General features: G+C 55.9%; 58 protein-coding genes and 1 tRNA gene (2 of these 59 only partly in view). 28 read left to right on the top strand and 31 right to left on the bottom strand.

Going from position 1 to position 55,845, the window contains the following annotated elements; genetic code table 11:
• Together ACQ3G7_RS20060 and ACQ3G7_RS20065 are read left to right on the top strand one after the other, a co-directional pair.
• Window positions 1-1,036, top strand: the 3' portion of a protein-coding gene (locus ACQ3G7_RS20060; RefSeq protein ID WP_430891558.1) for a GDSL-type esterase/lipase family protein. It extends 548 nt beyond the left edge of the window; 1,036 of the gene's 1,584 nt are visible here — the last part of the coding sequence; its start codon lies off the left edge, out of view; its stop codon occupies window positions 1,034-1,036.
• A 10-nt stretch (window positions 1,037-1,046) separates the two neighbouring features.
• The gene (locus ACQ3G7_RS20065; protein WP_430891560.1) at window positions 1,047-2,123 is read left to right on the top strand and encodes a pectinesterase family protein; all 1,077 of its coding nucleotides are present in this window, start codon (window positions 1,047-1,049) and stop codon (window positions 2,121-2,123) included.
• Between the two features lie 39 nt (window positions 2,124-2,162).
• Here the strand turns inward: ACQ3G7_RS20065 and ACQ3G7_RS20070 are convergent, their stop codons facing one another.
• Window positions 2,163-2,750 (bottom strand): flavin reductase family protein, encoded by a 588-nt coding sequence (locus tag ACQ3G7_RS20070; protein ID WP_430891562.1) that lies wholly within the window; start codon window positions 2,748-2,750, stop codon window positions 2,163-2,165.
• Window positions 2,751-2,961: 211 nt separating this feature from the next.
• Between ACQ3G7_RS20070 and ACQ3G7_RS20075 the strand changes: the two genes are divergently transcribed.
• Genes ACQ3G7_RS20075 through ACQ3G7_RS20085 form a run of 3 tightly spaced genes read left to right on the top strand, consistent with a single transcriptional unit; the run spans window position 2,962 to window position 4,016 of the window.
• A complete protein-coding gene (locus ACQ3G7_RS20075) occupies window positions 2,962-3,294 on the top strand; it encodes a TehB family protein (protein ID WP_263099319.1) in 333 nt (110 codons plus the stop codon).
• Window positions 3,295-3,304: 10 nt separating this feature from the next.
• Window positions 3,305-3,643: a DUF1869 domain-containing protein gene (locus ACQ3G7_RS20080; protein WP_430891564.1), complete on the top strand. Its 339-nt coding sequence runs from the start codon at window positions 3,305-3,307 to the stop codon at window positions 3,641-3,643.
• 16 nt (window positions 3,644-3,659) lie between these two features.
• The gene (locus ACQ3G7_RS20085) at window positions 3,660-4,016 is read left to right on the top strand and encodes a TehB family protein (RefSeq protein ID WP_430891566.1); all 357 of its coding nucleotides are present in this window, start codon (window positions 3,660-3,662) and stop codon (window positions 4,014-4,016) included.
• A 10-nt stretch (window positions 4,017-4,026) separates the two neighbouring features.
• Here ACQ3G7_RS20085 and ACQ3G7_RS20090 read toward each other — a convergent pair whose 3' ends face one another.
• Entirely contained in the window at window positions 4,027-4,896 is an 870-nt protein-coding gene (locus tag ACQ3G7_RS20090) for a LysR family transcriptional regulator (protein ID WP_263099322.1), read from the bottom strand.
• A gap of 107 nt (window positions 4,897-5,003) precedes the next feature.
• On the opposite strand from ACQ3G7_RS20090, the gene budA reads away from it, so the two are divergent.
• The 6 genes from budA to ACQ3G7_RS20120 all read left to right on the top strand — a co-directional run bounded on the left by budA (window position 5,004) and on the right by ACQ3G7_RS20120 (window position 10,044).
• A complete protein-coding gene (budA, locus tag ACQ3G7_RS20095) occupies window positions 5,004-5,783 on the top strand; it encodes an acetolactate decarboxylase (protein ID WP_430891568.1) in 780 nt (259 codons plus the stop codon).
• 21 nt (window positions 5,784-5,804) lie between these two features.
• Window positions 5,805-7,484: an acetolactate synthase AlsS gene (alsS, locus tag ACQ3G7_RS20100; RefSeq protein WP_430891570.1), complete on the top strand. Its 1,680-nt coding sequence runs from the start codon at window positions 5,805-5,807 to the stop codon at window positions 7,482-7,484.
• Between the two features lie 17 nt (window positions 7,485-7,501).
• On the top strand, window positions 7,502-8,278 hold the full coding sequence (locus ACQ3G7_RS20105) for a (S)-acetoin forming diacetyl reductase (RefSeq protein WP_430891572.1): 777 nt from the start codon (window positions 7,502-7,504) through the stop codon (window positions 8,276-8,278).
• A gap of 144 nt (window positions 8,279-8,422) precedes the next feature.
• On the top strand, window positions 8,423-9,202 hold the full coding sequence (locus tag ACQ3G7_RS20110) for a class I SAM-dependent methyltransferase (protein ID WP_430891574.1): 780 nt from the start codon (window positions 8,423-8,425) through the stop codon (window positions 9,200-9,202).
• 108 nt (window positions 9,203-9,310) lie between these two features.
• Window positions 9,311-9,478 (top strand): hypothetical protein, encoded by a 168-nt coding sequence (locus ACQ3G7_RS20115; protein WP_263099327.1) that lies wholly within the window; start codon window positions 9,311-9,313, stop codon window positions 9,476-9,478.
• A gap of 176 nt (window positions 9,479-9,654) precedes the next feature.
• Window positions 9,655-10,044 (top strand): putative T6SS immunity periplasmic lipoprotein, encoded by a 390-nt coding sequence (locus ACQ3G7_RS20120; protein ID WP_430891576.1) that lies wholly within the window; start codon window positions 9,655-9,657, stop codon window positions 10,042-10,044.
• 53 nt (window positions 10,045-10,097) lie between these two features.
• Here the strand turns inward: ACQ3G7_RS20120 and ACQ3G7_RS20125 are convergent, their stop codons facing one another.
• The 8 genes from ACQ3G7_RS20125 to ACQ3G7_RS20160 form a co-directional block, all read right to left on the bottom strand.
• Window positions 10,098-11,279 carry an acetyl-CoA C-acetyltransferase gene (locus tag ACQ3G7_RS20125; protein ID WP_430891578.1) on the bottom strand — a complete coding sequence of 394 codons (1,182 nt, stop codon included), beginning with the start codon at window positions 11,277-11,279 and terminating at the stop codon, window positions 10,098-10,100.
• 10 nt (window positions 11,280-11,289) lie between these two features.
• Complete coding sequence (locus tag ACQ3G7_RS20130; RefSeq protein ID WP_430891580.1) at window positions 11,290-12,594, bottom strand: MFS transporter; 1,305 nt, start codon at window positions 12,592-12,594, stop codon at window positions 11,290-11,292.
• A 53-nt stretch (window positions 12,595-12,647) separates the two neighbouring features.
• The gene (locus ACQ3G7_RS20135) at window positions 12,648-13,292 is read right to left on the bottom strand and encodes a 3-oxoacid CoA-transferase subunit B (RefSeq protein WP_263099331.1); all 645 of its coding nucleotides are present in this window, start codon (window positions 13,290-13,292) and stop codon (window positions 12,648-12,650) included.
• On the bottom strand, window positions 13,289-13,954 hold the full coding sequence (locus tag ACQ3G7_RS20140; RefSeq protein ID WP_430891582.1) for a CoA transferase subunit A: 666 nt from the start codon (window positions 13,952-13,954) through the stop codon (window positions 13,289-13,291). The genes ACQ3G7_RS20135 and ACQ3G7_RS20140 overlap by 4 nt, the downstream gene beginning before the upstream one ends.
• A gap of 3 nt (window positions 13,955-13,957) precedes the next feature.
• Window positions 13,958-15,127, bottom strand: coding sequence for a thiolase family protein (locus ACQ3G7_RS20145; protein ID WP_430891584.1), 1,170 nt, complete (start codon window positions 15,125-15,127; stop codon window positions 13,958-13,960).
• Window positions 15,124-15,975, bottom strand: coding sequence for a beta-keto acid cleavage family enzyme (locus ACQ3G7_RS20150; RefSeq protein WP_430891586.1), 852 nt, complete (start codon window positions 15,973-15,975; stop codon window positions 15,124-15,126). Before ACQ3G7_RS20150 ends, ACQ3G7_RS20145 begins: the two co-directional genes overlap by 4 nt.
• Window positions 15,976-16,109: 134 nt before the next feature.
• The gene (locus ACQ3G7_RS20155) at window positions 16,110-17,105 is read right to left on the bottom strand and encodes an enoyl-CoA hydratase/isomerase family protein (RefSeq protein ID WP_263099335.1); all 996 of its coding nucleotides are present in this window, start codon (window positions 17,103-17,105) and stop codon (window positions 16,110-16,112) included.
• A 175-nt stretch (window positions 17,106-17,280) separates the two neighbouring features.
• Window positions 17,281-18,192: a LysR family transcriptional regulator gene (locus tag ACQ3G7_RS20160; protein ID WP_430891588.1), complete on the bottom strand. Its 912-nt coding sequence runs from the start codon at window positions 18,190-18,192 to the stop codon at window positions 17,281-17,283.
• Window positions 18,193-18,493: 301 nt separating this feature from the next.
• Here ACQ3G7_RS20160 and ACQ3G7_RS20165 point away from each other — a divergent pair, with 301 nt between their 5' ends.
• Together ACQ3G7_RS20165 and nrfD are read left to right on the top strand one after the other, a co-directional pair.
• Entirely contained in the window at window positions 18,494-19,180 is a 687-nt protein-coding gene (locus tag ACQ3G7_RS20165) for a 4Fe-4S dicluster domain-containing protein (RefSeq protein WP_430891590.1), read from the top strand.
• Between the two features lie 24 nt (window positions 19,181-19,204).
• A complete protein-coding gene (gene nrfD / locus ACQ3G7_RS20170) occupies window positions 19,205-20,149 on the top strand; it encodes an NrfD/PsrC family molybdoenzyme membrane anchor subunit (RefSeq protein WP_430891592.1) in 945 nt (314 codons plus the stop codon).
• 37 nt (window positions 20,150-20,186) lie between these two features.
• On the opposite strand, the gene ACQ3G7_RS20175 is transcribed toward nrfD, so the two are convergent.
• From ACQ3G7_RS20175 to ACQ3G7_RS20185, 3 genes are all read right to left on the bottom strand, one after another.
• A complete protein-coding gene (locus tag ACQ3G7_RS20175; protein ID WP_430891594.1) occupies window positions 20,187-21,557 on the bottom strand; it encodes a carbohydrate porin in 1,371 nt (456 codons plus the stop codon).
• Between the two features lie 230 nt (window positions 21,558-21,787).
• Window positions 21,788-23,665, bottom strand: coding sequence for an FAD-dependent oxidoreductase (locus tag ACQ3G7_RS20180; protein ID WP_430891596.1), 1,878 nt, complete (start codon window positions 23,663-23,665; stop codon window positions 21,788-21,790).
• Window positions 23,666-23,710: 45 nt separating this feature from the next.
• Window positions 23,711-25,111 carry an MFS transporter gene (locus ACQ3G7_RS20185; RefSeq protein WP_430891598.1) on the bottom strand — a complete coding sequence of 467 codons (1,401 nt, stop codon included), beginning with the start codon at window positions 25,109-25,111 and terminating at the stop codon, window positions 23,711-23,713.
• Window positions 25,112-25,427: 316 nt separating this feature from the next.
• Here ACQ3G7_RS20185 and ACQ3G7_RS20190 point away from each other — a divergent pair, with 316 nt between their 5' ends.
• Window positions 25,428-26,927, top strand: coding sequence for a sigma-54 interaction domain-containing protein (locus tag ACQ3G7_RS20190; protein WP_430891600.1), 1,500 nt, complete (start codon window positions 25,428-25,430; stop codon window positions 26,925-26,927).
• A 303-nt stretch (window positions 26,928-27,230) separates the two neighbouring features.
• Here ACQ3G7_RS20190 and ACQ3G7_RS20195 read toward each other — a convergent pair whose 3' ends face one another.
• The 6 genes from ACQ3G7_RS20195 to ACQ3G7_RS20220 all read right to left on the bottom strand — a co-directional run bounded on the left by ACQ3G7_RS20195 (window position 27,231) and on the right by ACQ3G7_RS20220 (window position 31,857).
• Entirely contained in the window at window positions 27,231-27,569 is a 339-nt protein-coding gene (locus ACQ3G7_RS20195) for a hypothetical protein (RefSeq protein WP_430891602.1), read from the bottom strand.
• A gap of 67 nt (window positions 27,570-27,636) precedes the next feature.
• Window positions 27,637-27,861, bottom strand: a complete 225-nt coding sequence (locus ACQ3G7_RS20200; RefSeq protein WP_430891604.1) for a JAB domain-containing protein — start codon at window positions 27,859-27,861, stop codon at window positions 27,637-27,639.
• Between the two features lie 272 nt (window positions 27,862-28,133).
• Entirely contained in the window at window positions 28,134-28,601 is a 468-nt protein-coding gene (locus ACQ3G7_RS20205) for a DUF6392 family protein (protein WP_430891606.1), read from the bottom strand.
• Window positions 28,598-30,268 (bottom strand): S-type pyocin domain-containing protein, encoded by a 1,671-nt coding sequence (locus ACQ3G7_RS20210; protein ID WP_430891608.1) that lies wholly within the window; start codon window positions 30,266-30,268, stop codon window positions 28,598-28,600. The genes ACQ3G7_RS20205 and ACQ3G7_RS20210 overlap by 4 nt, the downstream gene beginning before the upstream one ends.
• A 691-nt stretch (window positions 30,269-30,959) precedes the next feature.
• A tRNA-Phe gene (locus tag ACQ3G7_RS20215) sits at window positions 30,960-31,035 on the bottom strand.
• A 105-nt stretch (window positions 31,036-31,140) separates the two neighbouring features.
• Window positions 31,141-31,857: a DUF554 domain-containing protein gene (locus ACQ3G7_RS20220; RefSeq protein ID WP_263099346.1), complete on the bottom strand. Its 717-nt coding sequence runs from the start codon at window positions 31,855-31,857 to the stop codon at window positions 31,141-31,143.
• 401 nt (window positions 31,858-32,258) lie between these two features.
• Here ACQ3G7_RS20220 and ACQ3G7_RS20225 point away from each other — a divergent pair, with 401 nt between their 5' ends.
• Entirely contained in the window at window positions 32,259-34,394 is a 2,136-nt protein-coding gene (locus tag ACQ3G7_RS20225; protein ID WP_430891610.1) for an ornithine decarboxylase, read from the top strand.
• 402 nt (window positions 34,395-34,796) lie between these two features.
• Here ACQ3G7_RS20225 and ACQ3G7_RS20230 read toward each other — a convergent pair whose 3' ends face one another.
• Window positions 34,797-35,489, bottom strand: coding sequence for a response regulator (locus ACQ3G7_RS20230; protein WP_263099348.1), 693 nt, complete (start codon window positions 35,487-35,489; stop codon window positions 34,797-34,799).
• Window positions 35,479-37,116 (bottom strand): ATP-binding protein, encoded by a 1,638-nt coding sequence (locus tag ACQ3G7_RS20235; RefSeq protein WP_263099349.1) that lies wholly within the window; start codon window positions 37,114-37,116, stop codon window positions 35,479-35,481. The genes ACQ3G7_RS20230 and ACQ3G7_RS20235 overlap by 11 nt, the downstream gene beginning before the upstream one ends.
• Here ACQ3G7_RS20235 and ACQ3G7_RS20240 point away from each other — a divergent pair.
• From ACQ3G7_RS20240 to citG, 9 genes are all read left to right on the top strand, one after another.
• Window positions 37,115-37,312 (top strand): hypothetical protein, encoded by a 198-nt coding sequence (locus ACQ3G7_RS20240; protein WP_430891613.1) that lies wholly within the window; start codon window positions 37,115-37,117, stop codon window positions 37,310-37,312. The genes ACQ3G7_RS20235 and ACQ3G7_RS20240 overlap by 2 nt on opposite strands.
• Before the next feature lie 139 nt (window positions 37,313-37,451).
• Complete coding sequence (locus tag ACQ3G7_RS20245; RefSeq protein WP_061493190.1) at window positions 37,452-38,816, top strand: 2-hydroxycarboxylate transporter family protein; 1,365 nt, start codon at window positions 37,452-37,454, stop codon at window positions 38,814-38,816.
• A 21-nt stretch (window positions 38,817-38,837) separates the two neighbouring features.
• Window positions 38,838-39,701, top strand: coding sequence for a fumarylacetoacetate hydrolase family protein (locus ACQ3G7_RS20250; RefSeq protein ID WP_263099352.1), 864 nt, complete (start codon window positions 38,838-38,840; stop codon window positions 39,699-39,701).
• A 16-nt stretch (window positions 39,702-39,717) separates the two neighbouring features.
• On the top strand, window positions 39,718-40,737 hold the full coding sequence (gene citC / locus ACQ3G7_RS20255; RefSeq protein ID WP_430891615.1) for a [citrate (pro-3S)-lyase] ligase: 1,020 nt from the start codon (window positions 39,718-39,720) through the stop codon (window positions 40,735-40,737).
• Window positions 40,738-40,754: 17 nt separating this feature from the next.
• On the top strand, window positions 40,755-41,048 hold the full coding sequence (gene citD / locus ACQ3G7_RS20260) for a citrate lyase acyl carrier protein (RefSeq protein WP_061493193.1): 294 nt from the start codon (window positions 40,755-40,757) through the stop codon (window positions 41,046-41,048).
• Window positions 41,045-41,920 (top strand): citrate (pro-3S)-lyase subunit beta, encoded by an 876-nt coding sequence (gene citE / locus ACQ3G7_RS20265; protein WP_263099354.1) that lies wholly within the window; start codon window positions 41,045-41,047, stop codon window positions 41,918-41,920. The genes citD and citE overlap by 4 nt, the downstream gene beginning before the upstream one ends.
• Window positions 41,921-41,930: 10 nt before the next feature.
• On the top strand, window positions 41,931-43,457 hold the full coding sequence (citF, locus tag ACQ3G7_RS20270; protein ID WP_263099355.1) for a citrate lyase subunit alpha: 1,527 nt from the start codon (window positions 41,931-41,933) through the stop codon (window positions 43,455-43,457).
• Complete coding sequence (citX, locus tag ACQ3G7_RS20275) at window positions 43,454-43,993, top strand: citrate lyase holo-[acyl-carrier protein] synthase (protein ID WP_430891618.1); 540 nt, start codon at window positions 43,454-43,456, stop codon at window positions 43,991-43,993. The genes citF and citX overlap by 4 nt, the downstream gene beginning before the upstream one ends.
• Entirely contained in the window at window positions 43,971-44,801 is an 831-nt protein-coding gene (gene citG / locus ACQ3G7_RS20280; protein WP_430891620.1) for a triphosphoribosyl-dephospho-CoA synthase CitG, read from the top strand. Before citX ends, citG begins: the two co-directional genes overlap by 23 nt.
• 74 nt (window positions 44,802-44,875) lie before the next feature.
• Here the strand turns inward: citG and ACQ3G7_RS20285 are convergent, their stop codons facing one another.
• The 4 genes from ACQ3G7_RS20285 to mutY all read right to left on the bottom strand — a co-directional run bounded on the left by ACQ3G7_RS20285 (window position 44,876) and on the right by mutY (window position 48,920).
• The gene (locus ACQ3G7_RS20285) at window positions 44,876-46,129 is read right to left on the bottom strand and encodes a nucleoside permease (RefSeq protein ID WP_263099358.1); all 1,254 of its coding nucleotides are present in this window, start codon (window positions 46,127-46,129) and stop codon (window positions 44,876-44,878) included.
• A gap of 247 nt (window positions 46,130-46,376) precedes the next feature.
• Window positions 46,377-47,459 carry a membrane-bound lytic murein transglycosylase MltC gene (gene mltC / locus ACQ3G7_RS20290; RefSeq protein ID WP_263100828.1) on the bottom strand — a complete coding sequence of 361 codons (1,083 nt, stop codon included), beginning with the start codon at window positions 47,457-47,459 and terminating at the stop codon, window positions 46,377-46,379.
• A gap of 109 nt (window positions 47,460-47,568) precedes the next feature.
• The gene (locus ACQ3G7_RS20295; protein WP_263099359.1) at window positions 47,569-47,844 is read right to left on the bottom strand and encodes an oxidative damage protection protein; all 276 of its coding nucleotides are present in this window, start codon (window positions 47,842-47,844) and stop codon (window positions 47,569-47,571) included.
• Between the two features lie 26 nt (window positions 47,845-47,870).
• The gene (gene mutY / locus ACQ3G7_RS20300) at window positions 47,871-48,920 is read right to left on the bottom strand and encodes an A/G-specific adenine glycosylase (RefSeq protein WP_430891623.1); all 1,050 of its coding nucleotides are present in this window, start codon (window positions 48,918-48,920) and stop codon (window positions 47,871-47,873) included.
• A 142-nt stretch (window positions 48,921-49,062) separates the two neighbouring features.
• Here mutY and trmB point away from each other — a divergent pair, with 142 nt between their 5' ends.
• From trmB to ACQ3G7_RS20315, 3 genes are read left to right on the top strand one after another with little or no spacing between them, the layout of a single operon-like run.
• Window positions 49,063-49,782: a tRNA (guanosine(46)-N7)-methyltransferase TrmB gene (gene trmB / locus ACQ3G7_RS20305; protein ID WP_430891625.1), complete on the top strand. Its 720-nt coding sequence runs from the start codon at window positions 49,063-49,065 to the stop codon at window positions 49,780-49,782.
• Entirely contained in the window at window positions 49,782-50,108 is a 327-nt protein-coding gene (locus tag ACQ3G7_RS20310) for a YggL family protein (RefSeq protein WP_061493203.1), read from the top strand. Before trmB ends, ACQ3G7_RS20310 begins: the two co-directional genes overlap by 1 nt.
• 56 nt (window positions 50,109-50,164) lie before the next feature.
• Window positions 50,165-50,893, top strand: a complete 729-nt coding sequence (locus ACQ3G7_RS20315) for a YggN family protein (protein WP_430891627.1) — start codon at window positions 50,165-50,167, stop codon at window positions 50,891-50,893.
• A 222-nt stretch (window positions 50,894-51,115) separates the two neighbouring features.
• On the opposite strand, the gene ACQ3G7_RS20320 is transcribed toward ACQ3G7_RS20315, so the two are convergent.
• The 6 genes from ACQ3G7_RS20320 to ACQ3G7_RS20345 form a co-directional block, all read right to left on the bottom strand.
• The gene (locus tag ACQ3G7_RS20320; protein ID WP_430891629.1) at window positions 51,116-51,475 is read right to left on the bottom strand and encodes an endonuclease domain-containing protein; all 360 of its coding nucleotides are present in this window, start codon (window positions 51,473-51,475) and stop codon (window positions 51,116-51,118) included.
• A gap of 74 nt (window positions 51,476-51,549) precedes the next feature.
• Window positions 51,550-52,686 carry a radical SAM family heme chaperone HemW gene (gene hemW / locus ACQ3G7_RS20325; protein ID WP_430891631.1) on the bottom strand — a complete coding sequence of 379 codons (1,137 nt, stop codon included), beginning with the start codon at window positions 52,684-52,686 and terminating at the stop codon, window positions 51,550-51,552.
• Window positions 52,679-53,272 (bottom strand): XTP/dITP diphosphatase, encoded by a 594-nt coding sequence (locus tag ACQ3G7_RS20330; RefSeq protein WP_263099365.1) that lies wholly within the window; start codon window positions 53,270-53,272, stop codon window positions 52,679-52,681. Before ACQ3G7_RS20330 ends, hemW begins: the two co-directional genes overlap by 8 nt.
• An 8-nt stretch (window positions 53,273-53,280) precedes the next feature.
• Entirely contained in the window at window positions 53,281-53,571 is a 291-nt protein-coding gene (gene yggU, locus ACQ3G7_RS20335; protein WP_263099366.1) for a DUF167 family protein YggU, read from the bottom strand.
• Window positions 53,568-54,134 (bottom strand): YggT family protein, encoded by a 567-nt coding sequence (locus ACQ3G7_RS20340; protein ID WP_263099367.1) that lies wholly within the window; start codon window positions 54,132-54,134, stop codon window positions 53,568-53,570. The genes yggU and ACQ3G7_RS20340 overlap by 4 nt, the downstream gene beginning before the upstream one ends.
• An 18-nt stretch (window positions 54,135-54,152) precedes the next feature.
• Window positions 54,153-54,857 carry a YggS family pyridoxal phosphate-dependent enzyme gene (locus ACQ3G7_RS20345; protein ID WP_430891634.1) on the bottom strand — a complete coding sequence of 235 codons (705 nt, stop codon included), beginning with the start codon at window positions 54,855-54,857 and terminating at the stop codon, window positions 54,153-54,155.
• Between the two features lie 17 nt (window positions 54,858-54,874).
• On the opposite strand from ACQ3G7_RS20345, the gene ACQ3G7_RS20350 reads away from it, so the two are divergent.
• On the top strand, window positions 54,875-55,845 hold the 5' portion of the coding sequence (locus ACQ3G7_RS20350; RefSeq protein ID WP_430891636.1) for a type IV pilus twitching motility protein PilT. The gene runs 10 nt beyond the window's last position; only the first 971 of its 981 coding nucleotides appear in the window; its start codon is at window positions 54,875-54,877; its stop codon lies off the right edge, out of view.

Here is a 55,845-nt window from a genome sequence, read left to right on the forward strand (position 1 = left end):
CGATGACGGGATGACACGCATCCTGTCGGTGATTCATCACAACCGTAATTACGACAACAACAGCGGCGAGGCCGGTAGCACGGTGCTGACCGACAGCGCGTTTCGCCCGATTGTCGGTCTGCAAAATTCAGGGCCATGGGAGCCGTTTGATCTGCGCAGGGCGCTGGCTGACAGGCAGGCCATCAGTCGGGCGAAAACCCGCATTTTAGTGGTCAGTGATTCCACTGCCGCCACGTACGAGGTGAGCCGCCTGCCGCGAATGGGCTGGGGGCAGGTTTTCCAGCAGCAATTTCGCGCCGACAGCGGTGTCGTGGTGCTCAATGGCGCACGTTCCGGGCGCTCCAGCCGGGATTTTTATAACGAAGGCTGGTATCAGCAGATGGCGCGCGATCTGCGTCCTGGCGATTACGTGTTTATCGCGCACGGGCATAACGATCAGAACTGCGATAGCGACAAAGCCATTCGCGGCGCAGCCGATGTGCAAAACCTCTGCACCTGGCCGAATGATGCCAGCGGCACACCGCAATTCCCGCCCGGAAAACCGGAGACCGCATTCCAGCACTCTCTGGAGCGCTATATCACACTGGCGCGGGCGGCAGGCGCGACGCCGGTCCTGTTTACGCCCACGACCCGCGTAAAAAATCGCGCCGGGAAAACCGCCTTCCAGCAGGGGGCCGGTGATGGGGTGGTGAGCAGCCATTACACCGTCGACAAGCCGGGCTACCGCTATTACGGCAATTACATCGACACCATTAAGCAGACCGCCCGGCGCAACCATGTGCCGCTTATCGACCTGGAGCAACAGACCATCGACTTCGCCAATGCGCATGCAAGCGACTGGATGGATTACTGGCTGGCGGTTGACCCTAACGACCCGCGCTACCCCTGGTATAAAACGCAAACATCGGGCATTCGCAGTAATCCTGATACCACGCATTTCCAGGAAAAAGGCGCGGAAGCCGTCGCATCGATTGTCGCCGGGCAGATCCGTCAGACGCCTGAATTGAGCGCGCTTGCTGACATGTTAAAACACTAAGGAGAGTCTGATGAAAACACTGCACTGTTCCGCGCTGTTATTGGCCTGCATAAGCGTTTCCGTCCAGGCGGCGGAGTGGAACGCCGTTGTCTCTGTGTCACCCAAAGCGGGTGAGTTCGCCACCATTCGCCAGGCGCTGGCGGCCGCGCCGGACAGCGGTACGCCGTGGCGAATTCTGGTGAAAGAGGGGCGCTGGAATGAGCGCCTGGTGATTGAAAAACCGGTCACGCTGGTGGGGGAGTCGAAAACGCAAACCCAGATTGAAGCCAACACGCCGGCCGGGGCGTTAGATGACAGCGGGCAGAAGTTAGGTACCGGGCGCACCAGCACCGTCGAGATACGCGCCAATAACGTGACGATTGAGAATCTGACCATCCGCAATAGCTTCGATTTCCCGGCCAATGCGGCACTGCCGGATGGCGATGCGAAGAAGCTGAAGGATACCCAGGCCGTGGCGTTAATGGTGTCGGAAAATGTCGACAAAGCGCGCTTCCGCCATGTCCGGCTGGAAGGGTACCAGGATACGTTTTACAGCAAGAGCGGCAGCCGCAGCTATTTCACTGATTGCGAGGTCAGCGGGCATGTCGATTTTATCTTTGGCCCTGGTATCGCTGTGTTCGATCGCTGCGAGATCATTGCCCGTAACCGTAGCGACATTGCCCCGCCGTATGGCTACATCACCGCTCCGGCCACACAGGCGGATGAGAAGTTTGGCCTGTTTATCATCAACAGTAAGCTGAGCAAAGAGGCGGGCGTACCGGCGAAAAGCTTTGCACTTGGGCGACCATGGCACCCAACGACGCAATTTAGCGACGGGCGTTACGCCGATCCGAACGCGATCGGTCTGGCGGCCTTTATCAACTGCGACATTGACGATCATATCTACGGTTGGGACAAAATGTCCGGCAAAGACAAAGCGGGGGAGAAGATCTGGTTTTATCCCGAAGATAGCCGCTTTTACGAGTCCGCAAACCGTGGGCCAGGGGCCGGTCAGGGAGGTGAAAAATACCAGCTTAGCGCTGCCGATGCCGCGCAATATTCTCTCGCCGCCATCTTCGCCGATTGGGATAAAGGGCTGCTGGAGTAAACGCGTTAATGCCCCCGGTTGCGGGGGCATTGAGCCGGGTCAGTTACCGTATTTCACATTAAAACCCAGCGCGCTGCCGACGGTGTCGTATTCACGGAAATTGAAAATCAGCGGCTTCCATTTGGCGGAATCCACAATGCCGTTTTCGCCCAACAGATGATCGTCAACCCACAGGTTAACAATATCCAGCTCGGCGAGGATAAAGCGCCCTTTATCGCTGGTGCTCACTAACCGACATTCGGCCTGAATAGGGCATTCTGTGATGCGCGGCGGTGCGACGTCCACGGATGCTTCGGCGTGCAGTCCGCTTTTACTGAATTTATCGTGGCAAATCTCAACGCCCCATTTGGTCTGCGCGTCCGACAACGTATCCCCGCCGGTCAGTCGGCCAATTTGCTCGACTTTCTCCCATTGGGTGTGGTCGGGAATATTGATCACGGCATCGGAACCTGCCAGCAAATTACTCCAGGTTTTACTCCCTTTGCTGATGCCAATAATCAGTTTTTCCCCAAGGGAAATAGAAGATGAAGCGGCGGAAATATTTGTGTTGCCACTGCTATCTTGCGTGGTAACTAAAAATACCGGGAAGCCATAATAAAATGAATTCAATTTTGATTTGTTTTTCATGGTTTCTTTGATGCCTTGTTTAAAGAGTCTAATGACTATTTTTCCCCCTCGTTAACGTGTTTTTCAATAACCCTTTTTGAGTACTGAAAACCCATGAAAATAGCCACTAAAAAAAGTGGTCCACAAATTTCCAAAACAGGCATATGATATGCAACATATGTTTTTTACCTTCCCGGCAGGCACCGTTTGCTGAGAACCATGAGGATGAAACATGCAACGTATTGCGATACCCGCGAACTATGTTCACACCCGCACCACCCCGTTCTGGACCAACGAGACCGCACCGGCGTCCATCTGGAAACGCCATCTTGATGCCGGTACCCGGCAGGGCGTCTACCCGCGTCTCAGTGTTCTGCAAGGGGCGATCCGCTATTACGGCTATGCCGATGAAACCAGCCCCGAGCCCGTGGAAACGCTGACCATTAACGCCGGGGAATTTGCTGTGTTCCCGCCGGAGAAATGGCACAACATTGAAGCGTTATCCGATGACACGATATTCAGCGTGGATTTCTATGTTGACCCGAAAATTTTGATTGAAGGCTGAGGTATTCATTATGACCATTGAAAATAAAGGTTATTCTTTAGCGGTATCTAACCGCAGCAACAATGAAACCGAAGAGAAAGTGTATCTGAAACCGATGTCGTTATATGTTCCGGACGTTGCCGTACAGGCCGTAACGGAACTGGTGGCCCGGCTTTCTGATGCCAAAAATAATGCCAGTGAGATCGTTCTGACGGTAACCAATAACAATAACGGTGTATCCGTAGATAAAGATTTTACTGGTATTGATGAATTAAAAGACCCGCTAAACGCTGCCGACTCGGTTAAAGAGCTGATTAATATCGTGCGCGGCTACGAATCCGATGAAGAAACCAACGTCTGCGGTTGGTAATACCGAGGAGATTCCCATGGCATCTGGCATTCCTGTGCATTTTCGTCATACCCGCTCCACCCCGTTCTGGACCAAAGAGACGGTGCCGCACGCGCTGTTAACCCACCACAACACCAAAAAAGGCGTGTACGGTCGGCTGTCGGTGATGCAGGGGGCGGTGAAATATTTCGGTTTCGCGAATGAGCATGACACCACGCCGGAAACCGAAGTGGTGATCGAAGCCGGGCATTTTGGCATCAGTCCGCCGCAGTACTGGCACCACATTGAACTGCTGACGGAAGATACCTACTTCAATATCGATTTCTTTGCCGATCCCAACGAAGCCTTAGAAGGCAAAGGCATCGGGCAGGTGGTGAACACCCGGCACGGCTAATGCGCCGGGGTTAAAAGTTGTCGATAAAGCGTCGCACGGCGGGGGAGCGCTCGAACTTCCGCCATGCCAGCGCAATATCGGTCTTCAGCGCTTCTTCCATTTGGTGAAATGTCACCTGCGGATGGCTGATGCACGCCATTGACTGGGGAATGATGGCAAAGCCGAAACCTGCTGCCACCATGCTCAAAGACGAGGCGAATTGCGATGCCTGCTGCTGGCCGTCCATATTGATCCCCGCGCGCAGGCAAGCGTTATACACCAGTTCGTAAAGCCCCGGCGCTACCTCCTGCGGAAAGATCACCACCGGCGTTTTTTGCAGTTCAAACAGCGACAATTCCGCTTTGGCGGAGAGCGGGTGCGTGCGGTGCAGCGCAATAACCATCGGCTCTTCATCGATAAGCTTCAGATTGAACGACTTGCTGTTCTCGCAGGGCAAGCGGACAAACGCCACATCGATTAACCCCTCATCCAGCTCCTGCATCAGCGTCGCCATGTTGTCCTCTTTCTGGTAGAGCGACACCTGCGGGTAGTCGTCTCTGAACCTTTGCAGCACGGAAAATATTTTGCCGTGGAAAGCGTTAGAGCTGGTCACCCCCAAATAGAGTTTGCCATTGATGCCCCGGGCAATGCCTTTGGCTTTTTCCAGCGCGGCATCGCTGAGTGCCAGGATCTGGCAGGCATCTTCATAGAATGCCTCTCCGGCCTCGGTCAGCTCCACGCCGCGCGTCAATCGGTAGAACAACGGCGTGCCCACTTCCTCCTCCAGACGACGGATTTGCTGGCTCAGCGGCGGCTGGGAAATACCCAGCATTTCGGCGGCGCGGGTGAAGTGTTGCGCCTGCGCGACGGCAACAAAATAGCGTAGATAACGAAGTTCCATATCGAAAACATCTCAAACCCTGATGCTTTGTATATTGGAATCCCCGGCTGAAACGAGTCAATATTTAATCAGCTTTTCTGAACGACTACTCAGCGAGGGAAAAGAGGATGACTCATGTAAACGATTGTTGTTGTGAGGAAAATCTACGAGAAACATTTCGTGCTTTTTCCAGAAACAATCCAAATGGCGTGATATATCAAACATCGCTAATGAGTGCCCTGCTTAGCGGGGTGTATGAGGGAAATACCACCATCAAGGCGTTGCTCGAGCACGGCGATTTTGGGCTGGGCACCTTTAACGAACTGGACGGTGAGCTGATTGCCTTCAACAGCGAAGTTTATCAGTTGCGGGCCGATGGCAGTGCGCGGGAGGCGAACCCACAGCAGAAAACGCCGTTCGCGGTCATGACCTGGTTTTTACCGCAGTATCGCCAGCAGTTTGATAAACCCGTCAGTCGGCAGCAACTGCACGACATCATTGATAAACAGATCCCGTCCGACAATCTCTTTTGTGCGCTGCGCATTGATGGCCATTTTTGTCATGCCCATACCCGCACCGTGCCGCGCCAGACGCCGCCCTACCGTGCGATGACCGACGTGCTCGACGATCAACCGGTGTTCCGCTTCAACCAGCGTAGCGGCGTACTGGTGGGATTTCGTACGCCGCAGCATATGCAGGGCATCAACGTGGCGGGTTACCACGAGCACTTTATTACCGACGATCGCCACGGTGGCGGTCATCTGCTGGACTACCAACTGGAGCACGGCACGTTGGCGTTTGGCGCCATCTACAAGCTGATGATCGATCTGCCTGCGGATGATGCCTTCCTGAACGCCGATCTGCATCCGGACAACCTGGATGCTGCCATTCGTTCCGTGGAGAGTTAAGCCCATTTCAAGGAGAGACTGATGAGCAGTGAAAACCGTACACACCAATGGGCGCACGGCGCTGATATGGTCGTAGGTCAACTGGAAGCTCAGGGCGTCAAACAGATCTTTGGCATTCCCGGTGCCAAAATCGATAAGGTTTTTGACTCCCTCCTCGATTCAACCATCCGCATTATCCCGGTTCGCCATGAAGCCAATGCCGCTTTTATGGCGGCGGCGGTCGGGCGAATCACCGGTAAAGCGGGCGTGGCGCTGGTCACCTCTGGACCGGGGTGCTCGAACCTGATTACCGGGATGGCGACCGCCAATACCGAAGGAGATCCGCTGGTGGCGATTGGCGGTGCGGTCAAACGCGCGGACAAAGCCAAACTGGTGCATCAGAGCATGGACACCGTGGCAATGTTTAACCCCGTCACCAAATACGCCGTGGAAATTTCGTCGCCGGATGCCATCAGCGAAGTGGTGTCAAACGCGTTTCGCGCAGCCGAACAGGGAAGGCCTGGCAGCGCATTTATCAGTGTGCCGCAGGATATCTCTGACCAACCGGCCACCGGCGATATTCTTCCCGCCAGCGGCGTTCTGCAACTTGGCGCCGCGCCGGACGCCGCCATTGATGAGGTGGCAAAACGCATCGCCGCCGCGCAAAACCCGGTATTTTTGCTCGGGCTGATGGCCAGTCGGCAGGAGAACATTAGCGCACTGCACCAGTTACTGGAAAAGAGCCATATCCCTATCACCAGTACCTACCAGGCCGCCGGGGCGGTGAATCAACAGCACTTCACGCGTTTTGCCGGGCGCGTGGGCCTGTTCAATAACCAGGCGGGAGATCGGCTGCTGCGACTGGCGGACCTGATTATCTGCATTGGTTACAGCCCGGTGGAATATGAACCGGCAATGTGGAATACCGGTGAGGCAAAACTGGTGCACATCGATGTGCTCCCGGCCTATGAAGAGCGCCACTACGTGCCGGACATTGAACTGGTCGGCGATATTTCCGCCACCCTGAGCAGACTGGCGGCGCGCATCGAAAAACCGCTGGTTCTCTCGCCGCGCGCCTCGGAAATTCTTATCGAGCGGCGCAACCAGCGCGAGTTGCTCAGCCGCCGGGGCGCGCAGCTTAGCCAGTTCGCGATTCACCCGTTGCGTATTGTGCGGGCAATGCAGGACATCGTGAATAACGACGTGACGCTAACCGTGGATATGGGGAGTTTCCATATCTGGATCGCCCGCTACCTCTACAGTTTTCGCGCCCGTCAGATGATGATTTCCAACGGTCAACAGACCATGGGCGTTTCGCTGCCATGGGCCATCGGCGCCTGGCTGGTTAACCCCGATCGGAAAGTGGTCTCCGTCTCTGGCGACGGCGGTTTCCTGCAATCCAGCATGGAGCTGGAAACCGCAGTACGTCTGGGCGCGAATATCCTGCACATCATCTGGGTGGATAACGCCTACAACATGGTGGCAATCCAGGAAGAGAAAAAATACCAGCGGCTCTCCGGCGTGAATTTCGGCCCGGTGGATTTTAAAGCCTATGCCCAGGCATTTGGCGCAGCCGGTTTTGCTGTGGAGAGTACTGCGGAGCTGGAACCAACGCTGCGCGCCGCCATGGACATCGATGGCCCGTCAGTGGTCGCCATTCCGGTGGACTATAGTGACAACCCGCTGCTGATGAGCCAGCTCAATCTTAATCAAATTCTGTAAATAACCAGGAAAATGCTATGAAAAAAGTCGCATTTGTAACCGGCGCAGGCCAGGGGATTGGCAAAGCCATTGCCCTGCGTCTGGCTAATGACGGGTTTGCTGTTGCCGTGGCGGATTACAACGCGGAAACCGCCCATGCGCTCGCGGACGAGATCAATCATGCGCATGGCAAGGGCAGCGCAATTGCCGTAACGGTGGATGTTGCCGATCGCGAGCGCGTTTTTGCTGCAGTGGAAGAGGCCAGGACAAAACTGCAAGGCTTTGACGTGATCGTCAACAATGCGGGCGTCGCGCCTTCTACCCCGATTGAGTCCATTACTGAAGCGGTGGTGGATAAGGTTTACAACATCAACGTGAAAGGCGTGATTTGGGGGATCCAGGCGGCTGTCAGCGCCTTTAAAGCGGAAAAACACGGCGGCAAAATTATCAATGCCTGCTCGCAGGCCGGGCATGTGGGTAACCCGGAACTGGCGGTCTACAGCTCCAGTAAGTTCGCCGTGCGCGGCCTGACACAAACCGCGGCGCGGGATCTGGCGCCATTGGGGATTACCGTTAACGGCTACTGCCCGGGAATTGTTAAAACGCCGATGTGGGCGGAAATCGATCGTCAGGTGTCAGAAGCGGCAGGCAAACAACCGGGCTACGGTACGGAGCAATTTGCCAAACGCATTACGCTGGGGCGCTTGTCGGAACCGGAAGATGTGGCGGCCTGCGTCTCATACCTTGCCGGACCGGACTCGGATTATATGACAGGCCAGTCGCTGCTGATTGATGGCGGTATGGTGTTTAACTAACGGTTTTTGGCTCGGACACAGCCTTGCCTCCTGCGCTTGCGCCGGGGGCTTTTTTTATTCCGCAGTACTGATGAAAATCATTCTCATCGCGCTGTTGTTATGATAAGTTGCATATAAAATACATGTTTTAGCGAGGAGCGCGTCATGGCCGAAAACGAGAAAGCAGGGCACACCTTTTTAGCCAGCCTTGGGAAAACGCGGTTGCGACCGGGCGGTGTGGAAGCCACCGAATGGCTTTTTCGCCAGGCGCAGCTCACGCCGGAGTGCAAGGTGCTGGAAGTCGCCTGTAACATGGGGACGACCTCTATTGAACTGGCGCAGCGTTTTGGTTGCACCGTCTGCGCCATCGACATGGATAAAAACGCGCTGGCGAAAGCACGGGCCAACGTCGCGGCGGCCGGGCTGGAGAGTCAGATCCAGTTCCTCGAAGCCAATGCCAGCAAGCTACCGTTTGACGACGCCAGTTTCGATGTGGTGATTAACGAAGCGATGCTGACCATGTATGTGGATAAAGCGAAGGCGAAACTTATCGCCGAATATTACCGCGTGCTGAAACCCGGTGGTCGCCTGCTGACGCATGACATCATGTACACCCGCAGCGAACTGGCGGCAAATAAGCAAACCCTGCTGGAGCAGGTGGTGAAATCCAATGTCAGCCCCATGACGCACCAGGCATGGAAAGATCTGTTTCTGGCCAATGGCTTTGATGACGTGGAGACGCACAACGGCAGCATGTCGTTGATGTCACCGCTTGGGCTTATTCGCGATGAGGGCGTTGCCCGCGCGCTGCGCATTGTGTTTAACGGCCTGCGCAGCCGTGAAAACCGCAGCCGCTTTCTCGGCATGTTTCGCTTTTTCCGCCGTAACCGGCATCAGCTCAATTACATTGCCTGTTGTTCGCGCAAAGGGATGCCTGGCGCGTAAAGACCGGGCATATGCGTTTTTCGGCAAACCAGCGCAAAAATTCTCGTTTGGGTTATGGAACTGTTTGCGCTTAACTGACAGGGTGAATTTTAACCGGAGAACGCGCTGATGAAGACAATGCTGCAACAGTGGCTTAATCGCCTCACGCTGGCGCTGCCTGTGCAGGTGGAAGACGGAGAGTATGATTCAGGTCGCCATGTGGCGTTGCTGATCCCGTTCGGCCTGCTCTATGGCCTTGATTACCATCCGTCGGTATGGATTTACGATGAAAAATGAGCGCTTCCATCAGGTCATGCGCTACAGCTACTGGAACGAACTGTGCGCGCTAATGTAGAACCCGTCTGAAAACAGGCGGGTTTTTTTATGGGCGCTGTCTGCACAAACGGTTCGGGCTTATACTCACCCGGTGTTTATCCAGACCGGAGTGACAGCGTGTGAAACGGATTTTCCCCGTGATTTTTTTACCCCTTTTTTTAACCGGTTGCCCGATGGGCGATCGCGTGCCCATGGTCTATTCCGCAAAGCTGCTCATGGTGGCGAATTCGTTGTGCATCCAGGTGCAGCCCGATGGCAACGAGCGGATGAGCAGTCTCTGGATTGAGGAGATGGGCAATCCGGAGCATCAATTACAGAAATACGACATTGTTGATGTTGCTGTTTCTGCGCAGAAATGCCTGCCGACTTACGGTTATACATTCCAGCCAGGACGCGGCTATCGGGTCTCTTTTATGCTTGAATCCGTCGACAAAAAGAGCGGCGGCATCACGCCAGCCTCACGCTCATTCTCCAATGGTTTCACCATCTGGACCAATGCGGGTGTATGGCAGGTGGCTGAATTATAAGCAGTAACGATAAGGCCAGATGAAATCGCCAGGCAAGATCACCTGGTTTTTGGTTAACAACGCTCGACGATCATCGCTACACCCTGGCCACCGCCGACGCACAAGGTCGCCAGCCCCAGCGTTTTATCCCGGCTTGCCAGCGCATGCAGTAGCGTGACCAGAATGCGCGCGCCGGAGGCGCCAATTGGATGACCCAGCGCGATAGCACCGCCGTTGACATTGGTGCGCTCCCAGTCGAGATCCAGCTCGCGGCCCACCGCAATACATTGTGCGGCAAAGGCTTCATTGGCCTCGATCAGATCCAGATCGGCAACGGTCATGCCCGCACGCCGCAGCGCCAGTCGGGTGGCGGGTACCGGGCCCAACCCCATCAGTGCCGGGTCGACGCCGCACGTCGCATAACTGCGCAGACGGGCAAGGGGTTTTACGCCCAGCGCGTGCGCCCGCTGCCGGCTCATTAACAGCAACGCGGCAGCGCCGTCGTTAATGCCCGAGGCATTGCCCGCAGTGACGGAGCCATCAGCAGTAAATGCTGGTGCCAGTCGGGATAAATCTTCTAACGTGGTTCCCCGGCGCGGATGCTCATCCACGGCGAAGATCTGATCGCCTTTCTTACTGCGCACGGTGACCGGCACGATCTCCTGGTGGAAATCACCCCGCTCAATTGCCGCGGCGGCACGCTGTTGGGAAAGCAGTGCCAGTTGATCCTGGTGCTGACGGCTGACGCCGCACTGGCGCGCGACGTTTTCCGCCGTCATTCCCATATGATAATGATTGATCGCGCAGGAGAGCCCATCGTTGACCACGCTATCCACTACGCGCTGGTCGCCCATGCGGTAACCCCAGCGTGCGTTGTCCAGCAAATAAGGCGCGGCCGACATGTTTTCCATTCCCCCCGCCAGTACCACTTCTGCACTGCCTGCTGCAAGGGTTTCGGCGGCGAAAATCACGCTCTGCAACCCGGAGCCGCACACCATATTGATGCTGGTTGCCGGGGTCTCCTGCGCGATTCCGGCATCGAGCATTGCCTGGCGCGCGGGGTTTTGCCCCAGCCCGGCCTGTAGCACGTTGCCAAAAACCACCTGATCCACGGCGGCAGGGGAGATGCCGCCACGTTGGAGCGCAGCGGTCATCACCTGTGCGCCAAGCACTGGTGCGGCGAGGGTGCTCAGGCTACCGCCAAACTTGCCAATCGCGGTACGCACAGCGCTGACAATCACAACCTCTGTATTCATTTTTTTCTCCTTACACATTCACTGGCGTGATGTCGGTACACCACAACAACACCAGCGTGATGACGCCAACGCCCACCAGTAACTGGTAAGCTCCGGTATAGCCGCCGAGCCAGGAGAGACCAAAAGCCAGAATCGAGAAGGCGCAGCAGCGCACCACCGACTGGACCGGCAGCACAATCGCAATGGCGCGGATGTAATTTTGACGGGGAAACTTGGCGGCAATCAGCGCAGTGCTGAGGTTGGTTGCGCCTGGCATGCACAGACCAATCATCACCAGCGACACCCACAGCATCACTTCGTGGTGCGCGAACATATTGACGATGATGGCGACTATCCAGCTCAGGGTATAGAGCAGGATGGCGCGCTTAATCCCCAGACGATGGTTGAGCCAGCCCCAGCCATACGCGCCAGGTGCGCCGATCAGCGCAGCCACGGTCATATAGAAAATGGCGGTGCTTTGCGGGTAGCCCATTTCCATGATCCGCGGCACAAACTGCCCCACCACCCCGACCAGCATGATATAGATGCCGCCAGTGGCGATGCCGATCAGCCAGACGTCGCGCATTTTCAATAAATGGCGAATGCGGATGCGGCTGATGTAGTCGTTGTTACCGTTTGTTGACAGGGGACGCACGTCAATGCCGGGCGCGTCATTGTCTGGCGCCCGGCCAATATCTTCCGGCTTGTTGGCGATAAACAGCCAGGCCCACACGGCCATGACCAGCATGATCACCGAGATCCCCCAGAACCCGTAGCGCACGCCCAACCAGGCAAATAGCGCCGCCAGCGTCGGCACGTAAAACGCGCTTGAGAGCGTTTGCCCGATGGTGCACCAGCCCAGCGCCAGCCCCTGTTTACGAACAAACCAGTTGGCAATCAGCGCCGTTCCACCGACGTAGGCAAAGCCGGTGCCGAAAAAACTCACCGCGCCAAACAACAGCACAAAACTGAGATAAGAGGTGCTGTAACCCAGTGCGCCAAAGCTGAGGCCACAGGCCAGCAAGCAAACAATGATGTTGAATTTGACGCCTCGCTTTTCACACAGCCAGGCGCAGGCCGGACTGGCGAAAATAGAGGCCCATGACGCGGGCGTGGCCAGCGCCAGCAACGTGCTGTAATCCAGACCATACAACCCGGACAGGGTCGGCAACACCACGTTAAGGCCATGGGTGACCGTGCCTGCGGCAACCCAGAACAACAGCCCCTGAAAGACGATAACGTTCCATCCCTGAGCGCCAAAATCATGCCTGCCGCGTGGGTTAGCGGCGAGATCAGCGTGGTTGTTCAGCAGCGAGCGGCTTTGCTGTTCGATCATAATGTGACATCTCCGGCAGGTTCTGCGGCAGGTTAGGGGAACATGCCAGCCATTCAGGCTGGCATGACCTTCGGTGGAGCAAGCACAATCAGCGTGGGTTCGACCTGGCGCTGAATATCCTGCGGCGTCAGTCCTTCCAGCAGTTCGGCGAGCACCAGCCCATCGGGCGTGACATCAATCACGCACTGCTCGGTCACAATGTGATCGACGCAGTGCTTGCCGGTCAGCGGATAACTGCAGTGATTGACCACCTTCGGCTTGCCGTCTTTGGTGCACAGCTCCATGGTGACAATCACTTTGCGTGCGCCGCTGACCAGATCCATCGCGCCGCCCATACCAAATACGCGCCCCGGTTGCGCCCAGTTCGCGAGGTCGCCATTCTCCGCCACCTGCAAACCGCCGAGCACCGTCGCCGCCAGCTTGCCGCTGCGCACAAGGGCAAAAGAGTCCGCACTGTCGAAAGCGCTGGCACCCGGAACAGGGGCAAAACGCAGCGCCGTGGCGTTGGAAAACCCTTCGACGGCCAGCATGCCTTCCACCAGCGGGCCCATGCCGACTAACCCGTTTTCGGTATGAAACATCACCCCCGGCGGGGCGTAATCGCTGCACAGGCTGGGAATGCCGATCCCCAGATTGATCACGTCACCGTCGGTAAAATAGCCCGCCGCACGACGGGCGATGCGTTCGCGTGCGTTCATCGTTGTTCTCCTTGCCGCACCAGGATCTTGTCGACGAAAACCCCCGGGGTGATGATGCTGTCGAGCGCCAGCTCGTCCACATCCACCAGGCTGTCGGCATCCACCAGCGTCAGGCGGGCGGCTTTCGCCACCAGCGGGTTAAAGTTGCGCATCGTGCCGCGATAGGTGAGGTTGCCCAGCGGATCGGCGGTACGCGCGCGCACCAGGCCGATGTCGGCGCGTAGCGGCGTTTCCAGCAGCCACTCCTCGCCATTCACCACCATATGCGGCTTATCTTTGTCCACCAGCGTGCCGAGGCCGGTGCGCGTCAGCACGCCGCCCAGCCCCGCGCCACCACAGCGCATCCGCTCCGCCAGGCTGCCTTGCGGCACCAGTTCCAGTTCGATTTTTCCTTCCGCCACCAGCGCCACGGTTTCGGTGTTGCGCCCGATATGAGAGGCGATGAGTTTGTCCACCAGACCGTGGTGGATCAGGCGGCCTATCGTCAGGTCGGCATCGCCGCTGTCGTTAGAAATCAATGTCAGATGGCGCGCGCCGCTGGCGATCACGCAATCAATCAAGCGGTTGGGGACGCCGTGATTGGCGAAGCCGCCGCACATCAGCGTCTGCCCGTCGTGAAACAGCGCGATAATGTCGTCCGGTAACGCGAATTTACTGGCCATGGTTTATTCCCTCGTCAGCAGTACCGCCACACCCTGGCCGCCGCCGACACAGAAGGTGATCACGGCGTTATCCAGGTGGCGTTGCTGCATGTCATACACGGCTTTGGTGGCCAGAATGGCGCCGCTACCGGCTAACGGATGACCGAGCGCGATAGCACCGCCGTTGGGGTTAACCCGTTGCGGATCCATGCCGATCTCCTGGATGCAGGCCAGCGACTGGGCAGCGAAGGCTTCGTTAAGCTCCCACAGCGCGATGTCTTCTACGCGTAACCCGGTCTGACGCAACAATTTGGCGCAGGCGGGGATTGGCCCGAGGCCCATATAGTTCGGATCGACGCCCGCGACCGCATAGCCGCGAAACACCGCCAGCGGCTTCAATCCTTGCTGTTGCGCCAGTCCGCGCTCCATCACCACCAGCGCGCCAGCACCGTCGCTCATGGGCGAGCTGTTGCCCGCGGTAACGCGACCATCCGCAAGAAAACTGGGACGCAGCGCGGCCAGTCCTTCGGCAGAGCAGTCCGCACGCACCGACTCGTCATGATCCCACTGGCTTATCTGGCCTTTTTTCCCTCGTAGCGGCACCGGGACGATCTGCTGAGCAAACCGCCCGGCCTGCCAGGCGGCGCTTGCCAGTCGATGGCTGCGTAGTGCAAAGGCGTCCAGTTGCTGGCGGCTAAGGTCGTAACGGGCGGCGATGTTTTCCGCGGTGATGCCCATCGGTGGGTTGCCCACGGCATCGGGCGCGGTATGGATCTCCGCAAAGCGCGGGGGGTGTACGGACCACGCCGTGTCGGTTTTCTCCAGTGTCCAGGTGCGACGGGAATCGCTCTCCACGCCACCGGCGACAATCACATCGGCGAAACCGGCCATAATCTGGATCGCGCCGTAAGCCAGCGCATTGAGTGAGGCGGAGCACTGTCTGTCCAGCGTGATGCCCGGTACCGATGTTGGCAGCCCGGCTTCAAGGGCGACCATTCGCCCCATGTTGTTGATTTCATGGTTCATCAGATTGGCGAAGATCACATCGTCAATCCGCTCCGGGTCGATGCCGGAACGCCGCACCGCTTCCCGCACTGCCAGTGCGCCCAGTTGATGCGCGGGGACGGAAGCCAGCGCGCCGCGACAGCGGCCAATCGGGGTGCGTGCGGCGGCAACAATCACAGCTTCTTTCATCGTGAGCCTCCCAGCGGCGGCAGGCCGAGAATGTGTCTGGCGACGGCCGGTGTGGCAACCCGTTTGCCGTACAGGTTTACCGCCTGCGCTGCGCGTTCCACCAGTTGGCGGTTGCTGGCCTTCACGCCCCGACTGAAGTAGACGTTGTCTTCCAGACCGACGCGGATATGGCCATTTAACGCCAGCGAGGCGAAGAGGATCGGCAGATGGTATTTACCGACGCCGAAGGCTGACCAGGTGGATCCCGCGGGCAGGTGCTGCGTGAGGTACACCAGGTTTGCCACCGTGGCGGGCATACCGCCGGGAATACCGAGACAGAACTGGTAATGCAGCGGCGTATGCAGTTTGCCTTGCTCGACGAAATAGTCGGCGACGCCGAGCATGCCGCTGTCGAAAATTTCAATTTCCGGCTTGATGCCGCGTGCTGTCAGGATCTCGCCTAACTGGCCGAGAAAGGCCGGAGAGTTGACAAAAACGCCCGCCGGCATCCAGTTAAAGGAACCGGCATCCCAGGATGCCATTTCAATGCCATCGAGCGTGGAGACGTGCGCCATGCGTTGCGCGTCGCTGGCCCGACTGTCGCCTGAGGTGGTGCAATTGATAATCACGTCGCAATCGCGATGCGCGCGCAGCAGACGCAGGGTTTCCGCGAAGCGTTCACTGGACATGGTGCCCTGTCCGTTTTCATCGCGCATATGCAGGTGCACCACCGCTGCGCCCGCCTGCCAGCAGCGATACGCATCGTCGGCAATTTCCTGTGGGGTCAGGGGAATATGTTCGTTAATATCTTTCGGTGTTACCGCACCGGTAAGCGCAGCAGAAATAATTACGTCGTCTGCGGTATTCATGAACCAACCTCCGTTTCGCTATTTCCTTTTTCGCCACTCAAATGAACGGCGCAATGGATATATTGCGACGCGCCCGTTGGCGACGCGTCACATTGATGTGTCATGCGGATAAATAGTCAAAAAGCGGCGGTGAATTATTTAATTTCCGTTTCTTCATTTCCTCCGCCAATACGCGGTCGCACCACTTTGCCTTTTTTCTCTGCGGCTTTGACTAATTCGGCTTCTTCATGCGCCCAATTCCAGTAATTAATCTCATGCGGCGAATGTTCAGTGGCGGTGACGTACATTTCGGTGGCGAAGGAGTTACGCAATTCGTTGGCAATATCCTCTTTCCACGGTTTACGCAGTTGTTGCGTGGTAATGCGGCGGGTCACGCGGGTGCCGGTGCGCATAATCAGTTCGGCAATTTCCCAGGCGCGCTGGTAGCAGGACTCGGTGTCATCACAAATTTCATTGACCATTCCCAGCGCCAGTGCTTTGCGCGCGGTGATGATCTCCCCGGTCAGCTCAGCGTAAGCGTAGCGTTTGCGGCCCATCAGTTCACGCCATGCGATTTGAATCCCGTCGCCCGGCACCATATTGACGCGGTAGTGCATCTCAGTGGTCCAGGCGTCTTCGGTACAGAGCGTGATATCGCTGAACAACACCAGATCGGTATGGAAAGCTGCGCCATTCCACACGCCGATGGTCGGCACTTCGACATCAAACACCTGACCTTCAATATCGTTGGTGCCATCATAGTATTGATATTCGTACATTTTCCACGCTTCAGACGGCGCAGAAGCAAATTCGGTAGCGGGCTGCCAGCGGCCATTTTCATCCAGGCGGCCAATGCCTTCCATAAAATCGTCACCGCTGCCGCCGAGGATAATCACCTCGTTTTCCGGGTCGCGTCCTGCCCAGTCGAAAAAGTAGTGCAGCCCCTGATGCGCAGGCGCACCCCATTGCAGGCTGCCGCCGTTGGTGTGCAAACGGGCTTCGAGAATGCCGTTTTTACGCTTCATGGTGAAGCAATGTTTTAACCGTTCTGAATATTCTTCAAACGGCATATGCGGAATAGTGCCCAATTCTTTATGGGACATTTCTTTGCGTTTATCGTGATCGGATTCAAAGTTCGCTTTAATCACCATGACGTGCTCCTTAATATAAAAGGGTGATATTCCGGGGATGTGTCCTCGTTAATCGTTAGCCTATAATTCGTGGCTATCGGGTAGAAATTCTTTTTATTTTTTCGGCTATGTTATTTGTGCATAACCGCATTCATAAATAGCCTTTATTATTGCGAAAATAATAAAGGCATAACGATTATGCTGTTGTGGCCTGGCAGCGCATATTCCGGCTAAACGTATGGCTGAATAATTCCACACAGGGGTTGCGATTACGCAGCGACCAGACCAGCTCAAGGCTGAACCAGCAATCCTGTTCGGTGAGCGGCAACAACACGCTATTTTCGCCGAGTAAATAACCGCGATGGCGCGGCATAAACAGCACTTCCCGGGCGTTCAACTCCAGATCAAAGCAGCAGGATTTGAGATTAGGAAACTCTTTGCACAGCGTAAAATCGATGCCGCGCGCGCTTAAAAATCGGGTGCTGTACTGCTCGGAGAGCGCGAACTCGCGGGGATCGACGCGGATAACCGGCCAGCGCGCGGCGTCACGTAAAGACACCGTTGCGTGTTGCACCAGCGGATGCTGGCGATTGACCGCCACGCATAACGGATCGGTCTGAAATGAGAGGGCGGCATACCCGGCCCGTTGCGGCATGAAATTGGGGCGGATCAAAAAGCCAATATCGCACTCGCCAGCATCCAGCAATGCCAGCACTTCCTCCAGCTCGCAATCGCGGCACTCCACCACCACATCGTTATGTTGCTGGCGAAAATCCTCGACCCTTGCCACCAATGTCTGGCGGATGGCCTCGCCGAGAAAGGCGATGGACAAACGCCGTCGGCTGCTACCGGTGAACGTGCGCACCGCGGTCATGCTTTCATCGTATTGGTGGAGGATTTTCCGCACCTCGCTTGCCAGGCGGTGACCCGCGCTGGTGAGCGTGACCTGGTGAGTATCGCGCAGGAACAGCGCTGCGCCGACATACTCCTCCAGCTCTTTCATATGACGGCTGAGCACCGGTTGGGTGATATGCAGCTTTTGCGCCGCCCGGGTGAAATTGAGCCGTTCGGAAAGCAACAGAAACTCTCGCAGCAGTTGTATTTTCATCACGCTTCTCGCTTAGTCCACTGATCCGCATGGGGTGACGAATGCAGGATCCAGGCCAGCCCGCCAGGCGAGCGATGACCCGCGATTGCCGCGCGCGGGCGTGAGAAAAACGCGGGAGTGATACGCCGATGCATCACGGTGATAGCGCGCTGTATTACCGCTTCGTCACTGGCCCGCACCGGGCGTACGGGGAATATGAAAATCGCGTAAAATCAATTAATTATCTCGATATTGCCGCTGGCGCGCTAATTGCTATGTGTTGCAGGCATCACCCGGTTCATTCTTCTAAAAAGGCAATGTCATGAGTTATACGCGACGTAAATTGATTCAGCGCCTTGGCGCCTGCACAGTATTACTGCTTACCGATCCCCCCCTGCGTTTGTTGCTGGCCAGCGAGAACATCGCGACCGGCGTACGTTACGCCATGTTGCATGACGAAACCCGCTGTATTGGCTGCCAGGCGTGCGTGGCGGCCTGCCGGAAGACCAATAAGGTGCCGGAAGGCGTCAGCCGTCTGGCCGTCGTCCCCAACCCGTCACCCGGCGATGATGGCAAGACGCGACAGTTTTTCCGCCGTTCATGCCAGCATTGCGATAACCCGCCCTGTGTAACGGCCTGCCCGACGGGCGCTTCGTATAAAGATCCGGCCACCGGCATCGTTGATGTTAACCAAGAGCGCTGCATCGGTTGCCGTTACTGCCTGGCGGCGTGCCCGTACCATGTGCGTTTTATCCACCCGGTCAGTCTGACCGCCGATAAATGCAACTTCTGCCGGGATACAGAGCTGGCGGCGGGGCGGTTGCCTGCCTGCGTGCAAATTTGCCCGATGAAAGCGCTCACCTTCGGCAACCTTAACGATCCGGATAGCGCCATTTCACAGGCCATTCGCAGCAAGGTGGTCTATCGCAGCAAGCTCTATCTCGGCACCGGCCCTAATGTCTACCGCGTGGCAGGCAAACAGGGTGAAATCAATCCCAACCGCAGTTGAGACCAACATGTCAGTGAGGCGATCATGACAATCCATCCTTTTCAATTCGACACGCTGGTCTGGGACTGGCCTATTGCGCTGTACCTTTTTGTGTTGGGCATTGCCTCCGGGCTGGTGCTGGTGGCGCTCAGCCTGCAACCCGCTTTACCAGGGCCGCAACGCCGCTGGTTTGCCTGGCGGGCGGCGATCGGCGCGCCGGTAATGGTGTCCGCCGGTCTTCTGGTGCTGGTTTTTCACCTGACGCACCCGCTCTCTTTCTGGTACGTGATGGTGTTTTATAACCCGCATTCGGTGATGTCGCTGGGGGTGATGCTGTTTCAGCTCTTCTTCCTGGCGCTGGCATTGTGGTGGCTGCGGCTTGGCTACGTGTGGCTGCATGAACGCGCGCAGCATAGCCCGCGCGTGGGAGAACGGGCGGTGATGCGTCTGCTGGCCCGCCAGGGTCAGTGGCTGGCGCATCATCACCGCGGGCATAACGCCGTGCTGGGCGTGCTGGCAGTACTGTTGGGGGTTTATACCGGCTTTCTGCTCTCTACGCTGAAAGGGTATCCGTTGCTTAACAATGGTGTGTTGCCGCTGCTGTTTCTCAATTCCGGTCTGGTATCGGCGCTGGCGGTCCTGTCGCTGTGCCCGTCGTTAACCCGATCTGCGCCGCAGGCTGTCCACCTGATGCACCGTGGCGAAATCGGCTGCGTGCTGCTGGAGGTTCTGCTGCTGACGGCCTTCTTTTTCAGCCTCTATGTTGGAGGCGGTGCGCAGACGCAGGCGGCGCTCACTGCGTTAAGCGGTTTCTGGGGCGGGGTATTCTGGTCAGGCGTGGTGGGGTTGGGGATTGTGGTGCCGTTGTTGATGGCCCTGCGCCCCGTTCACTCGCGTGGCGGCAGCGTGGCGTTGGCGTGTGTGGCGCTGGTGAGTGTGCTGCTGTTTCGCTTCTTTATCCTTTACGCCGGGCAGATGGTGGTTGCGTAAAAAAGGCGGGGCAGGGCCCCGCCGTCATCAGATCGGTTTACAGTCCGAGTAATTTATCCAGTAACACATTCGCCTGTAGCCAGAAGGTATAGCCATTTTCCGGTTTGACGCCGCTATAAGCATATTGCCAGTTGGTGTTGTTCCAGGTGCGTGCGCCGCTCAGTTTGACGCTGAGCTCCGGCGTTACCGCAAAGGCAGCGTCAATGCTCAGTTGATACTCGTTGCGCGGAACCTGCCAGCCGCTGCCGCCCTGGGTGTTGTACATCTCCTGCAAATAACGTTGCTCGCCATCGGTGAACCTGCCCCAGCGGAAGGTCAGGCCGTAGCTGTCCAGTGGACGGCTCTGCCATGGCCCTTGCCAGATAAGCCCGACGTCGGCGAGGGTGGAGATGCCCGTGTAGGCATCCGATTGCAGAGTTTGCGTTACGCTGCCGTGCAGGCTGATGGCGCTGGGATTCGGGTTGTTGCTCTCCGCGCCGCCGTCGCGCCGCCAGATGGCTTTTTTCGCCGTCAGGTAAAAACCGGACACGCCATGGTGGCTACGCACTGCCGACTGGGTATCCGTGACTTTGGAGGTGCCGTTGACGGTGTAATAGGCGTCGTCATAGTCGAGGTCGTTATAGAAGCCCAGTATTTCCCAGGTGAGTGGCCAGGTCTCCTGCTGCCAGGAGACGCGGCGCGCCAGGTTGGCGACCCACAGCGTGCTGCCGCTGTCGTAATCGTCGTCCCAACGTTCCCAGCCATTGGTGAAGGGGAACGCATGGTAGGTGCGCCATGCGCCGACATTGGACTCGATCTGCGGGGTAAAATGCCAGCTGGCACTTGCGCCCCATCCTGCATAGGGCGCAGGACCAAACACGGCGGTTTTGTTCAGTACTGTGTTAACGCAACTCTCCGCCACGTTGCAGTTGGTGAACCCCATAAACTGGCCGGGGTTGCTCTTGCCGATTTCGAGCGATAAGCGGTCATCGAATAACTTCTGCTGATAACTGAAACGCAGCAAATGCGCGACTTTAGGGATGTAAGGCGGCGGATCCCCCGCCAGCATGCCGCCTGCGCTGTTGCCGTAATCAAGATTGCTGCTAAACGGCACCCACAGTTGCATAAAGTGGATGCTGCCGCCGGGGATCGCCCCCATCTTATCGAAATCAAAATCTGCCCCGGCGAACAGCATGGTATAGCTCTGTTGCTCATTGGTGCTGGTACCTGCGCTGGGATTGCCCAGCCAGAATTGCGTCGCCATGATGTGCGGCGTCACGCCATGCTCTTTTAACCATGATCCGACGTCCGATAATGGCAGAGCGGCGTCGTCCTTGTCTGCTGCCTGTAGGTTGCCGCTCATCAAGCTACTGAGCAGCGCGCCGGAAAACAGCATTCTTGTCCAGATATTGCGCGGTGTAATTTTCATTGTTCAGTCTCATCACCAACAATGAGACGCAAAACAGCCGGTCAGCGTTGACCGAAAACATCTGAGTGCTTCTTCAATCTTTTTTCGCGAAAGCAGACCACACAGCATAGAGCAGAGGTTGAAAAAAAATTAAAACTCATTTCGATAACCACATTCGCCGCCTTTGGCGCTGGTTTCCGTCTCTGAGAAATTAGGGTGGCGGCGTCATCGCGGACGCCGCCTGTTTATTGTTAAGGCTGTTTGATGTACTGCGCGGCATGTTCGCCGGCAATTCGCCCGGAGTTATAGGCAAAGCCCAGCGCCAGCCCCTGATAAGGGGGATAGGCCGGAGAACCGAAGAAGCCGCCAGCGTTGTTGCCCACCACATACAGCCCCGGGATGGCCTGCATATTCTGATCGGTGGCTTCGAGTTGCTCATTCACCCGCACCCCACCCGTGGAGCTGAGGCTAACCACTTCGGAGGCCAGCGCGTAATAGGGGCCATTCGCCACGTTGAGCGCAAGGAACGCAGGTTTCTTACCAAACTCGGTATCTTTTTTGGCTTTGATGGCGGCGTTATAGCGCTCAACCGATGCTTTCAGGCGGGCGGCATTCATCCCGCTGTTGGTGGCTAATTCATCCAGCGTTGCCCCTTTATAAACGGTACCGTTTTTCACTCCTTCTTCCACCAGTGCCACGAAGTCGCCATTGCCGGTGGGGTTTGGCGCGCCAGCGCCGGAAACTTCAAACGGCAGCTTCCCTTTGCTGAATGTTTGCAGCGTGGGGGTATCCACAACGATGAAATAGTTACCGCCCACGGAATAGGCGGCGTTGGCCCACAGCGCAGTGTCATACACCAGCGACTCATCAGCAAAACGCTCCCCGGAACGATCCAGCCACAGCAGCGGCGTTTTCAGGATGCGGATCAGCAGACTGTCGTTGAAACCGGTGGCTTTGGTCGGGTCAACCCCCACCAATTTGGTGGCATGCAGTAATGCTGACTGGGTTTCCCATTTTGCTGCGCCTGCGTCCCAGGCCATCTTCACGCCTTCGCCCTGGTTGGCCCACGCCAGCGAGGAGATATTGGTGGTCAGCATGTTACCGGTCAGCATCTTCATGTTCGCGCCATAGCCGCCGGTGGCGACAATCACCGCTTTGGCATGCACCGTTAGCGTGCCGCCATCGGCGGTTTCGGCGACCAGTCCCACAACCCGGCCTTGCTCATCTTTGATCAACGCCTTGCCGGTGGTGCGCGTCATCAGTTGCCCACCCATCTCCGCCAGATGCTTGTACATATTGGTGAACGCCGCGCCGCTGTCTTTGTAGTGATGATAGATGCGCCACTTGATGGGGTCGGCGTTATGCGCCTGCTGGGTGTTGTCGTCAGAGAGATACAGCTCCACGCCGTATTTCATCAACCAGTCGACGGTGGAGGCGGATTTGTCCACCACGGTGCGCGTCAGCGGGCCGTTGGTCAGATAGTGGTTATAATCCACCAGCCGGTGAAACAGCTCATCGGCGGTAAAGGTGAGTTTTTTCTGCCGTTCCAGCGATGACCCTACTGCAAACAGGCCGCTGGCAATCTTACCTGCGCCGCCCACCGCAGGGGCTTTTTCCACCACCAGCACTTTTGCACCGGCTTCAGCAGCCGCCAGCGCCGCGGCGGTGCCGGACGCGCCGCCACCGACCACGACCACGTCGGTGGTGAGAGTTTGCGCGGCGCTGGCGGTTTTCGCTTTTGCCTGGCTATAGGCGTTCGGGTCCGCGCCCGCCTTCGACAGCGCGGCGGCGGCGGCTTTTTTCACCGCGTTGCTGGTCTCCGTTGCGCCGGTCATGCCATCCACGTTCAGACTTTGCTGTTCGAGAATGGCCTGGCCGACTTCCTTCCCTGCCACACCGCCCAGCTCCGGCGTTTCGTGCGAGGCGTCAACGCTAAGCTGGGTGATTTTGCCGTCCTTGTCGACGCTGAGTGTGACGCTGACCGGGCTCTCTTTGCCCTGCGCCGAGGCGCTGTATTCTCCCGGTGTAACATCTGCCCACGCCATGCTGGTGGTGACCAGCAGTGAAAGCCCCAGCCAGATGCCTGCCACGCCAGGTCGCCGTTTTTGTATTACGTTATGATGTTCCATAGACCTACCTTTATAAGTGATTCCAGAGACTCGAAACCCTATTACTCACCGTCGGCCAGCGGCCTGACGGCGGATCCCTTGCGCTTTTCCCAACCGACTGAACAACGCGGCGCTCACCAGCAGGCCGCAGCCCATCAGCCGGAACAGCGCGCCAAAACGCTCCACGGCCTGTTCCGGCCAGGAGACGCAGTGGGTGAGAAAAGCAAAACTGATGGCGATGCCGAGCATCATTGAGAGCAGTTGCACCAGCGTGAGCAGACTGTTGCCTGCGCCGTAGCTGTCATCGTTGAGTGCGGAAAACGCCAGTGTGTTCAAACAGCAGTAAATTGCCGAACTGGTCAGCCCCAGGCCAAAGGCGAGGCCCGTTACTGACCAGGATGGCTGGTCAATGCCGGACGCCGACATGACCGCCAGCAACAGCGCACCCAGCAAACAGCCGTGGGTAAGCAAGCGCCGATAACCGAGCCGCTCCAGCGCCTGGTTGAGAAACAGGCGCACGCTCAACGCGCCTGAGGCGAAGCTCAGCAGGGCCAGTGACGCCGCGGTGGCGGAAGCCGCATGGTGTTGCGGCGTCTGTAGCTGCATCGACAACAGCAGCGGCGTTGACGAAAGGCAGATCCGTACCAGCGCCTGACCCGCCAAGCTGATGCGAAAGTCGGGACGCGCCAACAGGGAGGCGTCAAACAGCCCGCTATCCGGTTGCTTCACCCGTCGCCATGCCAAAATGGCGATCAGTCCTGCCATCAGCACCCCCACGGGTGCCAGACCGAGCGGCGACAGCAGGCTGCGTCCCACCGGCGTGCTAACGCCAAGACAGAGCAGCAGCACGGGCGCGGCCAGCAGATAGCCGCCGGTATCGAAGCGCTGCGTGCAGGTGACGGTGGGGGTGATGAAGGCCCGGCTGAGTGGCAGACACAGCAGGCACAGCGGCAGCGGCAATAAAAACAGTCCGCGCCAGGGCATGAAGGCCAGGCTAATCCCGCCAAGGGCAGGCCCGAGCAAGGTTCCCAACAGGCCGATGGCGGTAACGCGGTTGAGCTGACGCGCTTGCTGATCGTCGGGTACGGTTTTAAGCAGTAGCACGCGCGCGGCGGCCAGCATCAGTGCGCCGCCGCTGCCCTGCACCAGACGCCACAGGCACAGTTCAGGCAGACTGTTCGCGCGTGCGCACCCGAGCGCTGCCAGCATAAAAAGGCATAATGCGCCCTGATAGACCACGCGTTCGCCATAGCGCGTCATCAGCCAGGGCGTGAACGGTGTCGCCAGCACCACGGCAGCGAGGTAACTCAACGCCACACCATCCATTGCGCGAAGCGGCGCGTGCAACGACTGCGCGATAGTGGGTAAGGACAAATAGAGCAGGGACGTGTCGCTGGACTGGATCAGAAAAGTGAGCGCTGTCATCACGGATATGCGCCCAATCAGCGACCGCGGTGTATCTGTCATGCTTTCCTCCTGCCTGGCGTGGCCTTCCTCTGTTTTAGCGGTATAAGCAATCCCTATGCCGTTTATGCATAAAGAAAATAAAAACAATAAAATCAATATGTTGGTTTTGTTTTTCGGATGTCTCGGCGTCGGGAAGGACAACGTGCGAATCCGGTGATGCGCTTTTGCATCAGTCGGTCATGACGGTTTGTTTAACGGTGAGGTTTATGTGGTTATTTCATGCAGCACTTAACATTTCTGATGGCGCTATCAACGATACAGTGAGCTATCAGTCATACCGTTCTGGTTTATGGCGGGCAACGCGAGGGGGAAAAGGATGAACTTAACGCTGGACGACAACGCAAATGACATCAATTACAAAGAAATTCTCGACCACCTCGAATGCCCTATCTACGTTACGGATGCCAACGGTGTGACGCGTTATGTCAATCTCGCTTACCTTGCCGAAAATCCTATTGTTGACCGGGATAAACTGATTGGCCGGAGCGTGGGTGACATTATCCAGGAGGGGAAATATTTCAACCAGGCGATCACCATGCGCGTATTGCATGAACAGCGGGAGGCCATTGAAGTATTGAGTCATCATCTTCTGCCCGACAAAAGCGCCTTTGTCTCTGGCCGCCCAATTTATGATGCCAAGCGCAGCGTGAAAAACGTTGTGTCCATTATGTACGTCGACTCCTTTTTTCAACGCCTGAATCGCCATTTTGATTACCCGTTGCGCCCCCTCTCTTCTTTTGTCCGACCGCCGGTTATCGGGAGTGCGCCGCTTGCGGCTTCGATGCCGCCGGTGCCGCTGATTGGCGCCAGTGAAGCGATGACGACGTTAAAACGACTGATCATGAAAGTGGCGCCGATTGACGCCTCAGTGCTGATCACCGGTGAGTCCGGCACGGGTAAAGATGTGGTCGCCACCCTGTTGCAACAGTTAAGCCCACGCCGCGATAAACCATTCGTAAAAATCAATTGCGCCGCTATTCCCGCCAATTTGCTGGAGAGTGAGCTGTTCGGTTATGAAAAAGGGGCCTTTACCGGGGCGCTGGCGCGGGGTAAACCCGGCGTGTTTGAACAGGCGAACGGCGGCACGCTGTTTCTTGATGAAATTGGCGACATGCCATGGGAAGCGCAATCGAAACTGTTGCGCGTGCTGCAGGATAAAGTGGTGCAGCGCGTGGGCGGGATGGGAACTCTGCAACTGGACGTGCGGATAATCGCCGCCACCAACGCCGATCTGCAAGGGCAGATCCGCAAGGGGACGTTCCGCAAAGATCTCTATTACCGCCTTAATCTGATCCCGATGCAGACACCGCCACTGCGTCAGCGCCGTGATGATATTCCGCTGCTGCTGGACTTTTATTCCCGGCAATTCGACAAACACTACCGGCGCATTATCCGTTTTGACGATGCGGGCGTCGCCCGGCTTGCCGCCTATGACTGGCCCGGTAACGTTCGGGAATTACGCAATTTTCTTGAGTATATGTACGTCTGCCAGGACGATAATTACGTCGATATGGCGACCATTAATAGCTGGTTGAGGCAAAACGATGTTGAGCCTGTTCCGGAGGCGCAACCGCCCGTCAGTATGCCAGCCGAAGACGCCTTACTCGGCTGGTGCCGTGCGCAGTTACGGGCAGGCGCGACGCTGAAAACCATGCTGGCGCAGGTCGAGAGCGATGTGTTGCGGCTGGCGCAGGCGCAGCATAAAACGACCTATGCCATTGCCGATCGCCTTGGCGTGGCGCAACCCACGGTGGTGAGGAAACTGCAGGCGCACGGGATAGGGGCGAATCGTGGCGTGGTGGGGGCGGTAGAGTAGGGGAAACGCGGGGCAATCCACATCAGGCGAATAACCGAACAGCGTTCAATGGAGCGTCCGGGAACAGAAAAGCAAAAACCCGCCTTTTGGGCGGGTTCTTTAAATAGTGGTGCCCGGACCCAGACTAACGCCGCAGGCATTGAACAGCGCGCTTGCCGCGCTGACCCCGAAGGGGTGAGCCGCTTGCGGCGAATAATCGAACCAGGGATTCATTGACACGACAATGAAATCACCGAATAACAGTAAGTTACCTTTACGCTTCGATTCCGAACGTACCACTCTTTTGTACTACTACCAACGTAATTAGCTACTTTTTTCCGGGTGCTCACGATAGTAATGCATAAGACCATTCACATATCCTTGGGCATATGCAGCTAGCGGGCTAATGTGACGAACTTCACTTGCCTGGCTTTCTTGAATGGAATCAATAGCCCCCTTCATATCCAGAACTGTCTGCTTAATGTAGCCAGCTTGATATCCCAACTCGTATGCACAACCAGCACATTTATGGCGGCTGAAATCCCCCTGATCCTTAGGGAACTGAGAAAAGTAAGGATCATTACGGTGGGGTTTTTGACATGTTGCCATGTTTATTATCTCCATTAGAAGATGACCAGGAATCTCCGTAGCCATACCCATCATCAATGGGCCTCCTTACTATATGTATGGGATTGAAGAAGAACAACATTTCAACATTTGTAGTGGTCAACTAAAACTGACCACCACCGACAACGATGTGATCCACCAGCCGAACGTCGATGAGTTCCATAACGTTCTTTATTTTCAGTGTGATAGCTTTATCTTGCTGTGAAGGTTCAGCTTTACCGGATGGGTGGTTGTGGGAGCATATGACGGCTGCGGCGTTCAGTTTGAGGGCCTGACGGGCAATCTCACGAGGATGAACGCCAACTGTCGAGGTGCTGCCGAAGAACATCTATTGATACTTGATTACGTGATTTTGGTTGTTGAGGAAGATAACGCTGAACATTTCCTGCTCCCGCTCGCCAGGCTTGAGAGCCAGATAGCTTTGGTGCCGCGTGGTGAAGTCAGAGAGTCGGTGCGGTACAGCCGTTGAGTGAGGATTTCGCGGGCCTGATTAATGATTTCATCGTGCATGATTCAATCTCCGGTGTTGATCTGCACGTTTCTTGTACCGAGTAGGGCTGGAGATGTTGGAAACGGCCCCGAAAGGAGCCGTTGTGGTTGTTACCAGCGGATTTCTGATGTTGCTATGAATGCAACCTCTTTGACCCGTTCTTGTAAGTCGTAATCCACTTGCATGCTAATAGGGATATGGAAATCCATCACTGTAAACAAATCAGTGTAGCCAATCTCTTGGCGTAACCGCTTCCGGGGAGGCAAGAACCTGTCAGGAGGACCAAATTGTGTATGAACCCAGGATCGCACCATCTCAGGTTGTAGGGGGGATGGCAGTTCATTCGGAAATTTATAGTTCGCTTTCTTCTCATTTTGCAAAAAAAGCTCAATGGAAAAAAGCGTTGTACCTTCTCGCTTAAAGGCTAAGTAAAGCCCTTCATTCATCATGCTTAACGTGAGGTCAGGATCTCCCGGGTAACCTGTCGGTTTGGTCTTGTAGGGAATCAATCCTGCATCAAAAATTTCCTGATACGTCTTACCTAAGCAGCGAATCAATGCTTCGACATTAACGGTCATTGGTATAATCCCTGTTCCTGATTTAATTGATGCATCTTAGCCTTGGCTTCATCGATTTGACTATCTGTCACGCCACGTTCCTTCAGCGCTGAGCGTATAGTCTCAATGTCACGTTCTACTGCTGCTCGCAAATCTCTGGAGTCTTGCTGTATTTGCGTCGGGTTATTTCTGCGACCATAGGTGGCGCTGAGTTTTTGGTGGATATCAGCAGGAATGATGATAGAAGCAACGTCTTTCGCCATACGGTCAATTTCGGCCGGTTTTGCGTCTGGGAACTCACGCCGTAAGTAGGCTCGTACTGCTGCTGCTGATGGCATGTGATCAGCATGAGTACCATTTCGTGGTCTACCTGTGAAATTGCTGTATAAATCGACTTCCAGCAATTCTACCGGAGGTTTGCTGAGGTAGATGTAAATCGGCGGATGGGCGTTACCCGGAAACACCAGAATGTAGTCCCGGAAGTCTTTCTCTTCCGATGGTGGCGTTGTGGTGATGGTCACACCCTGAATGTCAGGATGCTCAAGCCCCGGTATCGTAATGGTTCCGGCCTGTGGGCTTTGGTTCCCGGTGTTCCAGCCAGCCTGTGAACCCGGAGTATTTGCTGGCGACCACGTGATTAGCGGTTTGTCGCTTCGTTCGTCCCCCCAGAATTCATAGCTGCCATCAGTTTGCTTCTCGAGCATTCGGACGCGGACCTGATCGCGACCGCTGGCGGCACTTGTGTGATAGCCAACGGCTTTCAATCGCCCGCTTTCCTCGTCCGTCACCCAGTTATAACGAACGCGGGTCGGAACGGCTCCCTTGCTCTGAGCTACTTCAGCCAGCTTCTCTGGGGTGAGTAGATCACTCTTCTCGCCCTTTAGCTGTGACTGAATGATTGCACCCATGACCACGAACGGCAGATTCATCGCCAGCCGACCGCTCCAGACTTCGGGACCGGAGAGGCGTTTCATGGTGTGGGTTAATGCTGTAGCGGCGTCCTGACTGGCTTTAGCGGTTGCTCCTCCGGCAGAGGCAGCCATCCCGGCTTCGGCGGTCCCAGCCATGACTGGCGGCGGGGGGAGGGGCATTGCTTCCGCTTCACCAAAGAAAAAGCCTGTGACTTTATCGAACAGTGATTTCTTCGGTGGCTCTGGTGGCGGTGCAGTTTTCTTCTTCGCGGCCTGTGCGTGTTGTTCTGGCTCAGGGTCTGGCTGAGTGGGTAGTGACTGATAAAAGCTCATCTCCGCAATGTTGGCCTGCGGCTCTTCCGTTGCCCCGGCATCGATATTACCCGCCCCACGGAGGACAGACTTTGCGAATACAGGAGTTACAGCGATAGCGGCGGCAGCAGCCATTTTGGTAATGGGCCATTCCGCTGCCCGGTTACGGTGTTCCTCAAAAGGATCGCCGGGACTGTCTTCCACCCAAAGTGTCGTACTGCCCAGTACCTGATTGTTTTCGCAGTTACAAAGCACCCGATCACCAGTGGCAACGCAGGGTTTGTCTTCTGCAAAGTAATACGCTGTGCCATTGATCTGAAATGGCCCGTTGCAGGTTTCTTTCGGGCACCATGCCATATCGCCATTCAGGGCAATATTCCGGCCTTCAATAATCGTCGAGGAAGCTGAAATCACCTCCCCACCGCTTGTGGTCTTGTCTCCAAACCTTACCAGTGCTCTGGTCATAATCCCTCATGAATCATATTGATATCGTAGGCATAATACCCAAAAGGTGACTAAAGCCAAATCTGGCAGGGTGAGAAATGTTCAGTTTAGTGCATCGGTGATTGTCGTTATGAATGCTTGCCAGACGATCTGTATGGGCCTGTGAGCTGCGTTCAGTGGGGATGCATCTTGAATGATCGGGAGAAGCTGACAGAGCCTCTAGTTGCTTCTGACGTGAAAAGAACTTTTGGGGAGGGGAGGGGACAAAATCATTAAGCTGTCGCTCAGAGCTCCGTATTGATAAGACGGGAACTTTGCACTTTTGGTTAATGCGTGTTGTGTTGATATCTTAAGGATAATTATCTGTAGGATGCTATGAGTAATATGAATTTGAGTAGTAAAAGTTAATAAAACCAGATTGTTCCCTATAAGGGTGTGTTGAGGTGAGTTTGAAAAGTTACAACGTATAAATCCTTAAAAAGCCTAATCCCTCAGGTTTTGATGTAACTTTTTTGTAACTTTAGCAACTAGATGCCGTATGACCTTAGTTTTGCTCGTCGAAAGTACCTGTCCCGGCGTTTATCATAATGCCCATTTTGTACCACCGGGAAGCGGGGCCGGAGGAGAGATAAGGGCGGTAACTACTGGTAAACCAACAAGTTGTTGACTCAGAAAGCAAAAACCCAGCCATAGGCTGGGTTCTCTGAATAAGTGGTGCCCGGACTCGGAATCGAACCAAGGACACGGGGATTTTCAATCCCCTGCTCTACCGACTGAGCTATCCGGGCAACGGGGCGCATTAAACCTGATTCACCGCGCTCCGTCAACGAAATTTCTTTAAATCGTTGCAGACTGCACAATCTATCACCACTTTGTTGAAAACGCACGTCAGGTCAGGCAAAAAACGCCGTCCACAGGGCAGAAATCGGCATGGCGATTACCAGTGCAGGCAGCATATTCGCCACAGCAAACATCTTAATTCCGCAAATGCGCAGCCCGGTTGCCAGCAGCAAAATCCCGCCCACGGCGGTGAAATCCCCCATCATCGCGGGCGTTGTCAGCGGCAGGATCAGGGTCGCGCAGGTGGCGAGCGTAAGCTGAATAATCAGCATCGGTACGCAAATAATCGCCACAGCAAACCCGAGCGAGGTGGCGAAGATAACCGCAGTAAAGAAATCCAGAAACGCCTTGGCGATAAGAATGCTCGGATCGCCGGTCATCCCTTCACGCATTGCACCAAAAATCCCGGTACCGCTGGCGCAGAACAGAATAATGATGGCCACCAGACTCTGGATAAACGATTCATGGGCGCTATTGGCTTCGCCGCTTTTGCGCTTTTGCACCAGGTTACGCAGGGCGTTGACGCCGCCGCTGATCCCGCGCTCAACGTAGCACAGCTCGCCAATCAGTGTGCCGACCAGCGTGGCAAGCACCATCACCGGGAGGTTGACGCACTTGATCACCAGCAAGACACCGATCCCCAATGATGCGAGGCCGAATATCGATGGCATGGAGGAGCGTACGCGCTCCGGCAGGCGGTGGCTGAGCAGCGCACCGAGGCTGCCACCGATTAAAACGGCAGCAGCATTAATAAAGGGACCCGTTAACACACACTCTCTCCCTGATGTTCATAAAACTGAATAAGATAACGCACAGAATAGCATTTTTATGCGGTTGAGCCGCCCCGTTGGTTGCGCCACCAGGGGAAAGATGCCATGATTGCGCGAATTTTCCTCTACCTTCACGGGGCCGCCTGATGACGTACATTAACACTGTTTGTCACACGCTTTACGCCAGCATGCGAATGGGCGCCCGTATCGTTTTGTCCCATACTTCTCTCACCATGCGGTGAGGGTATCGTACGCTCACTGTAGGACAACAGTAAGATCAGAAGCTGTCTGCTTTTACTGATGTCTGGCGGTCGGAGCTGGTTCCAGTCAGACACGTTCGTTGGGTGAAGCCACCGCTTTGCCCGGGGTCTTTTACTCCCCTGAAACGGGTATTCGTGCTTATGAAATCAATGAAAATTGCCGTCAGCCGTGAGCTGGTGTCCCTGCTTTCCACTCACCGCGAAGCCGTGACGCTGGACAGTACCGATTTTACGGATGTGGCGGCAGTCGTCATTACGGTCGCGGAGAGTCATAGCGGCATTCTGGCGTTGCTGAAACGGACTGGCTTTCATCTGCCGGTGTTCTTGTTTGCTAACGAACCTGTTGAGATGCCGGATGGTGTAACGGCAGTGATCGGCGGCAAAGCGCAGGACTGGCTGGAGCTGGAAACCGCCGCCTGCGATTACGAAGACAATCTGTTGCCACCCTTTTTCGATACGCTGCGCCAGTACGTTGAGATGGATAACAGCACCTTTGCCTGCCCCGGACATCAGCACGGCGCGTTTTTTAAAAAGCACCCGGCCGGGCGACAGTTCTATGATTTCTTTGGTGAAAACGTCTTTCGCGCCGACATGTGCAACGCGGATGTCAAATTGGGCGATTTGTTGATCCATGAAGGATCCGCCAAGCATGCGCAAAAATTTGCCGCCAAAGTGTTCAATGCCGACAAAACCTATTTTGTGCTTAACGGCACCTCCGCCGCCAACAAAGTGGTGACTAACGCGTTGCTGACGCGCGGTGACCTGGTGTTATTCGACCGCAATAACCACAAATCCAACCATCACGGCGCGTTGATCCAGGCCGGTGCGACGCCGATCTACCTCGAAGCCGCGCGTAATCCGTTTGGTTTTATCGGCGGCATCGACGATCGCTGCTTTGATGAAAAATACCTGCGCGATGCGATCCGCGAGGTCGCCCCGGAAAAAGCTAACCAGCCGCGCCCGTTCCGCCTGGCGGTGATCCAGCTCGGCACATACGATGGCACCATTTACAACGCCCGCCAGGTGATCGACAAAATCGGCAGCCTGTGTGATTACATCCTGTTTGACTCAGCATGGGTGGGCTACGAGCAGTTTATTCCGATGATGGCGGATTGCTCGCCGCTGCTGCTGGATCTCAATGAAAATGATCCGGGGATCTTTGTCACCCAGTCGGTGCACAAACAGCAGGCGGGGTTCTCGCAAACCTCGCAGATCCATAAAAAAGATAACCACTTGCGCGGTCAGGCGCGTTTTTGCCCGCATAAGCGGCTCAACAACGCCTTTATGCTGCATGCCTCCACCAGCCCGTTTTACCCGCTGTTTGCGGCGCTGGACGTGAACGCCAAAATCCACCAGGGCGAGAGCGGTCGCCGCCTGTGGGCGGAGTGCGTGGCGCTGGGGATCGAAGCCCGCAAAGCGATCATCGCCAACTGCAAAATGATCAGACCGTTTGTGCCGCCGGAAATCGCCGGGCGACCGTGGCAGGATCATCCTACGGCGAACATTGCCCGCGAGCGCCGTTTCTTCAGTTTTGAACCGGGCGATAAATGGCACGGGTTTGAGGGCTATGCGCGGGAGCAGTACTTTGTCGATCCCTGCAAGCTGCTGCTGACCACGCCGGGTATTGATGCTGAAACCGGTGAGTACACGGAGTTCGGTATTCCGGCGACCATTCTGGCGCACTTCCTGCGCGAGAACGGCATTGTGCCGGAGAAGTGCGATCTCAATTCGATCTTGTTCCTGCTGACGCCCGCGGAAAGCGAAGAGAAGATGGCGCAACTGGTGGCGATGCTCGGCCAGTTTGAACAGCATATTGAAGACGACACGCCGCTGGCGGATGTGCTGCCGACCATCTTCAACAAATACCCGGTGCGCTACCGCGATTACACGCTGCGTGAACTGTGCCAGGAGATGCATAATTTATATGTCAGCTTCGGGGTGAAAGATCTGCAAAAAGCGATGTTCCGCAAAGAGAGCCTGCCCGCAGTGGTGATGAACCCGCAGGATGCCAACAGCGAGTTTATTCGCGGCAATGTGGAACTGGTGCGTATCAGCGAAGCGGAAGGGCGTATTGCCGCTGAAGGCGCGCTCCCGTACCCGCCAGGGGTGCTGTGTGTGGTGCCGGGGGAAGTCTGGGGCGGCGCGGTGCAGCGTTATTTCCTTGCGCTGGAAGAGGGCGTAAACCTGCTGCCGGGCTTCTCACCGGAATTGCAGGGCGTTTATTCCGAAACGGATGCGGACGGGATCAAGCGTTTGTACGGGTATGTGCTGAAGTAGTTTTTCCCCTCACCCCAACCCTCTCCCCAGAGGGGAGAGGGAGATGAGCATGGCGCCGTTTTTCATCCTCTCCCCAGAGGGGAGAGGGAGATGAGCATGGCGCCGTTTTTCATCCTCTCCTCTGAGGGGAGAGGGAGATGAGCATGGCGCCGTTTTTCATCCTCTCCTCTGAGGGGAGAGGGAGATGAGTATGGCGCCGTTTTTCATCCTCTCCTCTGAGGGGAGAGGGAGATGAGTATGGCGCCGTTTTTCATCCTCTCCTCTGAGGGAGAGGGAGATGAGTATGGCGCCGTTTTTCATCCTCTCCTCTGAGGGAGAGGGAGATGAGTATGGCACCGTTTTTCATCCTCTCCTCTGAGGGGAGAGGGAGATGAGGATCGCGCTGTTTCCGAGGGGCAAACATCACGCGGCTACCCGCCGGTACATACGCCGCGGGTGCCCAATCTTGCCGTACTGCATCTCGACCACCAGAAAACCCGCCTCCACACAGTGTTCCAGGTAGCGGCGGGTGGTGGTTTTACTCAGCCCCGTTTCGCTGACCACTTCATCAACGGAAAAGCAGCGTTCAGCCTCGTCGGCAAACAGCTTTTGCACCAGCGCCAGCGTATTCTCCTCAATGCCTTTACTGCCGTTATCCTGACGGTAATTCTTGGCCTGTAACTGATAGAGTGAGTCGACATTCTGCTGGTCGACGATTTTCCATACCCGCTGCTGTTCGGCGAATTGCACAAAACGCTCCAGCGACTGGCTTAATCGCTTCCAGGACACCGGTTTGAGGATATAGTCAAAAGCACCATTGCGGATGGCCAGGCTACAGGTGTCCATGTCGCTGGCGGCAGTGATAAAAATCACCGAACAGTTGGCGCGGGTAATCAGCGGATCGCTGATAAGCGTAATGCCTTTACCGTCCGGCAGGTAATTGTCGAGTAAAACCAGTTGCGGCTGCGTACTGTTCAGCAACACCTTCGCTTCGGCAAGGGATGAGGCAATGCCCACCAGGCGTAAACGCGGATGTTTGCTGATCAGTTCAGCATGAAGCTGCGCAAGCGCGTTTTCATCTTCTACTATCAGCACGTCTATCAGTTCATGTCGCATAATTCTGATCTTCCAGGGTCGGTACGGGACGCTGTACGTTGCCCGTTTCAGGAATAAACAAAGAAAAAATCGCACCGCGAGGATCGTTATCAGAAACGTCGATCGATCCGCCTACCTGTGTCACATAACTGGCGATCAAATAGAGGCCAATACCATGATCGCCACTGCGCTTGGTGGTCATCCCGCGTTCAAAAATGTGCTCGCGGATAATCGGGTCGATGCCGATACCGCGATCCGCCACTTCAATAATCAGCTCCCGCTCATTCAGCAGGATCAACACTTCCACCGGTTCGTGAGGCAGCGTTGCGCGTTGCGTTGCCTCAATGGCGTTATCCAGCAGATTGCCGATGATCGAGATCAGTTCTGCTTCCCCCAGTGCGAGACAGGCGCGATCCATCCTGCACAGCGGATCAAACGCCAGTTCGACGCCTTTTTCCCGGGCGCGCGCCGCTTTGCCCAACAGCAGCCCGCATAAGGTCGGCGAGCTAAAACGCGACGAGATAAAGTCCAGCAATTCCTGCGCGTGCTCAGACTGCGCCTGAATATAACGCACCGCTTCGTCGTAACGCTCCATATGCAGCAGGCCGGAGAGCGTGGTCATGCGGTTTAATTGCTCGTGGCGCATAATGCGCAGGTTATCAACGTAGCGTTTAACCTGGCTGAGTTGCGCGCTGAGGCTGTCTATCTCATTGCGATCGCGGAAGGTGATCACCCAGCCCTGTAATTTATCCTCCAGCATAATGCGCACCCGGCTGGCGATCACCGTTAAGGCGTTAAAACGGCAGATCTCATCGTGGGTGTCGTGTTCCAGCATCACCGCGCGGGTGAAAAAGGGCACCGGTGCGATCACCTCGCCAATGGCTTGCCCGCGCAGGGCACGGGTGGGTTGACTCAGGCCCAGCAGTTTGCGCGCAGCCTGGTTTACCACCTCAATGCGCAATTCGCTGTCGACAGCGATCACCCCTTCATAAATGGACTCCATCATTGCTTTTTGCTGGCGCACTAACAGGCCAATTTCCCGCGGCTCCAGCGAGAAGATCTGTTTTTTAATCCCACGGGTGAAAAACCAGGAAAAGATAAATAGCGCGACGAGCAGCAACACGGCGGCAATAAAAATATTGATCACTTTGCCAAGCGTAATGGTATCCAGATAGCTGGTCAGATACCCTACGGAAACAATCCCCACGACCTGCCCGTTATCGTCGAATATCGGCGCTTTACTGCGCAGGGAAATACCTAAGCCCCCTTTGCGGATCGTGGTGGTGCTTAATCCACGCAGCACTTCTTCGTTATCGCCGCCCACCAGCGTTTTACCCACAACATTGGCATGGACCGAGTGAAATAAATGCAGGCCCTTATTATCGCCGATAACAATAAAACTGGCATCGCTGTGGGAAACAACCTGATGCATAAATTGGGTAATCGCCGGAATATCTTTTTCAGCAACGGCCTTGCGCAAATTCGGAATAATCGCTATTTCTTCAGCTTGTATTTTTGCTCTGGCGCTCATTTCCTGGTATAGCTGACGACCGACATCCTTGTAATAATAAACGCCCAGCAGGGCAAAAAGGCCGGAGAAGAAAAGCACCAGCGAAATAAAAAGTTTGATTTGAAAGGATACTTTCATGACGGTACGCACAGCAGCCAACAATGCGCCAATGTACCATCTTTTTTTGCTGCCGTGCGCAGTTTACTGGAAACTTGTGATCCCTTGCACAGCCAGCGCTGACGCTGAAAAATGGCCTGTTAAATATTCTTTTTGGAAAATGTTATTAAGTTGTATTTCTATATATAAAAACCATAAAAACCACGCGCATTATTAAGGCGTAAATCACACAAAATAAAAGAAACCATAAAAACCATAGGCGCCATTAAAACTCCAATTTTATTATGCAGCTCCTCACATAAAGTGTGTGTTTAGCCCTTTAGTCTGTACGCACAAAATAACCAAGGGGCTTAATTATGAGCACAACTGACGATTCATTTTCTGTTACCTCTGAATCGCTGGCGATTCAAAAAACATCACTTAAAGATAAGTGGTGGCACATTATGGATACCTGGAAGGTAGGGATTATTCCACTGCCGTTATTCCTGCTGGCAGGTGCGTTGATTGCGATTGACTGTCTGGGCGGCAAGCTTCCCAGCGATATCGTCGTGATGGTCGCCACACTGGCGTTCTTCGGCTTTGCCTGCGGTGAATTCGGTAAGCGTTTGCCGATCATCGGTAAGCTGGGCGCTGCGGCGATTTGCGCAACCTTTATTCCTTCGGCGATGGTCTATTACGGTCTGCTGCCGGACGTGGTCGTGGAATCCACCACCAAGTTCTACAAATCCACCAACATTCTCTATCTCTATATCTGCTGCATTATTGTTGGCAGCATCATGAGCATGAACCGCACCACCCTGATTCAGGGTTTCCTGCGTATTTTCTTCCCGATGCTGTGCGGTGAAATCGTTGGCATGCTGGTGGGCATGGGCGTTGGCCTGATGCTCGGCATGGAGCCGTTCCAGATCTTCTTCTTTATTATTCTGCCGATCATGGCCGGTGGTGTGGGTGAAGGGGCGATCCCGCTCTCTATTGGTTACGCCACGTTGCTGCATATGGACCAGGGCGTTGCACTGGGTCGCGTACTGCCGATGGTGATGCTGGGTGGCCTGACCGCCATCATTATCTCCGGTTGCCTGAACCAGCTCGGTAAACGCTTCCCGCACCTGACCGGTGAAGGTCAACTGATGCCTAACCGCAGCAACGGCGACGAACAGGCTCCGGCGGCACCGGCATTCTCCGGCAAAACCGATGTGACCACTATTGCCGCTGGCGCACTGCTGGCAGTACTGCTGTACATGATCGGCATGCTTGGCCACAAACTGATTGGCCTGCCTGCACCGGTCGGCATGCTGTTTGTTGCTGTCTTGATCAAGCTGGTGCACGGCGTTTCTCCGCGCCTGCTGGAAGGCTCTCAGGTGGTGTACAAATTCTTCCAGACCTCGGTCACCTATCCGATTCTCTTCGCGGTTGGCGTGGCGATCACGCCGTGGGAAGAACTGGTTCACGCTTTCACCATCGACAACCTGCTGGTGATCGTGAGTACCGTTTCTGCACTGGTTACGACTGGCTTCTTCGTGGGTAAAAAGATCGGCATGCATCCTATTGATGTGGCCATCGTTTCCTGCTGCCAGAGCGGCCAGGGCGGTACAGGGGATGTTGCCATCCTGACAGCGGGCAACCGCATGAGCCTGATGCCGTTTGCACAGATTGCGACCCGTATTGGCGGCGCGATCAACGTGTCGGTATCACTGCTGGTCCTTGGCAATTTCCTCGTTTGATTAAGCATTACAGGAACTGATATGAAACTCGCAAGCTTTGTCCATCAGGGGATCCGTAGCTACGGCATCGTCAAGGCTGATGGCGTCATCAATCTGGGCAAGCGCCTGGGCGACCGTTACGGTGATTTGAAATCGCTGCTCGCCGCCAACGCGCTGAACGAGGCACAGCAGTTTGCCGGTGAAGCACCGGAACTCCGCTTCGATGATCTCGATTTTCTGCCCGTGATCGATAACCCCGGCAAAATTCTCTGTGTTGGCATGAACTACGCCGAAAAACGCAAAGAATTTGATCAGCACAACCCGGCGCCGACGCTGTTTGTCCGGTTTGCTGACTCGCAGACCGGGCATAACGCCCCGGTGCTGAAACCGCGCCACTCCAGCGAATTCGACTACGAAGGCGAACTGGCGGTGATCATTGGTAAAGGCGGTGAAGATATTTCCCGCGAGACGGCGTTAAGCCATGTGGCGGGTTATAGCTGCTATATGGATGGTTCCGCACGTGACTGGCAGCACACCTGGTTTACCGCGGGCAAAAACTGGCGGCAGACGGGGGCATTCGGTCCGTGGATGACCACCGCCGATGAGATCCCGGATCCGCATGCGCTTGCTATCCGTACCTGGCTGAATGGCCGCATGGTACAGGACGATAACACCGCCAGCATGATCCATAAGGTGGCCGAGCTTATCGAGTACATCAGTACCTTCACCAGCCTGACGCCAGGCGACGTCATCATCACCGGTTCACCGGGCGGCGTCGGCAAAAAGCGTAACCCGCCGCTGTTTATGAAAGCGGGCGATCGCATTGAAGTGGAGATCGAGAATATCGGTCACCTCAGCAATGTGATTATCGATGCGCCAGCGCATGCGCTGACGGCGGCGCACTAAGGACGAAGGCAACACCATGCAAGCACGACCCCCCATCGACTTCCGCGTAGCGGAAGTCAACGGCAATACTCAACGGCTGGCCTCTATCCGCACGTTGCTCGCTGACAGCGGTTTAGGTATGGACCACGATATCACCACTTTCGTTGAAGCCTGGTCGGGAAACCGACTGGTGGGTTGTGCGGGCCTGGCCGACAACGTCATCAAGTGCGTGGCAGTAGATGAAGAGATGCGCGGTGAGAACCTCAGCGCGCAACTCCTGGCAGAAGTTGAACACCTGGCGCTGGCGCGCGGCCACTTTCATCTGTTTCTGTGCACCCGCCCCTGTAACCGGGAGCGCTTTCAGCACAGCGGATTCTGGCCTGTTGCGCAGAGCGGCAATAACGCCATTCTGATGGAAAACACGCCGTCAGGTATTCAGCGCTACTGCCGTACGTTGCAGGCAGATCGCATGCCGGGAAAGCGTATTGGCGCGATTGTCATGAACGCCAATCCTTTTACCCTTGGGCATCGCCATCTGGTCGAGCAGGCTGCGCAGTCGTGCGACTGGCTGCACCTGTTTGTGGTGCGTGAAGACGCCTCGTTCTTTCCCTTCGCCGCACGCTTAAAAATGGTGAAAGCAGGCGTGTCGCATCTGGCGAACGTCACCGTGCATGAAGGATCTCAGTACATCATTTCCCGCGCTACCTTCCCGGCCTACTTCCTGAAAGAGACCGGCAAAGTGCAGCAGGCGTGGAGCGAAATCGATCTGCTTATCTTCCGTAACTATATCGCCCCGGCGCTGGGTATTACCCACCGCTTTATCGGCAGCGAGCCGTTTTGCGATATCACCCGCCAGTACAACCAGACCATGCATCAGCTACTGGCAGGCGTCGTGGAGGTGGTGGAAATCCCGCGCATTAAAGCCACCGGCAATGCCATCTCCGCCTCGGAAGTGCGCCGTTTACTCAAAACACACCAGTTTTCCCGCATTCGGGAAATCGTACCGGATACCACTTTCGCGCATCTCGAATCCCATTACAGCGCGGAAGTCGCTTAAAAATCAGGAATGTCATTATGAAAATTGTGAGGGAGGCGCTGGCCGGGACCATGGAGTCCAGCGACCTGATGGTGAAAATAGCCCCGACTGCGGGCGAGCTGGAAGTCGTTGTGCACAGCGAAGTGATCAAGCAGTTTGGCGATCAAATCCGCCAGGTGGTGAATGCCACACTGCGCGCGATGGACGTCCATCAAGGGCTGGTGATTATTGAAGATAAAGGCGCGCTGGATTGTGTAATTCGCGCCCGTCTGCAAAGCGCCATCCTGCGTGCCGCCGAAGGCACGGAAATCGACTGGGGGAAACTGCTGTGAAAAAACTTCGTCGTAGCATGCTGTTCCTGCCAGGCGCTAACGCCGCCATGCTCTCCACCGCGTTTATCTACCGCCCGGATTCGATCATGTTCGATCTGGAAGACGCCGTCGCTCTGCGTGAAAAAGATACTGCGCGTCTGCTGGTATTTCATGCGCTGCAACACCCGATGTACCAGGACATGGAAACCGTGGTGCGCATTAACCCACTGAATACGCCGTTCGGTTTGCCGGATCTGGAAGCTGTCGTCCGCGCCGGGGTGGATGTGGTGCGTTTACCGAAAACCGACACCCCGGAAGATATCTACGAACTGGAACGCCATCTGGAACGCATTGAGCTGGCGTGCGGTCGCGAAGTGGGCTCCACCCGCGTGATGGCGGCGATTGAGTCTGCTATCGGCGTCATTAATGCCGTGGCCATTGCCCGTAGCTCTCAACGTTTGATCGGCATTGCGCTGGCAGCGTTTGACTATGTGATGGATATGCAAACCGAACGTGGCGACGGCACCGAGCTGTTCTACGCCCGTTGCGCCGTATTGCATGCTGCCCGTGCCGCCGGCATTGATGCCTTTGACGTGGTGTGGTCAGACGTGAATGACGAAGCCGGTTTCCTGCGTGAAGTCGACCTGGTCCGCAAAATGGGCTTTAACGGTAAGTCGTTGATTAACCCGCGTCAGATCGATCTGCTGCATAACGCCTATGCGCCTACCCAGCAGGAAGTTGACCACGCGAAACGGGTTATCGAAGCGGCGGAAGAGGGTGAACGCAACGGCCTTGGCGTCGTCTCGCTGAACGGCAAAATGATCGACGCCCCCATTATTAATCACGCGCAGATGGTGCTGGAACGTGCGGCTGCGTCCGGCGTGCGTCATTAAGGACAGAACAATGAATCAAACAGAGCTTCTTCACGTTAATTTCCCCCATCTGCGTGATTTAAAACCCTTTGAGAGCGCTCATGCCGCCACACCCTGGCTGGCGGACGTTAACAGCAAACATACGCGTAAACTCTGCGCCACGCTGGAAGATGCCATTGCCCGCAGCGGCCTGAAAGATGGTATGACGATCTCTTTCCATCATGCGTTTCGTGAAGGCGACCGCGTGATCAATAACGTGGTGGCGACGCTGGCGCGTCTGGGTTTTAAAAACCTGACACTGGCCTCCAGTTCACTGATGACCTGCAACGATGCGCTGATCGAGCATATTCAGAGCGGTGTGATCACCCGGATTTATACCTCCGGTATGCGCGGCAAGCTGGCAGATGCCATCTCCCACGGTCTGATGGACGAGCCGGTGCAAATCCACTCTCACGGCGGTCGCGTGAAATTGTTGCAGGACGGTGAGCTGAACATCGATGTCGCTTTCCTGGGCGTACCGTGCAGCGACGAATTTGGTAATGCCAATGGTACGCAGGGTAAATCCTGCTGCGGTTCGCTGGGTTACGCGATGGTGGATGCACAGTTCGCCAAAAAAGTGGTGCTGCTGACCGAAGAACTGGTGCCGTTCCCGAATATGCCGGCAAGCCTCAGCCAGAATCAGGTCGATCTGATCGTCCAGGTGGAGAGCGTTGGCGATCCGGCCAAAATCAGCGTGGGTGCAGCGCGTGTGACCAGTAACCCGCGTGAACTGATGATCGCCCGCTATGCCGCCGACGTGATTGAACACTCCGGCTATTTCAAAGACGGCTTCTCCATGCAGACGGGTTCCGGTGCGGCGTCTACCGCAGCGACCCGCTTTATGGAAGAGAAAATGGAGCGCCACGGTGTGAAAGCCCGTTTTGCGCTTGGCGGTATCACCGGTAGCCTGGTGGATCTGCATGAAAAAGGGTTGATCGAAAAACTGCTGGATACTCAGTGCTTTGACAGCGAAGCGGCGGCATCGCTGCGTCGTAACCCGAACCATGTTGAAATTTCCACTAACGTCTACGCCAACCCCGGCGGTAAAGCGGCAAGCTGCGATCAACTGGATGTGGTGATCCTCAGCGCGCTGGAAATTGACGTCGATTTTAACGTCAACGTGATCACCGGTTCTGATGGTGTGATGCGCGGCGCGTCCGGTGGTCACTGCGATGTGGCTGCAGCGGCAAACCTGACCATTGTGGTTGCGCCTCTGCTGCGTAGCCGTATTCCGACCGTGGTAAAACGCGTGACGACACTGTTGACGCCAGGGGAAAGTATCGACGTGCTGGTGACCGACCACGGGATTGCCGTGAACCCGGCGCGCCCGGAAATTCGCGAACGCCTGCTGGCGGCTGGACTGAAAATCGTGGATATCGACGCGCTCTACCAACGCGCCATCTCCCTGACCGGTGAACCGAAACCGATCGCCTTTACCGACCGTATCGTCGGGGTGATCCGCTACCGCGACGGCAGCGTGATTGACGTTGTCCGTCAGGTTAAAGAGGAAAATCAATGACCACACTGACGCCCGTGAGAGCGGGCGTCAGCCTCGAAGCGCTGCTGGCGGCGAAAGATAGCCGCGCGGCGCGTCAGGCTGACTGGCTCGCTCACTATCAACAACCTGTTATTTCGCTGACGCTGGTGACGCCCGGCGCCGTGAAAGACAGCATTCGCTATCGCAATACCATGGGGGTGGCGCTGCAAGCCTGCGACCAGTTGCTGTGGCAAAACCACTGGACGGTGCTGGACAGGCAGGTGCTGTGGCTGCCTACCGGTGCAGAAGCTCTGTGGTGCGTGCAGCATCCGGCGGTGGAAATCAAAGCCAACTGCGTGGAGATGGAGCAAACGCATCCGCTCGGCAGACTGTGGGATTTTGATGTTTTTTGCCCGGTCAACGGACAAGTTGGCCGACATTCGCTGGATCTGAACACGCGCCGCTGCCTTGTATGCGACGAGCCTGCACACGGTTGCGCACGCTCCCGCCGCCATCCGGTTGAGGATGTGGTCGGGCGTGTAGAGAGATTGATTGATGGCTGGTTTGCTCGCGACTAACCCCCAACAAGACGATGTGCCCACGCTTGCGGCGCGGGCGTTGCGTATTGAACTGGATTTAACCCCGAAACCGGGGCTGGTGGACAGAGCGAATACCGGCTCGCACCAGGACATGGACCATGCTCTGTTTGTGAAGAGCATTGCCGCTATCACGCCCTGGTTTTCTGCGTTTATGCAGGCTGGGCAAGCGCATGCCCATAAACCCGCCAGTGAGCAGTTGCGTCTGTTGCGGCCTCAGGGTATCGCCTGTGAACAGGCCATGCTCAGCGCCACTCACGGGGTGAATACCCATAAAGGCGGCGTCTTTTCGCTGGGGTTGTTATGTTTTGCCGCCGGGCGCTTGCAGGGGCAAAACCGGGTGGTCAGCGCCGATGCGTTGTGCCGTCAGGTCAGTGAAATTTGCCGTGGCCTGGTGGCGCGTGAGCTGATGGCGCGCCCGCAAGCGACCACCGCCGGTGAGAAGCAGTTTCATGCCTACGGCCTGACCGGGGCGCGCGGAGAAGTTGAACAGGGTTTTATCACCGTGCGACGCGCGGTATTGCCGTTCTGGCATCAGGAACAAGGCGAGCGTCGCTTGCACAACGCGCTACTGCGCCTGATGGCCGCTAACGCCGACAGCAATCTGGTATCGCGTGGTGGCATGGCAGGGCTGCGTTATGTGCAGGATTATGCGGCTGGATTGCTGGCGACATCGTGGAATAGCGATTCCCTGCAGGAAATGGATAACGCGTTGATGGCGAGGCGCTTAAGCCCCGGCGGTAGCGCGGACTTGCTGGCCGTTGCGTATGTGCTGGCATCGCTCCCCTAAGCGGTTTTCGCCGGGCGAATAAGGTCCGGCAACCGACCAATAAAAAACCCGGCGCTCAGGCCGGGTTTTTTGTCTTACGCTTTTTGCGCGACGCCTGCCGGTTCGCGCACGTGTTTGTACTTAAACATCGTGATGAACGCGAACGCCAGTACCAGCGAATAACCGGCGAAAATCAACCAGACGGTTTTCCAGTCGGTCACGCCTGCGGTGGTGTAAATCTCCACCACTTTACCGCTCACCATACCGCCGAGGATGCAACCGAAACCGTTGGTCATCATCAGCAGCATACCCTGCGCACTGGCACGGATTGCCGGGCTGACTTCTTTCTCCACAAATACGGAGCCAGAGATGTTGAAGAAGTCGAACGCACAACCGTAAACGATCATCGACAGCACCAGCAGTACGGTGCCGAACGGCGTCGGGTCGCCGAAGGCGAACAGGCCAAAACGCAGCACCCAGGCGAAGATACTGATCATCATGACGTTCTTAATGCCGTAACGGCTCATAAAGAACGGAATAGCCAGGATGAAGGCGGTTTCGGAAATCTGCGAAATCGACATCATGACCGATGCATGGGTCACGATAAAGCTGTTAGCGAACAGCGGGTTGGCATCGAAGCTGTGCAGGAAGGTGTTGCCAAACATGTTGGTGATCTGCAACTCGGCGCCCAGCAGCATCGAGAAGATAAAGAAAATCGCCATGCGTTTGTTTTTAAACAGGGCAAACGCATTCAGGCCGAGCATTTCCACCCAGGTCTGTTTCTCTTTGCTTTTCGCCACCGGCATATGTGGCAACGTCAGGGAGATCAGGCTCAGCAGCAGCGACAGCGCAGCGCCGATATAGAGCTGCATATGGCTCAGTTCGAAACCTGAGAAGCTCACCGCCCACATTGCCAGGATAAAGCCAATGGTGCCCCAGATACGAATTGGCGGGAAATCCGTCACGATGTCGTGACCGGCGGATTGCAAACGGAAGTAGGAGATAGTGTTCACCAGGCCCAGCGTTGGCATATAGGCCAGCGAGTTGAGCAGGATAATGGCGAACATGGCCCCCGGCGTCGTCACACCTGCGGCAATAAACAGCGTGATTGCCCCGACCAGGTGGCAAAGGGCGTAAACCCATTTCGCACTCAGCCACTTATCCGCAATGATGCCGAGCAGCGTTGGCATCAGCAGAGAGGCAATACCCAGCGAGCTGTAAACGGCGCCGATTTCCGCACCCTCAAATTTCAGGGTAACGAACATATAAGAGCCAAGTGTAGTCAGCCAGCTTCCCCACAGGCAGAACTGCAGAAAGATAATGACTTTCAGCTGCAGCTTAAGATTCATGCTAATTTCCTCACAAAGGAGACGGTTAGGTGTTGGAATGGGCACAATTGCTTTTGTTATGTGTCAGGATTCTATCATCGACGGGGCGGTGAATTTGTTATGCCCGACATAAAAATGCAAACTTCCTCTGATTGCAATTCCATATGGTGACGTATGTCACAATTTAACGCAACCGTTTGCATCTCTCAAAGGTAACGCTTATGCCTCTTTCCGCGTGATGTGTAAAAGAGGCATAAGGTGAGGGGGGTTAATTGCGGCGGTACGTTTTTTGCGCCGTATTCACTTTATACAGGTATCGGCGGGATTCTGCGGACGGATGGCGGCTGGTCAGGGTTTCGTAAACATCCCCCGGCGTCAGGGTGTTAATGATATTCGCCGCCTGCACTTTATCACTGGAGAAGACGCGCAACACGCTGCCTGCACCGCCGTTATAGGCGGTGATCACCGCATAACGGCGCGATGTCGGGTTCGTGATGCCGGAAAGATAAACATTGTTCAGCATTGCCAGGTAGGCGGTGCCGGTATCAATGTTGCTTTGCGGATCAAACAGATAGCTTCTGTCTGGCGTGCCGGATTTCCCCTGCGCGCGGAACACATCTTTCCCGGCGCTGTGCTGCACCACCTGCATCAGTCCCAGCGCATCAGAGCGGCTGACCGCATACGGGTTAAATGAGGACTCGGTTTGCATAATCGCCAGGATCAGCGACTCTTCCACACCATATTTGCGTGCCGCCTGGCGCACCATGCCCACGTATTTGTGCGCACGTTTATCGAGGTGGTTCGGCACCAGATTGATGGTGACGCTGTAGATCACGCGTAAGCCGTTGCTGCGGCTTTTCATGCGGGTTTGCAGCAGATAATCGGCAAAGCGCACTGCGCGCCACTGCCAGCGAATGGCTTCGCCGTTGTTATCCAGCACCTGGCCATACAGGAACGGCTCTTTGGAGATGGGGATATCGTCAACGTCGGAGTAGAGGTCGATGGAGCCAGGATCGTCGCCCATCAGCAGGGTTTTGATGATCGCCTGGCGCAGATGCGCCGCCGGTTCGGTACCGGCAATGGTTTCGACGGTGATCGTCCCGGCGTCGAAGTTGATATGGCTTCGTGTCTGATACTGATCGGTGTATTTAACGTAGTCCTTCGGCCCTGCAATAAGGACTTCGTTAAACCCCCATAAATTCTCAATATTATGGGCAAACTGCCCCATCAAAATGTCAAAACCGTTGGTGTCTTTGATCCAGGCTTCGTTATAGTCTTCGCCTGCTTTTTTTGAGCTGGAACACGAAATCAGCAACGGCGCAATCAGGGCGAGCGCTAAAAATTTTTTCATCATTCCGGGATGCAGTTGTGTTGGTTTAACCGCGCCAGTGGCGCTCGCGTGCGGGCAATGTCTTCCCATGATTTAGCGACATTGCCAGCCGTGGTGAGCGTTCAGAAGCTTATTGTTTTTCTGGCGGCGTATAGCCTTCAATGTGCACATCTTTGCCTTCAAAGAGGAAATTCACCATCTCCTCTTCCAGCAGTTTGCGATGCTCCACATTCATCATGTTGAGTTTTTTCTCGTTGATCAGCATGGTTTGTTTCTGCTGCCACTGCTTCCAGGCCTCTTTCGAGATTTCGTTATAAATGCGTTTACCCAGATCGCCCGGATAGAGCTGGAAGTCTTGTCCTTCTGCTTCGCGTTGCAGGAAGGTACAAAAAATGGTTCTGCTCATAAGTCATCCTCTTTCATGCGCCAGCGCTATAAAGCGCCCGCGCGTAATTGCTGTATCAGGCGTTCCACTGGGGCCGCCAGACCGACCGACGGCGGTTGCGCTAAGTTATACCAAAGACCTGCGCCTTCATCCATGCAAGACGAGAACGAGGACACCTCAAGCCACATAGGCACAATATCCAGATGGAAATGGCTAAACGTATGGCGAAAAGCAATCCGCTGGCTGAGATTATCCGCGGGAATGCTTCTCTGCGCCAGCCAGTCACGCAGGGCCGCTTCGTCACTGAACTGCGGAAAACAGAACAAACCGCCCCACAGACCGCTTGGCGGGCGCTGTTCAAGATAGACCTCACCTTCGTGCTGCATCAACAGGAAGTAACCGGTACGTTCAGGAAGCGTCTGTTTCGGCTTTTTCCCCGGATACTGCGCCCATGAATGGGCGGCATACGCCTCGCAACCGGTTTGCAGCGGGCAGAGCTCGCACTTCGGTTTTGAGCGTGTACAGACCATTGCGCCGAGATCCATCATCGCCTGGTTGAAACGCTCTACACCCTGGGCTGGCGTCACCTGGTCACTCAAATCCCACAGGCGTTTTTCCACGTCCTTTTTGCCCGGCCAGCCCTCCACGGCATAGCAGCGCGCCAGCACGCGTTTTACGTTACCGTCAAGAATAGGAAAGTGTTTACCCAGCGACAAAGAGAGAATCGCGCCCGCTGTTGAGCGGCCGACACCCGGCAGAGCGGCGACTTCATCAAACGTTTCCGGAAAACAACCGCCGTGCTGGTTAGCCACCTGCTGAGCGGCTTTGTGCAAATTGCGGGCGCGGGCGTAGTAACCCAGGCCGGTCCACAGATGCAGAACTTCATCGAGCGGCGCGTTCGCCAGATCGGTTACCGTGGGGAAACGCGCCATAAAACGCTGGAAATAGGGAATAACGGTTGCGACCTGTGTTTGTTGCAACATCACTTCCGACAGCCATACTTTGTAAGGCGTTTTTTCAATTTGCCAGGGCAGGGTTTTTCGCCCGTATTTGTCGTACCAGTCCAGAACCTGGGCTGAAAATTGAGACGCTTGCATGGTCACCAGAATCACGTTATCAGGGGCCAAGATTGCAGCACAGCGGCAGCAGACTGTAAACCGGAACTTTCCGGTGCTTGCATCGTGCGATGAACTTTGGATAATGCCCGTTTCCTGAACACTCTCACAAGCAGAAAACTTTATGAATAACGACGTCATTTCACCGGAATTTGATGAAAACGGTCGCCCGCTGCGCCGAATTCGCAGCTTTGTCCGTCGCCAGGGCCGCCTGACCAAAGGGCAGCAGCACGCGCTGGAAAACTACTGGCCGGTGATGGGCGTTGAGTTCACTGAGCAGCCACTGGATTTTACCGCGCTGTTTGGCCGCACTGCGCCGGTGACGCTGGAGATCGGTTTCGGCATGGGCGCTTCGCTGGTCGAAATGGCGAAAATCCGCCCGGAGCAGAATTTCCTCGGGATTGAAGTGCACTCGCCAGGCGTTGGCGCGTGTCTCTCCTCCGCCCACGAAGAGGGTGTGGAAAACCTGCGGGTGATGTGCCATGACGCGGTAGAAGTGCTGCATAAAATGATCCCTGACAATTCTTTAAATATGGTGCAGCTCTTTTTCCCTGACCCGTGGCATAAAGCGCGCCATAATAAACGCCGCATCGTTCAGGTACCGTTTGCTGAACTGGTGAAAAGTAAGCTTAAGCTGGGTGGCGTGTTTCATATGGCGACCGACTGGGAAGCCTATGCGCAACATATGCTCGAGGTCATGTCTTCTATTGATGGGTATAAAAACCTGTCGGAAACCCGTGACTACGTGCCGCGCCCCGAGTCGCGCCCGGTGACGAAATTTGAACAGCGTGGCCATCGTCTTGGTCACGGCGTATGGGACTTAATGTTCGAGAGGGTGAAATAATGGCAACAAACCGCAGCCGTCGCTTGCGTAAAAAAATGCATATCGACGAATTCCAGGAACTGGGTTTCTCCGTCGCGTGGCGTTTCCCGGAAGGCACCAGTGAAGAGCAAATCGATAAAACCGTCGATGATTTTATTCAGGAAGTGATTGAGCCGAACAAGCTGGCGTTTGACGGCAGCGGTTACCTGGCCTGGGACGGGCTGATTTGCCTGCAAGAAGTGGGCAAGTGCACCGAAGAGCACCAGGCCATTGTGCGTAAATGGCTTGAGGACCGCAAACTGGATGAGGTGCGCATCAGCGAACTTTTCGACGTTTGGTGGGACTAAGCAAGCATAAGGGGCCAGCACTAGCTGGCCCGTTTTGTCTCTACAGGAGTTTTTTTATGATGCGCAAAACGCTGCTGGCGGCAACTCTGGTCTTTACCGCTTTTACCGCTTTTGCCGCTCAGGCGGATTATCAATGTAGCGTGACCCCACGTGACGATGTGATCCTCAGCCCGCAATCCGTGCAGGTAAAAGGGGAAAACGGCAATCTGGTTATTACGCCGGATGGCAATGTCATGTTCAACGGTAAACAGCCCGCGCTGAGCGCTGCTCAGCGTGAACAGGCGAAAGATTATCAGGCCGATCTGCGTCATGCTCTGCCGTGGATTGATGAAGGTGCACGCAGCCGCGTGGAGAAAAGCCGTACGGCGCTGGATAAAATCATCGTTAAAGAAGTTGGCGAGAGCAGCAGCATGCGCAGCCGTCTGACCAAACTGGACGCGCAACTGAAAGAGCAGATGAATCGCATTATTGAGCACCGTAACGACGGGCTCACGTTCCACTATAAGGCGATTGACGAGGTGCGCGCCAACGGTCAGCAACTGGTGAACCAGGCGATGGGCGGCATTTTGCAGGACAGCATTAATGAGATGGGCGCCAAAGCGGTGCTGAAAGGCGGCGGTAACCCGTTACAGGGTGTACTGGGTAGCCTTGGTGGTTTACAGACCGCAATCCAGAATGAGTGGAATAACCAGGAAGCGGATTTCCAGCAATTTGGTAAAGATGTGTGCCAGCGTGTGGTGTCACTGGAAGAGAGCCGCAAAGCGTTAACGGCGGGTCTGAAGTAACCTTTCCCCTCACCCTAACCCTCTCCCCCGAGGGGAGAGGGAACTGTCCGAAGCGGGTTTTCTCCCCAAGGGGAGAGGGAACTGTCCGGAGCGGGTTTTCTCCCCAAGGGGAGAGGGGACTGTCCGGAGTAGGTTTTCTCCCTAAGGGGAGAGGGAACTGTCCGGAGCGGGTTTTCTGCCCGGGGAGAGGGGGGAGTTAGCGCGGTTTTCCCCCTCTCCCTTTCAGGGAGAGGGCCGGGGTGAGGGTAAAAGCATCTGTAATACTTCCAAAATTCTCATCAACACCCCCTCCTCATTCCTCGCCAGCTCATTATTCCAGAAACGCAGCACCAGCCAGCCCTCAGCCTCCAGCCAGCGTGTTCTGCGGCTATCGTAACCACGTTGTTCGTCATGTTGCCCACCATCCAGTTCAATGACCAGACGAGCCTCACAACACGCGAAATCCACGATCCATGGGCCAATCGGATGCTGGCGGCGGAACTTATAACAGGCAAAACGGCGGCTACGTAACTGCCGCCATAGTTGGCGCTCATGTGGCGTTAATGCTTTGCGAAGGGCGCGGGCATGCGTGATCTTTTCCATCCCGCCATTCTGTCAGCGCTCTCCTTGCGCTAACAGAACGTGATCAGCGTTTTGCGAACCGCTTTCCAGAGAGATTATTCAGCAAGGAAAAGCTCAAGGAGCGAGTTTAAAAACAACTTACCGTGCTCGGTTATCTGCCAGTTATCATCGCACTCGGTCAGATAATTGAGCGCCAGCGCGCGATCCAACTGGGGACGGATAGTGCTTTCGCTTAAGCCCGTATAACGAGAAAACTCAGCGCGTGGTGCGGGCTCAAGCAGGCGAAAACGGTTCATAAAGAACTCGAACGGTTTGTCCTCTGTTTCCACGTCGTGCTGCTTATCCAGATAGTTTCCCTGCATATAACCGCGAGGGTGGCGCGTCTTCGCGGTTCGCAGAATGCGCCCGTCCGGGAAAGTCACTTTGCCATGCGCGCCGCAACCAATGCCCAGATAGTCGCCAAAACGCCAGTAATTAAGATTGTGCTGGCACTGATAACCCGGCTTGGCATAGGCCGAGGTTTCATATTGCTGATACCCGGCAGCCGTGAGGATCTGATGGCCTTGCTCAAAAATATCCCACAGTGCATCGTCATCCGGCAGGACCGGCGGGCGAGAGCCAAATAGCGTATTGGGCTCGATGGTGAGCTGATACCAGGAGAGGTGCGGTGGGTTAAGTGCAATGGCCTGGCGCAGATCGTCCAGCGCCTCTTCCAGCGACTGATCCGGTAAACCGTGCATTAAGTCGAGGTTAAAGCTGCGCAACCCAAGCCCGCTGGCCAGGCGCGCCGCCCGTTTGGCTTCTTCCGGCCCGTGGATACGCCCGAGGCGCTGGAGTTTGGTTTCGCTAAAGCTCTGTACACCAATGGATATACGGTTGACCCCGGCGCGCTGGTAGTCGACAAAGCGATCCGCTTCGACGGTGCCAGGGTTGGCTTCCATGGTGATTTCCGCATCGGCAGCCAGCGGAAGCCTGGCGCGCACGCCATCCAGCAGGGTTTGCATTGCCGGGCCGGACAACAGGCTCGGCGTACCGCCGCCAATAAAAATGGTCTTTATTTCACGTCCCTGCGCCCAGGGAACATCGGCATCCAGATCGCGCAACAGATGCTGCACATAGTCATCGTGCGGGACTTCCCCTTTTAGCGCATGGGAATTGAAATCGCAGTACGGGCATTTCTGCACGCACCAGGGAATGTGAATATAAAGGCTCAGAGGCGGCAAATCAGCCATTACGCAGTGCTTCCAGTAACAGTTTCAACGCCTGCCCGCGGTGGGAAATGGCGCTTTTTTCTTCGCGGGTCAGTTCCGCAGCGGTTTTGCCCTCGGAAGGGACAAAGAACACCGGATCGTAGCCAAAGCCGCCGTTACCCGCCGGCTGACGGGCAATGACGCCCGGCCAGGCACCGTGGCACACCAGCGGGGTCGGGTCGTCTGCATGGCGCATATAGACCAGTACACAGTGGAATTGCGCCTGACGTTGAGCATCCGGGACATCCTTCAGGGCTTCGAGCAGCTTTTCGAGGTTCTGCTGATCGCTGGCGTCAACGCCGGAATAGCGCGCGGAATAGATGCCCGGCGCGCCGCCAAGTGCGTCAACCGCCAACCCGGAGTCATCGGCAATCGCCGGTAAGCCGGTGAGTTGCGCCGCGTGGCGGGCTTTCAGGATCGCGTTTTCAATAAACGTCAGCCCGGTTTCTTCTGCTGATTCGACGCCCAGCGTGGTTTGCGCCACCACATCAAGGCCGAAATCATTGAGCAGCGAGGCAAGCTCGCGCACTTTACCGGCATTACCGGTAGCGAGGACAACTTTCTGCATAGCGGATCCTAATTTATCAGCGCCGCGACTTCTGTCGGGATCTGTTGCGGATGAGTGATTTTAATGTGTTTGTGGCGGCCCAGTTCGCCTTTTTCAATCACGACCTGGTTTTTGGCTACGCGGAACTGCTTTGCGAGATACTTAACCAGGTGAGCATTGGCCTGGCCGTCCACTGGCGGGGCGGTGATGGCGACTTTCAGTTCGTCGCCATGCAACCCGATGATACTGTCCCGGCTGGCTTTCGGCTGAATGTACAGCCGCAAAACCAGCCCGTCTTCGCAAACGAGCACGGCACTCATAGCGCCATCCACAGCCCCGGCAGCAGGATATTGCCAGTGGATTGCAGCACTTCGGCAACCCCCATATTGATGACATACAGTAGCAGCACCAGCACCATTGGCGAGAAATCGATCCCGCCCATTGCTGGCAGCAGGTTACGGATTGGGCGCAGCAACGGTTCGGTCAACTGCATTAACGCGTATTCCACCGGGCTACGTCCCTGGCTGATCCAGCTCATAATCGCCATCACCAGCAGTACCCAGAAAACCATCTGGCCGACTGTCTTCAGTAAAATCAGCAGGGCGGAGATCCAGATAATCGGCTGGAAAGTCACCACCATAAACAGCACGATCGCTTTGATAAAGCTAAGAATAAAGGCTATCAACAGCGATGCGCTGTCAATCGGCCCAAGCGACGGCAGAATGCGGCGCAGCGGCCCGACAATCGGCTGCGTGGCTTTCACCACGAACTGCGAAAACGGGTTGTAAAAATCGCAGCGTGCCCACTGCATCCAGACGCGCAACAGCAGAACCATCGTATAGAGTTCAATGACCGTCGAGAGCAGGAAAGTCAACGTCTTCATGGCGTTCCTCAGTTTTCCTTAATTTTTTGTGTAATCGCGCGCACCAAAAATGGCCGTTCCGATGCGCACCATGGTGCTGCCAGCCGCAATGGCGGCGGCCATATCGTCTGTCATGCCCAACGACAGTGTATCCACCGTTGGATAGCGGGTTTTCAACGCCTCAAATGCTACCGCCATTTGCTGCGCGACGGCAAACTGTCGCTGATACTCTGCTTCCGGCGCGGGAATCGCCATCAACCCGCGCAGGCGGATCCCCGGTAATTCCACGACCTGCGCCGCCAGCGCATCCAACTCGCTGAGTGCGATGCCGGATTTGCTCTGCTCGTCGCTGATGTTGATTTGAATCAGCACGTTCAGCGGTGCAAGCGTTGCCGGGCGCTGCTCGCTTAACCGACTGGCGATACGCAGCCTGTCTACGGTATGGCACCAGTCAAAATGCTCGGCAACCAGACGACTTTTGTTGGACTGTAATGGACCGATAAAGTGCCATTGCAGACCTTCAATGCCGGCTTCCTGAAAATGGCGGATTTTATCCACCCCTTCCTGAACATAGTTTTCGCCAAAGGCGCGTTGCCCGGCGTCAATAGCCTCTGCGACGGCGCTCGCAGGTTTGGTTTTGCTCACGGCAAGTAGAACAACGTCCTCTGGAGCACGGCCGCAACTCGTTGCCGCAGCGGAGATTTTGTCCCGGACCTGTGCCAGGTTATGTGCGATATCGTTCATGATTCCAGGGTGGCTATATGGATATAGAAAAAATAGTGGAGCTTAGTGTAAAGCATAATGTCTCGGATCTACACCTGTGCAGTGGGCGTTCTCCACGCTGGCGGCAACAAGGGCGGCTGGAGCCTGCGCCTTTTCCCTGTCCGGACATCGCCGCGCTCATTAACAGGCATCTTAGCGAAACGCTGCAAAGCCAGTGGCGGGAGCAGGGGCAGGTGGATTTTGCGCTCACCACCGCCAGCGGTCTGCGTTTGCGCGCCGGGGCGTTTGCCCGTCATGACGGTATCTCACTGGCGCTGCGGTTATTACCGCAACGCTGCCCGCAACTCAGCGAACTTGATGCGCCTCAGGCGCTTGCCGGGTTGCTCGCGCAGGAACACGGTTTGATTCTGGTGACCGGCGCTACCGGCAGCGGTAAATCGACAACGCTTGCTGCAATGGTTAATCACCTTAATCAGCATCTGGACGGGCATATAGTAACGCTTGAAGATCCGATTGAGTGTGTGCACACCAGCGAACGTTGCTTAATCCAGCAGCGGGAGGTCGGTCTGCACTGCCCATCATTTGCCAGTGGACTGCGTGCGGCATTGCGTGAGGATCCGGATGTGATCCTGCTTGGTGAGTTGCGCGACAGTGAGACGATCCGGCTGGCGTTGACGGCGGCGGAGACCGGGCATCTCGTGCTGGCGACGCTGCATACGCGCGGTGCGGCGCAGGCGGTGGAGCGGCTGGTGGATGCTTTCCCGGCGCAGGAAAAAGACCCGGTGCGCAGCCAGCTTGCCGGAAGTTTACTGGCGGTGCTGGCGCAAAAACTGGAAGCCGATAAACAGGAAGGACGGGTAGCGCTGTTTGAACTGCTGGTGAATACCCCGGCATCGGCGAACCTGATCCGCGAAGGCAAGACGCATCAACTGCCCGGTGTGATGCAAACCGGGCAGCAGGCGGGGATGATGACATTTGCGCAAAGCCGCCAGCAACGCGAACAGGCGGG

Source organism: Kosakonia sp. N21 (assembly GCF_050587465.1).
In the GTDB taxonomy this organism is placed as follows: Bacteria; Pseudomonadota; Gammaproteobacteria; order Enterobacterales; family Enterobacteriaceae.

Coding starts and splice junctions, on each gene's coding strand:
- ACQ3G7_RS20065 (WP_430891560.1), top strand. CDS start 1,047: ATGAAAACACTGCACTGTTCCGCGCTGTTATTGGCCTGCATAAGCGTT.
- ACQ3G7_RS20070 (WP_430891562.1), bottom strand. CDS start 2,750: ATGAAAAACAAATCAAAATTGAATTCATTTTATTATGGCTTCCCGGTA.
- ACQ3G7_RS20075 (WP_263099319.1), top strand. CDS start 2,962: ATGCAACGTATTGCGATACCCGCGAACTATGTTCACACCCGCACCACC.
- ACQ3G7_RS20080 (WP_430891564.1), top strand. CDS start 3,305: ATGACCATTGAAAATAAAGGTTATTCTTTAGCGGTATCTAACCGCAGC.
- ACQ3G7_RS20085 (WP_430891566.1), top strand. CDS start 3,660: ATGGCATCTGGCATTCCTGTGCATTTTCGTCATACCCGCTCCACCCCG.
- ACQ3G7_RS20090 (WP_263099322.1), bottom strand. CDS start 4,896: ATGGAACTTCGTTATCTACGCTATTTTGTTGCCGTCGCGCAGGCGCAA.
- budA (WP_430891568.1), top strand. CDS start 5,004: ATGACTCATGTAAACGATTGTTGTTGTGAGGAAAATCTACGAGAAACA.
- alsS (WP_430891570.1), top strand. CDS start 5,805: ATGAGCAGTGAAAACCGTACACACCAATGGGCGCACGGCGCTGATATG.
- ACQ3G7_RS20105 (WP_430891572.1), top strand. CDS start 7,502: ATGAAAAAAGTCGCATTTGTAACCGGCGCAGGCCAGGGGATTGGCAAA.
- ACQ3G7_RS20110 (WP_430891574.1), top strand. CDS start 8,423: ATGGCCGAAAACGAGAAAGCAGGGCACACCTTTTTAGCCAGCCTTGGG.
- ACQ3G7_RS20115 (WP_263099327.1), top strand. CDS start 9,311: ATGAAGACAATGCTGCAACAGTGGCTTAATCGCCTCACGCTGGCGCTG.
- ACQ3G7_RS20125 (WP_430891578.1), bottom strand. CDS start 11,279: ATGAATACAGAGGTTGTGATTGTCAGCGCTGTGCGTACCGCGATTGGC.
- ACQ3G7_RS20130 (WP_430891580.1), bottom strand. CDS start 12,594: ATGATCGAACAGCAAAGCCGCTCGCTGCTGAACAACCACGCTGATCTC.
- ACQ3G7_RS20135 (WP_263099331.1), bottom strand. CDS start 13,292: ATGAACGCACGCGAACGCATCGCCCGTCGTGCGGCGGGCTATTTTACC.
- ACQ3G7_RS20140 (WP_430891582.1), bottom strand. CDS start 13,954: ATGGCCAGTAAATTCGCGTTACCGGACGACATTATCGCGCTGTTTCAC.
- ACQ3G7_RS20145 (WP_430891584.1), bottom strand. CDS start 15,127: ATGAAAGAAGCTGTGATTGTTGCCGCCGCACGCACCCCGATTGGCCGC.
- ACQ3G7_RS20150 (WP_430891586.1), bottom strand. CDS start 15,975: ATGAATACCGCAGACGACGTAATTATTTCTGCTGCGCTTACCGGTGCG.
- ACQ3G7_RS20155 (WP_263099335.1), bottom strand. CDS start 17,105: ATGGTGATTAAAGCGAACTTTGAATCCGATCACGATAAACGCAAAGAA.
- ACQ3G7_RS20160 (WP_430891588.1), bottom strand. CDS start 18,192: ATGAAAATACAACTGCTGCGAGAGTTTCTGTTGCTTTCCGAACGGCTC.
- ACQ3G7_RS20165 (WP_430891590.1), top strand. CDS start 18,494: ATGAGTTATACGCGACGTAAATTGATTCAGCGCCTTGGCGCCTGCACA.
- nrfD (WP_430891592.1), top strand. CDS start 19,205: ATGACAATCCATCCTTTTCAATTCGACACGCTGGTCTGGGACTGGCCT.
- ACQ3G7_RS20175 (WP_430891594.1), bottom strand. CDS start 21,557: ATGAAAATTACACCGCGCAATATCTGGACAAGAATGCTGTTTTCCGGC.
- ACQ3G7_RS20180 (WP_430891596.1), bottom strand. CDS start 23,665: ATGGAACATCATAACGTAATACAAAAACGGCGACCTGGCGTGGCAGGC.
- ACQ3G7_RS20185 (WP_430891598.1), bottom strand. CDS start 25,111: ATGACAGATACACCGCGGTCGCTGATTGGGCGCATATCCGTGATGACA.
- ACQ3G7_RS20190 (WP_430891600.1), top strand. CDS start 25,428: ATGAACTTAACGCTGGACGACAACGCAAATGACATCAATTACAAAGAA.
- ACQ3G7_RS20195 (WP_430891602.1), bottom strand. CDS start 27,569: ATGATGGGTATGGCTACGGAGATTCCTGGTCATCTTCTAATGGAGATA.
- ACQ3G7_RS20200 (WP_430891604.1), bottom strand. CDS start 27,861: ATGTTCTTCGGCAGCACCTCGACAGTTGGCGTTCATCCTCGTGAGATT.
- ACQ3G7_RS20205 (WP_430891606.1), bottom strand. CDS start 28,601: ATGACCGTTAATGTCGAAGCATTGATTCGCTGCTTAGGTAAGACGTAT.
- ACQ3G7_RS20210 (WP_430891608.1), bottom strand. CDS start 30,268: ATGACCAGAGCACTGGTAAGGTTTGGAGACAAGACCACAAGCGGTGGG.
- ACQ3G7_RS20225 (WP_430891610.1), top strand. CDS start 32,259: ATGAAATCAATGAAAATTGCCGTCAGCCGTGAGCTGGTGTCCCTGCTT.
- ACQ3G7_RS20230 (WP_263099348.1), bottom strand. CDS start 35,489: ATGCGACATGAACTGATAGACGTGCTGATAGTAGAAGATGAAAACGCG.
- ACQ3G7_RS20240 (WP_430891613.1), top strand. CDS start 37,115: ATGACGGTACGCACAGCAGCCAACAATGCGCCAATGTACCATCTTTTT.
- ACQ3G7_RS20235 (WP_263099349.1), bottom strand. CDS start 37,116: ATGAAAGTATCCTTTCAAATCAAACTTTTTATTTCGCTGGTGCTTTTC.
- ACQ3G7_RS20245 (WP_061493190.1), top strand. CDS start 37,452: ATGAGCACAACTGACGATTCATTTTCTGTTACCTCTGAATCGCTGGCG.
- ACQ3G7_RS20250 (WP_263099352.1), top strand. CDS start 38,838: ATGAAACTCGCAAGCTTTGTCCATCAGGGGATCCGTAGCTACGGCATC.
- citC (WP_430891615.1), top strand. CDS start 39,718: ATGCAAGCACGACCCCCCATCGACTTCCGCGTAGCGGAAGTCAACGGC.
- citD (WP_061493193.1), top strand. CDS start 40,755: ATGAAAATTGTGAGGGAGGCGCTGGCCGGGACCATGGAGTCCAGCGAC.
- citF (WP_263099355.1), top strand. CDS start 41,931: ATGAATCAAACAGAGCTTCTTCACGTTAATTTCCCCCATCTGCGTGAT.
- citX (WP_430891618.1), top strand. CDS start 43,454: ATGACCACACTGACGCCCGTGAGAGCGGGCGTCAGCCTCGAAGCGCTG.
- citG (WP_430891620.1), top strand. CDS start 43,971: ATGGCTGGTTTGCTCGCGACTAACCCCCAACAAGACGATGTGCCCACG.
- ACQ3G7_RS20285 (WP_263099358.1), bottom strand. CDS start 46,129: ATGAATCTTAAGCTGCAGCTGAAAGTCATTATCTTTCTGCAGTTCTGC.
- mltC (WP_263100828.1), bottom strand. CDS start 47,459: ATGAAAAAATTTTTAGCGCTCGCCCTGATTGCGCCGTTGCTGATTTCG.
- ACQ3G7_RS20295 (WP_263099359.1), bottom strand. CDS start 47,844: ATGAGCAGAACCATTTTTTGTACCTTCCTGCAACGCGAAGCAGAAGGA.
- mutY (WP_430891623.1), bottom strand. CDS start 48,920: ATGCAAGCGTCTCAATTTTCAGCCCAGGTTCTGGACTGGTACGACAAA.
- trmB (WP_430891625.1), top strand. CDS start 49,063: ATGAATAACGACGTCATTTCACCGGAATTTGATGAAAACGGTCGCCCG.
- ACQ3G7_RS20310 (WP_061493203.1), top strand. CDS start 49,782: ATGGCAACAAACCGCAGCCGTCGCTTGCGTAAAAAAATGCATATCGAC.
- ACQ3G7_RS20315 (WP_430891627.1), top strand. CDS start 50,165: ATGATGCGCAAAACGCTGCTGGCGGCAACTCTGGTCTTTACCGCTTTT.
- ACQ3G7_RS20320 (WP_430891629.1), bottom strand. CDS start 51,475: ATGGAAAAGATCACGCATGCCCGCGCCCTTCGCAAAGCATTAACGCCA.
- hemW (WP_430891631.1), bottom strand. CDS start 52,686: ATGGCTGATTTGCCGCCTCTGAGCCTTTATATTCACATTCCCTGGTGC.
- ACQ3G7_RS20330 (WP_263099365.1), bottom strand. CDS start 53,272: ATGCAGAAAGTTGTCCTCGCTACCGGTAATGCCGGTAAAGTGCGCGAG.
- yggU (WP_263099366.1), bottom strand. CDS start 53,571: ATGAGTGCCGTGCTCGTTTGCGAAGACGGGCTGGTTTTGCGGCTGTAC.
- ACQ3G7_RS20340 (WP_263099367.1), bottom strand. CDS start 54,134: ATGAAGACGTTGACTTTCCTGCTCTCGACGGTCATTGAACTCTATACG.
- ACQ3G7_RS20345 (WP_430891634.1), bottom strand. CDS start 54,857: ATGAACGATATCGCACATAACCTGGCACAGGTCCGGGACAAAATCTCC.